Consider the following 54,859-nt stretch of genomic DNA (forward strand, 5'->3'; position numbering starts at 1 on the left):
TTCGAGATCGAGGACGCCGCCGACCGCGCGGTGCCGAAAGTGTCCTTCCAGTAACATCGGCCCGTATCACGGCGGATCCGCCGATCCGGCCCCAAGGCCGGGCTTGTGCATCCGCCGCGCATCCACGAAGTCCGATCGGAGTGTACGATGAAACGGTTGTTTGCTGTTGGCGTGTTTTGCCTTGTCGCCTTGTCTTCGATGTCCGCCGCCCTGGCGCGCGAGGAGATCAGCAGGTTTGACGCCGACATCGTCGTTGAGGCCGACGGCAGGCTCGATGTCACCGAGACCATCGCCGTCAATGCCGAGGGCAACGAGATCCGGCGCGGAATTTTCCGCGACATTCCGATGCGGGCACTGACCCCATGGGGCTTCTGGTCCGACAACGGCTTTGATCTTGTCGAGGTCACGCAGGATGGGCGCCCGGCGACCTACACCACCGAATGGCAGGGTCGCTTTGTCCGCATCAAGATCGGCGATGCCGATGTGCTTCTTTCGCGCGGTGAGCACACCTACACGATCCGCTATGTGACCACCAACCAGCTGCGCTTTTTTGACAGCTATGACGAAGTCTACTGGAACGTCACCGGCAATTTCTGGAACTTCCCGATCCTCGACGCCCACGCCACAGTGCGTCTGCCCGACGGTGCGGTCGCCGAAACGGTCGATGCCTATACTGGCGGCGAAGGCGCCACGGGGAAGAATTTCACCGCCGGCGGCGAAGGCACGAGCAAGGTCGAGTTCGACCTGACCCGGCCGCTCGGCGAGCAGCAGGGGCTCACCGTCGCGGTGGGCTTCAGCAAGGGCGTCGTGGCCCCGGACGATACGGGTCTCGGTGGGCTTGTCAGCGCCAATTCCGGAATCCTGCTGATGATCGCCGGCTGGCTTCTCCTGCCGCTCTACTTCCTCTACGCCTGGAACAAGGTTGGTCGCGATCCGCCCGAACAGACCGTCATCCCGCTGTTTCATGCCCCCGACGGCCTGTCTCCCGCGGCGCTCTCCTACGCCCATTTCAACGCCTTCAAGCCGGCCCGGCGCGGCTCCGACCTTGCCTTCATCGCAGCGCTCCTGTCGCTCGGCGTCAAGCGCATGCTGACCATCCGCGAGGATGACGATGGCGATGTCACGCTGCAGCGCGGACCGGCGGTCGGCAAGCGAAACGATCTCCCTGCGGGTGAAGTTGCGCTGTTTGACGGCACGCTCGGCGGCGGCCAGGAATTTCGCATGAGCAAGGCCAACGGCCAGCGGCTGCTGAAAACGCAACAGGCGCTGCGCTCGGCGATCGTCAAGGAATATGGCGGCCGCTACTACAAGGCCAATATCGGCTGGTTCATTGCCGGTGCGGTCCTTGCCGCCGTTACCCTGATCGGCGGCATGATGCTGCAGGCGCCGCCCGACGACGGGATCGGCACCATGGTTCTGGTCACCGTCGCTGCGCTCGCCGGTTGCGCCTTGATCGTGTCGGGGCGCCAGCTGTTGGCGTCGGTCCCGCCATCATTCCTCCGCACCATTGTGGGCGGTTTTCTCACGTTTGTCGGCGCGCTGATCTTTCTCGGCGGGGTGGCGCCGGTGCTGCTGCTTGACGGCCTGCTGATCTATCGACTGGCCGGGGCCCTCATTCTGATCGGCGTTGCCGTGATGGCGCTGATGCTGTTTCTGCTCGGTGCGCCGACAGCGGAAGGCGCCGGAGTGCTGACCCGCATCAAGGGCTTCAAGCTCTATCTCGAGACCGCCGAGAGCAACCGTCTCAACCTGCGCGACGCGCCTGAAATGTCTGAGGAACTGTTCGAGAAGTTCCTGCCCTATGCCGCCGGCCTCGCCGTCGAGGAGCCGTGGTCGAAGGCCTGGGCGGCGCATCTGGCGCGCGTTGCACCGGGCCGGGAACAGAACTTTCATCCCGCCTGGTACGCCGGCAATTCCTGGAACACCAACAACATCGGTGCGGCGACTGCAGCCTCGGTGGCCGCGGTCTCGGCGGCAATGGCATCCTCGATGCCGCAGCCGAAGAGCTCGTCCGGCTCCTCGGGCGGCGGTTTTTCCGGTGGTGGCGGCGGCGGCGGTGGCGGCGGCGGCTGGTAGGCGGCCCGATCGGTGATCTTGAATCGTACGGAAATTCCCGTACAATCGCGCCCAAGCTACCGGATCACGAAGATTGCCATGAACGCCAAACCCGATGCTGCCCTGAGCAAGGATGAACCAAAGACCGCGCGGATGGAGCAGCGGACCAAGCCGCACATCAAGGCGGCGATCCAGCACGCTGCTGCACTCCTGGGAATGGACGAGACCAACTTCGTCACAAGTGCAGCCTATGAACGCGCGAAAGGGACGATCCTGTCGCACGAGCGCACGGTGCTGTCGCCGGCTGACAGTGCGACATTTCTGGCCGCGCTGCAGGCGCCCGCCGATCCCACCGACGATCTGCGTGCGGCGATGGCGGATCACGCCCGGCTTGTCGCAAAGGGTGAGTGAACCCGAAGACAGGCCGGCTTCGGCAGGGCCATATCGCATCGAGTCCTTTGACCCGAAGAGACATGACCGAACCGCTTTTTCTTCCGGATCGGCCCGGATGGACAATTACCTCAGGCTCACGGCAAAGAAGCACGAAGCCCATGACGTCGCCCGCATCTGGGTGGCTCTGCTTCCGGGTTCTGATGCGGTCATCGGCCTTTACGCGATCAATGCTCATCGCGTCGAAACAACGCAATTGGAGGAAGCACTCTCCCGCCATGCGCCCGCCCACGGCAGCATCCCGGCCGCCTACCTGTCAACTTTCGCCGTCGACCGGGCCTTTCAGGGCAGGGGCCTGGGCAGGATCTTGTTGATTGACGCACTTCGCCGGATCGAAATGGCGAGCCGCAGCCTTGCCATCAAGGTCGTCGTCCTTGATATTCTCGACGATGGAGACCCCGAAGCCATGGAGCGCCGACGCAGGTTTTACCAACGCATGGGGTTCCAGTCATTCGCTGGCCAGCCGGAGCGGATGTTCCTGACAGTGGCCAATGTCCGCGCCTCTCTCCTTTGAACCGCGCGCGGCGTTGCCTTCAACGACGCCCCGGATTTTACCACCATGCAAGGTGACTTTTGGCTTGGCCCTTGCTAAGTCGCGCACACCAAACCATTGACCGCGTGAGACCTGATGCCCGATCTTCTGCTTGAACTCCGCTCTGAAGAGATTCCGGCCCGCCCGCGTGCCCGCAGCGGCGCAACCGCGAGGACACGCAAGGACAAAAACCGCATGCGGACCTCGATGCCGGTGGAGACAAACTGATGCCCGATCTTCTGCTTGAACTCCGCTCTGAAGAGATTCCGGCCCGTATGCAGCGCAAGGCGGCGGGCGATCTCAGGAAACTCGTCACCAACGCGCTGGTTGAGGCGGGGCTGACCTATGAGGCTGCGCGCGAATACTGGACGCCGCGGCGGCTGACGCTCGACATCCGCGGTCTGACGCCGCGCTCCGCCGACCTCAGGGAAGAGATCAAGGGCCCGTCGACCAAGGCGCCCGAGCAGGCAATCCAGGGCTTTCTGCGCAAGGCCGGCCTTGATGACATCTCCGGGGCCCATGTCCACAGCGACCCGAAGAAGGGCGATTTCTACGTCGCTCACATCTCGAAGCCGGGCAGGGCGGCGGAAGACATCGTCACCGACGTGATGCCCGGTATCATCCGCGGCTTTCCGTGGCCGAAATCGATGCGCTGGGGCAAGGCCTCGGCCAGGCCCGGCTCGATGCGCTGGGTGCGCCCGCTGCAGTCGATCATCTGCACCTTCGGTCCCGAGACCGAGGAGCCGATGATCATCCCCTTCGAGGTCGACGGCATTACCGCCTCCAACATCACCTACGGCCACCGCTTCCATGCGCCCGACGCCATCAAGGTGCGCCGGTTTGATGACTATGTGACCAGCCTTGAACGCGCCCATGTCGTGCTCGACGGCGAGCGCCGCAAGCAGATCATCCTCGCCGACGCTGAGAACCTCGCCTTTGCCGCCGGCCTCGAACTGGTCGAGGACGAGGGCCTGCTGGAAGAGGTCTCGGGCCTGGTCGAATGGCCGGTGACGCTGACCGGCGAGTTCGAGGAAGCCTATCTCGAGATCCCCGACGAGGTCATCCGGCTCACCATCAAGACCAACCAGAAATGCTTCGTGCTGCGCAAGCCCGAGGGCGGCCTGTCCAACAGGTTCGTGCTCGTCGCCAACATCGAGGCCAGCGACGGCGGCGTCGAGATCGCTCGCGGCAACGCCAAGGTGGTCCGCGCCCGGCTGTCGGACGCGCTCTATTTCTGGACCACCGACCAGAAGGACCTGCCCGATGTCGGCCAGCTTCAGGCCTCGGCGGACAAGTTCGGCCTCGATCTGTCGAAGCCGCTCGACCAGCGCATGGCCCGCCTCGATCATCTCGGCGTCACCTTCCACGCCAAGCTCGGCACGCAGGGTGAACGCGTGCAACGCATCGCAAAACTGGCCGCCGAACTGGCGCCGGTGGTAGGCGCCGAACCGGCCCTTGCCACCCGCGCCGCGCTGCTGGCCAAGGCGGACCTGACCACCGAGATCGTCGGCGAGTTCCCGGAGCTGCAGGGCGCCATGGGCCGCACCTATGCGACGCTGCAGGGTGAGCATCCGTCTGTCGCGCTGGCCGCCGAGGAGCACTACAAGCCGCAGGGCCCGTCCGATTCCGTGCCCACCGATCCGATGGCGATTGCCGTCGCACTCGCCGACAAGCTCGATACGTTGGTCGGCTTCTGGGCCATCGACGAAAAGCCCACCGGCTCCAAGGACCCCTACGCGCTGCGTCGTGCGGCGCTGGGCGTGATCCGGATCGTGGTGGAGAATGGCGTCAACCTTGGGCTATCGTCCTTGGCCGGAAGTGCGTTGACTGGCGTTGGTCAAAAGAAGGGCGAGATCAGCCATGCATCAGTCCTCGCCGACCTCCTCTCCTTCTTCCACGACCGCCTGAAAGTCTATCTCAAGGATCAGGGCGCGCGGCACGATCTCATCGATGCGGTGATCACGCCCGAGGCTGACGACCTGCTGCAGATCGTCCGCCGGGTGGAGGCGCTCGGCGCCTTCCTCGACACCGAAGACGGCAGGAACCTGCTCGCCGGCGCCAGGCGTGCGGCCAACATCCTCGCCGCCGAGGAGAAGAAGGGCACGACCATCGCGCCCGTCGTTTCCGAGGCGCTGTTTGAGGGAGAAGCCGAAAAAACCCTCTTCAAGTATGTGAATCAGGTTGCCGACGCGGCGGCGCAAGCCATTGAAAAGCAGGATTATTCCGCCGCCATGTCGGAACTTGCGACGTTGCGTGAACCCGTTGATTCATTCTTTGAGGACGTGCTCGTCAACGCTGAAGACACCGCCGTGCGCGCCAACCGCCTGGCGCTGGTCGCACTCATCCGCGCTGCCACGTCGACCGTTGCCGACTTCTCCCGCATAAACGGCTGAGCGAGACAGCAAAAGGCCGGCATTCCTGGAGGAAAATGCCGGCCTTGCGCCCTGGGGGACTTTCCCTTGAGGCGGGCGGTTGTCAGTTCAACCGCAGTTCCATTTTCGAGGCATCGAACGGTTTCGGCGTGCCGGCCGCGGCGTCGGCGGTGATCGCCGATGTGGTTGCGGAGCGGTCGATCATCTTCGAGGCGGCCATGTCTTGGTCGGCGGCAGGCGTGCCGGCCATGTCGGCTTTCGGCTCGGCCGGAATCTCGGCGACCGCCTTGGCCGGGTCATCCTGGTGGATGTCGTCGAGCGGTGCGGCGGCTGTGTCTGCACCGGCTTCCGGTTCGAATCCATATGCCTGCAGTTCCAGAGGCGTGCCCTTGCTGACCCAGGTGACGGCGCTGCCGCCGAGCCAGTTTTCGGTGCGGTAGACCATTGGCTTGCCGTCGACGATGCGAAGTTCCACGGTCTGCGAACCCGGCGCGAGCGCCGGCGAACGCTTCTCCTCTTCGGCTTTTTCCTCAGCCTTGACGCAGGCCGGGCAACCGATGACGACAATGCTCGAACGGGTGCTGGCTGTCGGCGCGAAAAAGTCCACGGATGCGGCCTGCGCGGCGCCGGCTGCGACTGTCATCGCTGCCGTGAAGATGATCCTGCGCATGCTGTCATACTCCCCTGATGCCCCGGACTTCCGGTGGTTCATGGGGAGAGACTAGCAAGTCCAGGTTACGGTCCGGTTCAGGAGAATGGTAAAAATTTAGCGACCACTTGCGGACTCGCGCGCCACCGCCTGCCAGCCGATGTCGCTGCGGCAGAAGCCCCCCGGCCAGTCAATCGCTGCCACTGCCCTATAGGCAAGCGCCTGCGCATCGCCGACCCTGGCGCCCAGCGCGGTGACGTTGAGCACCCTGCCGCCATCGGCGACCAGCTTGCCCTCGCGCAGCGCTGTGCCGGCATGAAACACCTTTGCGCCGGTTTCGGCTGCCGCCTCCAGGCCGCGGATCTCGGTGCCCTTGCGCGGCGGGCCGGGATAATTCTCCGCCGCCATCACCACGGACAGCGCCGCCTCGTCGCGCCAGCGCACCGACAGGTTGGCCAGCCCACCGTCGGCCGCCGCCATCAGCAGGACGAGAATGTCGTCCCTGAGCCGCATCATCATCACCTGGCATTCCGGATCGCCGAAGCGGACATTGTACTCGATCAGCTTCGGGCCGTCCGGGCCGATCATCAGCCCGGCATAGAGGATGCCCGAGAACGGCGCGCCCATCTCCGCCATGCCGCGCATGGTCGGCTCGATGATCTCCGTCATGGTCCGCGCGATCAGCTCCGGCGTCATCACCGGTGCGGGTGAATAGGCGCCCATGCCGCCGGTGTTCGGGCCGGTGTCGCCGTCGCCAACGCGCTTGTGGTCCTGCGCGGTGGTCAGCGGCAGCGCGGTCTTTCCGTCGCACAGCACGAAGAAGCTCGCTTCCTCGCCGGTGAGGAATTCCTCCACCACCACCTCGGCGCCGGCCGCCCCAAAAGCGCCTTCGAAGCAGTCGTCGATGGCGCCGAGCGCCTCGTCCAGCGTCATCGCCACGGTGACGCCCTTGCCGGCGGCCAGTCCGTCGGCCTTTATGACGATCGGCGCGCCCTGCGCCCGCACATAGGCCTTCGCCTTGGGCGCGTTGTTGAAGCGGCCATAGGCGGCTGTCGGGATGTCGTAGCGCGCGCAAAGATCCTTGGTGAAGCCTTTCGAGCCCTCGAGCTGCGCCGCCTTGCGGCTCGGACCGAACACCTTGATTCCCGCCGCGGCAAGCGAATCGGCGAGCCCGTCGACCAGCGGTCCCTCGGGGCCGACCACCACCAGCGCGATGGCATTGAGATTGCAGAAATTGACCACGGCCTGATGATCGGCAATGTCGATCACCACCAGCGTGGCGTGCTCGGCGATGCCGGGATTGCCGGGAGCGGCGAACAGGGTTCCGAGCATCGGCGAGGCGGCCAGTTTCCAGGCCAGCGCATGCTCGCGTCCGCCCGATCCGATCAGCAGCACATTCATCATCAGGATCACTCTCCGCTGTCGCGCAGGTCGGGATCAGGGCAATCCCGTGCCGAGTCCGCACGCCGTCCAATTACTGGCAGGGGTTAAGGAGTCATCCGAGCCCAGTCAAGCGCGGCAGCCGTCGGCCCGGTCCGCCACCCGACCTGCCGGCCGGCCGAAGCGCGCCGGCCGGATCGCAACGGAATTGGCTGCCTCCGTCCTGTGCGCCATCGCACAGCGTCATCGGGGAGGCGGCGGTAGTTTCAATCCATCGAATGCAGCGACCGAACGGTCAAGACAACACCCAACCGATGGAGATTAAAATGAAGAAGTTCCTGATCGCATCCGCCTTCGCAACCCTGGCCCTCACCGCCATCGTCTCAACCGCATCCGCCCAGCAGGCCGGCGGCCCCAATGGCCGCGGCAACGATGGTCCGAGCTCGACCGGTGGCGGTCACGGCGGCGATGTCGGATGCCTCACCCATGTTTGCGACCAGCCGCGCCGCCCGCAGCCGAAGAAGATCGTGCGGGGCGAAGGCTGCGGCTGCACAATCAAGAAGGTGCGCATCGGTGGTCGCATCTCCTACATCCAGGATTGCTACTATTTCGACGTCCAGGCCAACCTGGAGCGCTACTGCCAGCCTTGGGAGCGTCAGGCCTCCAACTGATCCCCGTTCGGGCGGTTAAAGCCCCATACCGCCTGAACGCTGCGGCCAGACTCGCGAGAGTCTGGCCGCTCCTGCGTTTAGACGGTCGGCGGCCGGCAGTTTTCGTGGGCTGGCAGTTGCTGCCAGATTCCGCCTGGGCCAGCGCTCGGGTGCCGCCGGTTCTGGTGCAGATCGCCCTGTGCGGGATCGCACAGCGGCAGGGTCGGTCACGGCCTAGGGTCATTTCATCGAACAACGGCCCAGAGCCAATCAACACCGATGGAGATCAACATGAAAAACCTGCTTATCGCTTCCACCCTCGCAGTCCTGGCCGCTTCGGCCATCGTGTCCACCGCATCCGCGCAGAATGCTGCCGGCGGCCCCAATGGCGGCAGCCGCGGTGACAAAGGGCCAAGCTCGACCGATGGCGGCCGCGGCGATCCCAGCAATTGCGTCCCCGGGGCGCTTTGCCGGCCGACAATGAAGAAGGTCGTGGCACTCGGCGAAGGCTGCGGCTGCACCGTCAAGAAGGTGCGCATCGGCGGCCGCATCTCCTACATCCAGGATTGCTACTATTTCGACGTCAAGGCCAACCTCGAGCGCTATTGCCAGCCCTGGCAGCGCACCAGCGCCAACTGACGTCTTCCCTTTCGGGAGGTCATGCCCCAAGCCTCCCGGAAACCACGGCCAGATCCGCAAGGATCTGGCCGTTCGGCTTTGTCCGGCAAAAAGACCACCTTGCTTTCGGCATCGCTGCAATCACTGCCGTCCACCCCATGCTTGACCTCGCCCGCGCCCGCTGCCAACTAGGAGCAATGAGCGCACCCCAAACCGATCCCGCCGGCCTGTCAGGCCGCGTTGCCGATGCCCCGTCGCGGAACTGGGTCTATCGCCTCCTGCCGCCGGCGCTGTGGCCGCATGCACAACTGGCGCGCTGGGATCGGCCGATCGGCTGGCAGTTGCTGATGTGGCCGTGCTGGTGGTCGGCGGCCATGGCCGCCAATGCCGCCGCCGCCGCCGGCCTCTGGTCGCCGGCCCAGACGCTCTGGCATCTGCTGCTGTTTGCCGTCGGCGCCATCGCCATGCGCGGCGCGGGCTGCACCTGGAACGATCTGGTCGACTATCGCATCGACGCCATGGTCGCCCGCACCCGCTCGCGGCCGCTGCCCTCTGGGCGCATCAGCAGGAGGGCGGCGGCGCTGTTCCTGGTGCTGCAGGCGCTGGTCGGGCTTGTCGTGCTTCTGCAGTTCAACGGTTTTACCATCCTTCTCGGCATCGCCTCGTTGGGTGTGGTGGCGATCTATCCCTTCGCCAAGCGCTTCACCAGCTGGCCGCAATTCTTCCTTGGGCTTGCCTTCTCCTGGGGCGCGCTGATGGGGTGGGCGGCTGCGTTCGGCATGCTCTCCTGGGCGCCGGTCCTGCTCTACGGGGCGGCGATTCTCTGGACCATCGGTTACGACACCATCTACGCCCACCAGGACAAGGAGGACGATGCGCTGGTCGGCGTCCGTTCCACCGCGCGGCTTTTCGGCGACAACACCGCCCGCTGGCTGCGCGGGCTCTATGCCCTCTTCGTGGTCATGGCCGGGCTCGCATTTCACCAGGCAGGCGTGATTTGGCCTGCCTGGGTCGGTCTTCTGCTCGCTGCCTTGATGCTTGCCGGGCAGATCCGAAGGCTCGACATCAATGACGCCGACGCCTGTCTGGCGCTGTTCAAGGCCAACAGCCATGTCGGGCTGGTGCTGTTCATCGGGCTGATGGTCTCGCTGGCGCTGGTGGCGATGTGACTTTCTGCGGGCCAGGACCACATTCTCACCTTATGATGAGGGCAATATCCTCATTCTGACCAAGCCAGCATGGAAGACGGACTGAATGATTCAACTGCTCTATGTCAGCGTCGCCGCGCGCGCGATGGCCGACGCCGATTTCGCCCAGATCCTGGAAACGTCACGCGCCAACAACGAACGCGAAGCCATCACCGGTGTGCTGTTGTGGGCAGAGGGCGCCTTCGTTCAGATCCTCGAGGGCGAGACCGATCCCGTCCACCGCACGCTCGCCGCGATCCGGCGGGACACGCGCCACACCAACCTGATCGTCGTCATCGAGCAGGAGACGGAGAAGCGCGCGTTCAGCGACTGGAGCATGGGTTTCAAGCGCCTTGATCCGGTCAAGGCCGACGATGACCGCGTCTTCCGATCCAGTCATTCGGCCCTTGCCCGGCGCATTTCCACACCCGATGGCGGCATGCTGCTCAATATGATCCTGGCGCTTGATCGTGATGTGCTGGGATCCACCTCCCGTACGGGAACAGCCGCCTGAGGACATCACGACCTGCCTTCGCCATATGCAGGACGCTGGGGAGAAGGCGGATGCAACCAGATGCGAAGTTGCGGGTTGTATGGCGAGGTTCGGGAGACAGTGAGCGCCGAGTCTTGCCCTGCTCGCCTGCACCTCAGGAACAACGAGCGAGGACAGGCGATGAAACAGGTTCTTTATGTAAGTGGCGCGACCCCGGAGATTTCGGACGCTGATCTTGACGCGATTCTCGCCTCGTCTCGGCGCAACAACGAGCGGGACGGCATCACAGGCATGCTTCTGTGGGCAGACGGCTCCTTCATCCAGATCCTGGAGGGCGAGGAGCCGGCGCTCGAAGCCACGCTCAAGCGCATTCGCAACGACTCCCGCCACCGCAACATCATGGTTCTCGTCGACCATGGCGCGCCCGGCCGCGCCTTCGGAGACTGGAGCATGGGCTTCAAGCGTCTCGATCGGCACCGTGAGACCGACAGGTTGCTGTTCGAGACTTCGCGGGCGGCCATCGAGCATCGCATGCCGAACGGTGACCGTTCGCTGCTCCTCGACATCATCCTGGCCTTCAGCCGCGATTTTCTCGCCGAGGGCCGGGCAGGGGAGTCGCGTCGACGGGTTTGACACGGCAATGGCCGGAGCGGGACGCTCCGGTCGTTTCGCCTGTCAGAAGACGTGGTGGTTCCAGAGCGCTTCTGCTCTTCAATAGACCGCAGGGGATTGAAAATCATTTTGCCTTGAAATGCCCTAAAGCGCATCGCATGAATTTAGATTCACGCGATACGCTTTAGCTCTTTGTGATGATGCATGTCGTGATCCCGAAACCGCTGCACACTTTCGGGCGACTTGCATTAGCGTCGGGCGATGATCTCGCGGCCTTCGATCTTCAACCGGATGCCGAGGCGGCCCGGCTGGCGGCGCACCAGGAAGCGCGGCCGGCGATTGGCCACATGGGCATGGCGGCGACGCGGGGCCGGCGCGCGTTCCATCATCGCGGTGTCGAGCGGCCGGGCAACGCCATCGGCTTCCACCATCAGCATCGGGATGCCGTAGAGTTCCGACCAGCTGCGCCAGTCGGCGGCGATGTCATCGAGATTGTGGGCCACCAGCAGCGGCACGCTGAGCGCCGGATCCCGGTGATGCAGTTCCAGCGTCACGGTGACGGTGCTGTCGCCGTGATCGATGGCGCGGGCAGCGACGCCGACAAAGGCGCGGGCTGGCAGGGCGATGGAGAGCGGCAGGCCGGACCTGTTGAGCACCTTCTTCATCACTGCGCCGCGGCTGTCCAGCGTGACGGAAATCTCGCCTGGTTCATCGCGGCCCGCATAGCAGATCCGCTGCGGGAAATGTCCGGGGTCCAGTCGTAGTTCGAAACCGGCCCAGATGGGCTTGGTGACGGTGTTGCTCATTTTCTCGCCTTCCGTAATCCCTTGAGAGCCGACATGGCGGACCTCGCATTGCGGAGCGTTTTCTCGCTCTCTGATGCCCGGAGATTACAAAACGGCAGTTCCCGTCGGCTTAAATTTCTCGGTTAAGAAAACCTCCACGTGTCGAATGGTTAGCGAAATGCAACCGGGATGCCCCCAATGCCACGCATCAATTTTCGGTTAACACCTTGCCGGGATTGAGAATCCCTGCGGGATCAAAGGCGCGCTTGACCCGGTGCATGAGATCGATCTCGATCGGCTGGCGGATCTGTGCCAGTTCGTCGCGCTTGAGCTGGCCGATGCCGTGCTCGGCGGAAATCGAGCCGTTCCCTTTCAGCACAATGTCGTGGACGATCCGGTTGATCTCGGACCAGCGGGCGAGAAACGCCTTTGTGTCGGCTCCCAGCGGTTGGGAGATGTTGTAGTGGATGTTGCCGTCGCCCATGTGGCCGAAGGCGACGATGCGGGCACCGGGGATGGCCTTGAGCACGGCCGCATCGGCTTCGGCCAGAAAGGCGGGTACCCTGGCCACCGGGACCGAGACATCGTGCTTGATCGACCCGCCCTCGGGCTTCTGCGCCCAGGACATCGATTCACGCAGCGTCCAGAAGGACTGCCGCTGCGCCTCGGTCTCGCCGGCCACGGCGTCCCGCACCAGCCCGCGCGCGTCGGCGGCGATGAACAGCTCCTCCATCAGCGTCCGGGCGGCTTCTGCCGATTGCCCCGAGGAAATGTCGACGAGGGCATACCAGGGATGCGCTGCGGCCATCGGGTCGCGCACGCCCTCGATATGGCGGGCGGTGAATTCGATGCCGATGCGCGGGATCAGCTCGAAGCCGGTCAGCGACGACCCGCAGAGGTCCTGCGCGATGCCGAACAGTTCCAGCGCGGCCTCGGGGCTGTCGACACCGACAAAGATGGTCTCGTGGCCCTTGGGGATGGCGAACAGTTTCAGAACGGCCGCGGTGATGATGCCGAGCGTGCCTTCCGCGCCGATGAAAAGGTCGCGCAGGTCATAGCCGGTGTTGTCTTTCTTGAGCCGGCGCAGCCCGTCCCAGATTTCGCCCGTGGGCAGCACCACCTCGAGCCCGAGGCAGAGCTGGCGCGAATTGCCATAGGCCAGCACCGCGGTGCCGCCGGCATTCGATGACAGGTTTCCGCCGATCTGGCACGAGCCTTCCGATCCGAGCGACAGCGGAAACAGCCGTCCGGCGTCGCGCGCCGCCTGCTGCGCCCGCTGCAGCACCACGCCGGCCTCCACCACCATGGTGTTGCCGATGCAATCGACATCACGGATGCGGTTGAGTCGCGTGAGCGACACGACAATCTCCGAGCGTCCGGCCCTTGGCGTCTGGCCGCCGGTCAGCCCCGTGTTGCCGCCCTGCGGCACGATCGCGGTTCCGGTCTCGCTGGCGAGCTTCAGGATCGCCGAGACTTCCCCGGCATTGGCGGGGCGGAGCACGAGCGGACTCTCGCCCTTGTAGAGACCCCGCAACTCGACGAGATGCGGTGCAATGTCGTCGGCTCGGGTGAGCGCGTTGCGGTCACCGACGATGGCGGCGAAGCGGGCGAGGAGAGCGGAATCGATATGCGTCATGGCAGAGAATTAGCCTCCGGCACCCAGGCTGTCGAGTGCAGCGTCGGCGCGCTACCGGGCGTGGGTTGCCGGGCGGGGCGCCGCGGCCCGTCTCAGCCTGTCATTGATGGCCTCGCCGAGCCCGGCGCCGGGAATCGACGCCACGGCAATGATCTCCGCCCCGCTGCTGTCGGCGCGCTTGAGATAGTCGAACAGGTTGGCGGCGGCTTCGCGCAGATCGCCCGCGGGACTGAGGTCGAGGACAAGGCGGGCGTCCTCAAGGCCGGCCATCGGCCGGGCAGCGAATGTCAGCGCAACCTCGCCCGGCCAGACCCGCTCGGCGTCCAGGCGCACTTGCGCTGCCGGTGCGTAATGCGACGCCATCATTCCCGGGGCCACCAGCGGCTGACCCGGATCCGAGTGCTGCCGGCTCAGCCTGAGGCCGGTTTCGGCTTCGATCGCCTCGGCGGTGACCCCGCCGGGACGCAGCAGGCGCAACCCCGAATCCGTCACCTCGACAATGGTCGATTCGACGCCCACCGCGCAGGGGCCTGCATCGAGAATGAGCCCGATGCGGTCACCGATATCATCCGCCACGTGCTGCGCCGTGGTCGGGCTGATCCTGCCGGAGCGGTTGGCGCTGGGGGCGGCCAGCGGCTTTCCGAAGGCCGCGATCACATCCGCGGCAAATCCGGTCGGCACCCGCACCGCGACGCTCGGCAGCCCGGCGGTCGCCAGCGCATGGATGTCGCTGTCGGGCGCGAGCGGCAGCACCAGGGTCAGCGCGCCGGGCCAGAAGGCGTTTGCAAGTCGTTCGGCCAGCGGATTGAAAACCGCATGGCGCCTGGCCATGTCGAGGCCGGACATGTGCGATATCAACGGATTGAAGCGGGGGCGGTCCTTGGTCTCGTAGATCCGGGTGATGGCCTCGGCATTGGTCGCGTCGGCGGCCAGGCCGTAGACGGTCTCGGTCGGCAGCCCGATCGGCTCGCCGCGGGCGAGCGCCTCGACCGCCCGGCCCAGCGCCCGGCCGGTGCTGCTGTCTATGGTGAGGATCTGCGCCATTTTCTGTGGTCCTTTTCCGCGATCCCGCGTCTAGAACATTCGGCGCGCAAAAGGAACCTTTCTCGGCTCTGGCCGGGGGAGGTCGGCCGATAATTCAGATCAATCGGCTGATCAACCAGTCTGCTCAATAAGAAAATCCCAATGGATGGCTAGAAAGCGGGGGCGAATGTTAGGAAGTTGCTAAATGCTTGGACCTAGAGATCGAAGGTAGCAATCCAGCGATCGGCCCAGGGTATGAACAAATCAGCCGCCCCTTCATCATCAGTCGCACTTCGCGTGGCAACGGCGATGTACCAGCTCGGTATCGACGGGCTGCCGCGGAATTATGAACTGGTCTATGAGGCCTATGGCGGCAACAATCCTGAACTGGCCCGGGAATTTGTCGCCATCGGCAAGGTCAAGTCCCAGCGCGCCCTGGATGAACTCGGCAAGAAATACCTGCCGCATCACCATGAGGAGAGCCTGCTGGCCCGCACCAACGAGCGCATGCGCCAGCAGATGAGCAGCTTCCAGAACCTGCTCAAGCAGGAAAAATCCTCGCTGACAAGTTACGGCAAGATCATCGACGAGACGTCGCGAAGCTTCAAGGCCAATGGCGAAATCGATCGCGAGGCCCTGAGCCGTTCCATCACCGAACTGTCGAGGGCGACCCGCTCCCAGGCCAGTGCCAACGCCATCCTTGCCGCCGGAGTCGAAGAGCAGTCCGCGGAGCTGGAGCAGGTCAAGTCGGAACTCGAAAACACCGAAATGGCGAAGTTTCTCGACCCGCTGACCGGGCTTGCCAACCGCCGGGCCTTCAACAAGGCGGTTGCGCGCATCTATACCAATGCCGCCCTGCCGATGATGTGCGGGCTGGCCTATGCCGACATCGACAATTTCCGCCAGCTCGGCGGGCCCGCTGATTCGAAGATGGGCGACCACTTCATCCGTCAGGTGGGAAACCTGATTCAGGCAGGACACGCATCGGCGGATTTCATGGCCCGGCTGGATGGCAACCGCTTTGCCTTTCTCTTCAACACATCCGACGACCAGGAAGTCATCCGCCTGGTGGATCAGCTGCGCGCCGCCGTCGGCGCCAAGCAATTGATCAGCCCGAAAAACGGAGCGAGCGTCGGTCTGGCGACACTGTCGATCGGCGTGGTGATGACGACCGTCGCAACCAATGCCGGGGAATTGATGGAATTCGCCGAGCAGGCGCTGACCGCCTCTATGAAGGGCGGTGGCAACAAGGTGTCGCTGTACTCGACTGCCCTGCCCACCGGCACGGCAGGCGACTGGAAGATCTACAACCCCTGAGCCTCGTGGCCTGCCGGTCCTGCTCTGTCCCGCCGTGGCATTTCCCGCGGCGGGCAAATTGACGTGCACGTCAAAATCACCTAGCGATGGGCAGACAGCGGACTGGATGCGGACGGCTGTCCGCCGCATCCGCTTCGCACAGTTCTGCCCGTGGAGGAGACCAGATGTACCGCGCACCCGTTGACGAGATCACCCATACGCTCATGCATGTGGCAGGCCTGAAATCCGCCATCGGCGACGGACGGTTCCCCGATCTCGGCGAGGACCTTGTCGACGCCATCCTGGCCGAGGCTGGAAAATTTGCAGGCGACGAGATCGCTCCGCTCAACGCCATCGGCGACAAGAATGGTGCGAAACTCGCCGACGGCGCGGTCACCACGCCGCCGGGCTGGAAGGAGCTTTACCGCCGCTGGATCGACGGCGGCTGGAACGGTCTCACCGGGCCGGAGGCGTTCGGCGGCCAGGGGCTGCCGATGCTGATGTCGGTGGCAGCGGTCGAAATGTGGAATTCCGCCGCCTTCGCCTTTGCCCTGGGGCCGCTCCTGACGATGGGCGCGATCGAGGCCATCGACAAGCACGCGACCGACGAGCTCAAGGCGAAATATCTCGAGAAGCTCGTCACCGGCGAGTGGATGGGGACGATGAACCTGACCGAGCCGCAGGCCGGCTCCGATCTAAACGCGCTCAAGGCGCGCGCCGAGCGCGCCGGGGACGGCAGCTACCGCATCTTCGGCCAGAAGATCTACATCACCTATGGCGAGCACGACTTCACCGACAACATCGTCCACCTGGTGCTTGCCCGACTGCCCGACGCGCCGGCGGGAACCCGCGGCATCTCGCTCTTCCTGGTGCCGAAATTCCTGGTCGGTGACGACGGCGAGCTCGGCGCCCGCAACGATGCGTTCTGCTCCGGGCTCGAGCACAAGCTGGGCATCCATGGCTCGCCCACCTGCACGATGATCTTCGGCGACGGCAAGTTCGGCGATGAACCCGGCGCCATCGGCTGGTTGATCGGCGAGGAGAACCGCGGTCTCGCCTGCATGTTCACGATGATGAACAACGCACGCCTCCATGTCGGCATCCAGGGCGTATCCATCGCCGAGGCCGCCTACCAGAAGGCGCTGGCCTATGCCAACGAGCGCACCCAGGGCAGGGCGCCCGGCTTCAAGGGCGACGGCATGAGCCCGATCATCGGCCATCCCGATGTCCGCCGCATGCTGTTGACGATGAAGTCGCTCACCCAGGGCTCGCGCGCCATCTGCTACACCTGCGCCCAGGCGCTCGACATGGCGCACGTCACGGAGGGCGACAAGTCGCGCAAATGGATGGAGCGCGCCAGCCTGATCACCCCGATCGCCAAGGCGTTTTCCACCGATGCCGGCGTCGACGTCGCCTCGCTCGGCGTCCAGGTGCATGGCGGCATGGGCTTCATCGAGGAGACCGGCGCAGCGCAGCTGCTGCGCGACGCCCGCATCGCCCCGATCTATGAGGGCACCAACGGCATCCAGGCCATCGATCTGGTGATGCGCAAGCTGCCGCTGTCCGACGGTGCTACGGTTTGCGCGCTGATCGCCGACTACCAGGCCGATGCCGACGCGGTGCGCGCGTCCAACAGTCCCGAACTGGCCGGTGTCGCCGACCGGCTCGATCGCGCCATTGACGATCTGCGGACCGCCACCAGCTTCATGCTCGACGCCGTCCGCTCCGGCCGCCAGGGCGAGGCGCTGGCCGGCGCCACACCCTATCTCCGGCTCTTCGGCCTCACGGCCAGCGGCGCATTGCTGGCCCGCGGCGCGATGGCCGGGATGGGAGAGGATGGCGGCGAGGGGCGCGCCGCTCTGATCCGCTTTGCCGCCGCCAATCTGCTGCCAGAAACCGCCGGACTTTCGTCCACCGTCACTGCCGGCGCCGAAAGCCTCGAGGCTGCCGCCGCCGCTCTGACCTGAGCGGTGGAGGCAACAGCGCGCTGACCCATTCGACCAATCGCAGTCCGGAGGACGCCATGACCGACCATATTCTCGTTGAGCACCAGGGCGAGGCCGAGCGCCGGATCCAGGTCATCCGCTTCAACCGGCCCGACAAGAAAAACGCCATCACCCGCGCCATGTACGCTGCTATGGCGGCTGCCATCGCCGAAGGCGAGGCCGATCCGACGGTTCGCGTTCACGTGCTTCTCGGCACGCCGGGCGCGTTTACCTCCGGCAACGACCTGCAGGACTTCATGGCAGTGGCCATGGGGGCGGCCGCCGGCACCGAGGTCTGGGACTTCATGCAGGCGCTGGCCACCACCGCCAAGCCGGTGATCTCCGGCGTCGATGGCATCGCGGTGGGCATCGGCGCCACCATCCAGCTGCATTGCGACCTGACCTTTGCAACGCCGGCCACCCGCTTTCACACACCCTTTGTCGATCTCGGCCTGGTCCCGGAATTCGGCTCCAGCCTGATGGTGCCGCTGGCCATCGGCCATCAGCGCGCCTTTGCCATGCTCGCCGCCGGCGTGCCGATCTCCGCCGGCGACGCCTGTGCCGCCGGCCTGATCTACCAGGTGGTCGAGGCCGACATGCTGGAGGCGGCGGTACTGGCCGCCGCGGAGGGGCTGGCCGCCAAGCCTCCCGAGGCGCTGGCGATCGCCCGCCGCCTGATCAAGGGCGACCCCGAGGAGCGGCTTGCCCGCATTGCCGAAGAGACCAAGCTGTTTGCGAGCCGGCTGAAGTCCGCCGAAGCGATGCAGGCCTTCCAGGCCTTCATGACGCGCAAGAAATAGCAACGTCGACCTATAGGCTCCGGAATTCATGTGTATTTCGACCCGTCACGCAGTCTTCCGGCGTTTGTCTTGCTCATAGTCCTGTTGTAAGCTTCCTTCAATTTCGTCGGGGGCTGTGAGATGCGTGGAATTTGGCTGGTTGCTGTGTTGATTCTGGCGGCCTTCGCCGCCTCATGCCAGACAATGTCGAAGGAGGAATGCGCTGTTGCCGACTGGCGCGTGATCGGCGAGCAGGACGGCGCGGCCGGCTACGCGCCGCAGCAGCGCTTCGCCCAGCATGCCAAGTCCTGCCAGAAGGCGGGCGTCGCCGCGGACCAGTCCACCTGGTACCAGGGATATCAGCAGGGTCTTCCGCGCTACTGCACGCCGCTCAATGGCCTCGAGCAGGGCCAGGCCGGCCGCAGCTATGCCAATGTCTGTCCGCCCGAACTCGACGCAGGATTCCGCTCGGGCTACGATCTGGGGCGGCGCTACAATGAGAAGAAATCCGAGATATCCGGCCTCGAAAGCCGCATCCGCTCCGCCGAGGACTCCAACCGCTCGACCGAGGGCCTGATCCGGGAAGGCAAGATCGAAGCGCGCGAGGCCGAGCGGCTGATGCGCGACAACAGGCGCGACATCCGCGATTGGAACCGCGATATCGGTCGCCTCGAAGGCGAACTCGGTCGCATCGAATACGAGATGGACACCTTCCGCTACACCGCCGCCAGCGCTTCGGCCGCCGTCAACTGACGCCGCCAGGATCTCAGGCCCTCACGTTCGTTCACGCTCGCGCTATCGGTCGTGCGCGGGCGATCCCGCAGAAGTGTAGCGACTTCATCGCCGGGATCGGCGACACTCCGGGCCTCTGGAGTTGAGGCCATGGCCCGGACAGGCGCCGCGCCGGCCGCCGCTCCGTATCACGCAACCGGCCAGTGGAACGGACAGCATGACGGCAAACCAGACAACAGCTGAAGATCTTTCCCGCCGTCCTGCGGGCGGCGATCTCGTCAAACGCCATCGGCTCTCGACGCGGGTCTGGCACTGGACCAATGCGGTCGTGCTTCTCATCATGCTGATGAGCGGGCTGATGATCTTCAACGCCCATCCGAGGCTCTACTGGGGCCAGTTCGGCGCCAACCCGGATCATGCCTGGCTGGAAATCAACGGCCGCAACACGCCCGAAGGGCCGCAGGGCTATCTGCGCGTCGGCGACATCACCATTGTCACCACCGGCATTCTCGGCCTGTCGAAGCGGGCGGATGGTCGCAACAACCCGGTGGCCTTTCCGGCCTGGGCGACGATCCCGTCCGATTACAATCTGGCGCTGTCGCGGCGCTGGCACCTGACCTTCGCCTGGCTGTTTGCCGGCGGCATTCTCGCCTATGGCGTCTGGAGCCTGGTCAACGGCCATGTCCGGCGCGATCTGCTGCCTTCGCGCGGAGAGCTCAAGCCCGGCCACATCTGGGGCGACATCAAGCACCATGCGATGCTGAAATTCCCCACCGGCGAGGCGGCCAGGCACTACAATATCCTGCAGAAAGGCGCCTATCTGCTGGTGCTCGGCATATTGATTCCGGGCATGGTGCTGACAGGGCTGACCATGTCGCCGTCGATGGATGCGATCTTCCCGTTCCTTCTCGACATTTTCGGAGGCCGCCAGTCGGCGCGCTCGATCCATTTCATTCTGGCCGCAGGCCTGGTGGCCTTCATCCTCGTGCACCTGCTGATGGTGCTGCTGGCCGGTCCGTTCAATGAAATCCGTTCGATGATCACCGGACGCTACCGCCTGCCCAAGGAGAAGAGCTGATGTCGACACTTCTCACCCGCCGCAAGCTGATCACCGGACTGGGTCTCGGCGGTTCCTCGCTCATGCTATCGGGCTGTGATCCGCTCGGCTCGTCGCCGAAATTCGAGGAGATGGTTCTCTCATCCGGCAACTGGCTGTCCTACCGGGTGCACCGGCTGATCGGCAGTGACGCGCTGGCGCCGGAATATTCGGCCTCGGAAATGTCGCCGGTGTTCCGCACCAACGGCAACACCATGCCCGACTCCGCCGACTATCAGCGCATGGCGTCGGAGAATTTCGCCAATTGGCAATTGCAGGTCGACGGGCTGGTCAGCACGCCGAAATCCTATTCGCTGGCGGAATTGCGCAACATGCCGGCGCGCAGCCAGATCACCCGCCATGACTGCGTCGAGGGCTGGAGCGCCATCGGCAAATGGACCGGCGTGCCGCTGGCACTGCTGCTCGGCGAGGTGGGCCTCAAGCCGCAAGCGCGCTATCTGGTGTTTCACTGCGCGGACACATTCGGGCTCGGCACCAAATATTATGAGAGCATCGACCTGGTCGACGGCTACCACCCGCAGACGATCATCGCCTATGGCATGAACGACGAGGTTCTCTCCGTCGGCCACGGCGCGCCGATCCGGCTCAGGGTCGAGCGCCAGCTCGGCTACAAGCACGCCAAATATGTCATGCGCATCGAGGCTGCGGCCGATCTCGCAAGTATCGGCCTTGGCAAGGGCGGCTTCTGGGAGGATTCATCAGGCTACGACTGGTACGCCGGGATCTGACGGGGTCTGGACAAATCCATTCATGCATCCGGAAGGTCGCGGAAGACAATTTCGCCATGGCCGAGTGCTTCGGGGAGGAGGCGGCGAAATGCCCGGCTTCCCTATGCGGGCCGTGGCTTACCCCCTCTCTCGCGATTTCCACCGCTCTGCTTCCGCTGAGACACCTGGTGCCCTCGCGCGGCGTCGCGATGGGGCCTTCGTTCACTGAAATCGACTTCATCGATTTCTGGCCTGCAGCAACCCTTCCGAGGTCTCCCCCGCCGAGGGGGAGATTGACATTGTGCCCGCATCGCTCTCCGCCCACGTTGAAAAGCCGCGCGTGACTCTCGTCACCGACGGTATGGGGCATTTCCGTGCCTCCGCCTGTTTCCAGACGGAATGCGGGGCGCGCGGGACCAGCCCGCAATGGGATACCGGGGATGGAATTGGCATGGTCGCCCACGCCCCGCCGGTGTCGGACCCGATGCCTTCCGGGCAAGGGGCTGCTCCAGATCCGCGCTTCAGCTGTGGCCCTGGCGGTTTTGACCAACGGCGTGTCCGCTGCCGTTGCCGCTCGTGACGAAGTGAACTCCGGCCTCAATACCGCCTGAACGCTCCGCCCCTTTCGGGCGCGCCGCCTGCCAAATGCGTGTGCCTCGCGAGGGCCCCCGGCTGCTGTCACCAGCCGGGCTCGCTTACCACGCGCGACGGCGCCAGGACTGCCGTTGCGGACGGCCTTGCCTGCTCCGGGTCGCCCCGGGGTGTAGGTGCTGGTCGCTTGACCTTTCCGGACCCGGCGCGCCACGGAAGCACGCCACCCGGAATCCACCGCCTCTCGCCGATCCCGGGGTCCGTAGCCCCGGAACATCCGATTGACGGAAGGTGGGTCGAGTATCGCACGGGGATAATGGGGGTGGACGGGATGGGGTGGATTTTTGTTGTTTTTTCCTCTCCCCTTGCGGGAGAGGAAGCAATTTCAGTGTCTTAGCGAAGCTAAGCGCTAGAAATTGCAGGTGAGGGGATTTTTGTTTTCCAACACTTGGACCCCCTCACCAACAAAATCTGCGACTTGGCCCTGCGGTCCAAGACCGCGATTTTGTATCCTCTCCCACCAAGGGAGAGGTGGGTGCGGCGCCCTCCGCATCTCTCTCTCGCCTTGCGGCAGAGGACGCGATCTCAGCGTCTTAGAGGAGCCGAGCGCTAGAAATTGCAAGTGAGGGGGATGTGCTTTCCCACTCGATCATCCCCCAAAATATTGCCGCCGATAAATTGGCTGCTATTCTGGCTGGCGGGAGAAAGAGATGCGCCACAACCCGCCACCGATCCACCGCAGCCGGGCCCGCGCCATGCGCGCGGATGCCACTCGGCCGGAGGCAATTCTGTGGCAGGCTCTGCGGGATCGTCAGCTGGAAGGCTTCAAGTTCCGCCGCCAAGTGCCGCTGGCTCGCTATATCCTCGATTTCGTCTGCTTCGAGGCGCGGCTGATTGTCGAGGTCGATGGCCACCAGCATGCGGACAGCGCCCGGGACATGCGGCGTGATGCAGTCTTTGTCGTCAAGGGATTTCGGGTGCTGCGGTTCTGGAACCACGAGGTGTTGGAGAATGTCGACGGCGTGTGCCATGCCATTCTCGCCGAGTTGCAAAACAGCGGCGTGGGACGCTGAGATCCCCTCTCTCCTTGTGGGAGGTGGCGCCGCACTCACCGCATTTCCGCCTCTCCCCTTGTGGGAGAGGAAGAAAAAATCAGCAGCTTGGCGCGAAGCGGCAAGTGCTAGATTTTTCAGGTGAGGGGGTGTTCTTGGCACGCCGCCCGACCCCCTCACCGACAGATCTGCGACTTGGCCCTCACGGTCCGAGACCGCTCCTGCCTTCGCGCTGAGTCGCGCTCAGGCCTTCGTTCGCTGAAATTGATTTCATCAATTTCCGGCCTTCGGCCACCGCTCCGAAGCCTCTTCCACCAAGGGAGAGGTGGGGTGCTGCGCTTTCGGCATTTTTGCCTCTGTGACTGGACTGTGGTGCCCGGCAGAAAATCGCCCGCAATGCCCGTCCTGCCGGACCCCGATCCGGCATCCAGCAGGCTCGCGTCTGCGAGCCGGAAGACTCCTTGTGGCTGAGGCTGGGCCGTGCGGCGAAGGAGTCTCTCACCGCGCCGACGCGCGGTGGCTGGATCCCGGATCAAGTCCGGGATGACGACGGGAGAGGGGGGCAAGCGGCCATGCGGGATGCCGCAGCCCGGCGCGGAGCCCATTCTCCCCCGCAAGGGGGGAGATGTCGGCGCAGCCGACAGAGGGGGCATGGCTCCGCCCCATCCGGACCATCTGGTTTTGCGGCACCGACCCCCCTCTGTCACCTTCGGTGACATCTCCCCCGCGAGGGGGGAGAGAGGTGCGTGGCGCGCGTTCGCCGGATTTCCCTCTCCCACCAAGGGAGCGGTGGGGCCGGCTTGGCGCAACGTGTTGCTGCGGAAACTAGCGGGCTTTTCCAAGCAACATCGTTCGCGCCCGATTGCCAGGCACTCCGGCAACGCAAAAGGCCGCGAGGATTTCCCGCGGCCTTTCGCAATGGAAGGTATCAGCGGTCAGAATGCGACCGAATTCGTCCGGAACGTGTTCATCGATGCGCCGTAGCGGTCTTCCTCAAGCAGCGTGCCCGAACCGAAGCTGATGCGCAGGCCGGCCACGAACTTGTGCGAATCGGTTTCGAGGAAATCGTTTTCGTTGTGGTCGTACTGGTAGCGGCCGAAGACCGTGACCGGTGAGTTGTCGAAGCGGTAGTTCGCCTGCAGCGCGGCGCTGAGCAGGCTCGGCGGCGACAGGAACAGGAACTCTTCATAGTCGCGGTAACCGAGTTCCGCGTCGAGGCGAAGGTTTTCGGTGACGAAATAGCGGACTTCGCCGCGAACGCCCCAGAAATCGAAATCGAGCGGCAGGTCGTCGAATGACTGCTGGCCGTACTCGGCCTGGCCGTACAGGGTGAGATTACCCAGGTAGAACTGGACTTCCGGGCCGAAGGAGTAAAGTCCGGCATCGCGCGTGAGGAACTCCGAATCGGCGATCGTGCCGAAAATGCCGACGGCAAACCTGGACGGATCGCGCCAGAAAAGATGCGCCGCGCCGCCGTATCCGGAGACGCTCTGGTCACCATCGTCGGCACCGTCGGCGAACAGGTCACCCTGCACGTTCCAGCGCTGGTGGAAATTGCAGTTGGCGCGCGCCGTGCCGCCATAGCTCAGGAATGTGCTGTCACCGACGATGTCCCCGGAGGTCTTTGCGCCGCCGAGATAGGCCTCGATGTGGCCCGAGCAGGCGCTGCGGCTTTGCATCGGCGCCGACTCCGGCGCAGCGACGATCATGTCCGCAGCAAAGGCCGATGTCGAAGCCAGCGCCAGGCAGGCAGTGAGCAGATAGTGTCTCATGAAAACCCCTTTAATCCTGAATATGTGCAGAATGCCTGCAACCCTCAATCGCGCAGTAAGGCGTCAACCAAGCAAAATCTGACGCGATTACAATATCTTCCATATAGAGGCAGCATAGTTTGGTTGTAAACTACCGATGCAGCCGCACATGCGCGTCCAGAGGGTATTCTCCCATGCGGTGCAATTTTGCAACGATCGGCCGCCGAGCTTCGGGGAGTACGGAACGCTCGGCACCCCCACCCGGATCAACTTCTCTGCGCTCGCTTCTCCTTGGGCGAGCCACCGGTCTCGCCCGTCCTGCGGACCCCTGAAGGGGGAGGTTGGAATACCCACGCTTCCGCCCACGCCGAAAAGTCGCGCATGGCTTGGCCATCGACGGGTTGCGCATTTCCAGTGCGTCCGCCTGTCTCAAGACGGAATGCGGGGCGCGCGGGACCAGCCCGCAATGGTAGTACCGGGGATGGAATTGGCATGGTCGCCCACGCCCCGCCGGTGTCGGACCCGATGCCTTCCGGACACCAGGCACTCCAGATCGACGCAACTCACCACCCTGGCGGTTGACCAGCGGCGTTCCGCTGCCGCTGCCGCTCGTGACGAAATGAACTCCGGCCTCAATACCGCCTGAACATTCCGCTCCTGTCGGGCGCGCCGACCGACATATGCGCGTGTCTCGCGATGTCTCCCGCCAGCTCTGACCAGGCGGGCTCGCTCGGCACGCGCGACGGCGCCAGGACTGCCGTGCGGACGGCCTTGCCTGCCGGGCGGGTTGCCCCGCCTGTGCGCTGCGCACTGTGACCTTCCCGCGGCCTGCGCCACGGAAGCGCATCCCACGAAAGCCACCGTCTTCCGCCGCCCCGGGGTCCGTTGCCCCGGAACATCCGTTTTGGCGGAAGATGGGGCAAGTATGGCACGGCGGATGAAGGGGTGGATGAGCGCGAGCAAGTATTCCGGCAAGAGATTGGAATTGCTGGAGCGGGACTGTGCAATGGTCCAACAGTTTTGGCTGGGTGCAGGCCCCATTCTCCCCCCTTGCGGGCTACGAGATTCACACATTTCGGAGGGCTACCCGTGCTGGACTGATTGTGCTGAGCACGGCAACAGGTCCGGTCGGCGCGCGCGAATACCCCCTCACCTGCAATTTCTAGCGCTTAACTGCGTTAAGACGCTGAAATTGCTTCCTCTCCCACCAAGGGTAGAGGGGGTGCGCCGCGGGTTCCGCATTTCTACCTCTCCCTTGGTGGGAGAGGATACAAAATCACAGCCGTGGACCGAAGGGCCAAGCTGTAGATTTTGTTGGTGAGGGGGTCCGGAGGCATCCGCAACATCCCTTGCCTGCAATGTCTGCCGCGCGCGAGTGGATCAGGACGCTGAAATCTCGTCCTTTCATCTTCGCCGATGGGCCACCTCCAAAATGTGTGAATGCCATAGCGCAAGGGGGAGAGTGGTGCGCGTGGCGCGCTCGGCATTTCTCCTCTCAACTTGTGCATCGTGGCGCGCGGCAGAAAATCAGCCGCGATGCCCGTCATGCCGGACCCTGGATCCGACATCCCGTGGCGTCCGCAAGCCCAAAGCAAAGGGCCGCGGGAAAATCCAGCGGCCCTGAAGCTTCTCAATATGCCGGCGTTTATCAGAACAGCGAGATGTTCGACCGGTAGGTGCTCATCGTTGCGCCGTAGCGATCTTCTTCCAGCAGCGTGCCCGAACCGAAGCTGACGCGCAGACCCATGGTGAGTTTGTGCACGTCGCCACCGGTGCCCAGACCGCCGTCCAGGTCTTCATACTGGTAGCGCGCGAAGACGGTATAGGGGGTGTTGTCGAAGCGATAGTTGGCCTGCACCGCCGCGGAAAAGATATCGGCGAGATCGAAGTCATAGGTGCGATAGGCCAGTTCGGCGTCGAAGCGCATATTGTCGGTGGCGAAATAACGCACCTCGCCGCGGATGCCCCAGAAATCGATATCCACAGGGATTCCGTCGAAGCTCGCCTGGCCATATTCGCCCTGGCCATAGAGTGTGACGTTGTTCATGTAGATCTGGAACTCGGGACCGAACGAATACCGGGTCCCGCCGAAGAAGCTCGCATCCGTTGCGGCGATGGTTCCGAAGATGCCGAAGGCATAGGACGCCGGATCGCGCCAGTAAAGATGCGCCGTGCCGCCATAGCCTGTTACCTGATCGCCATCGGCGTCAAAGCTGTCAACGAACAGGTCCCCCTGCACGTTCCAGCGCTCATTGAACGTGCAGTTGGCGCGACCGGTGCCGCCATAGACGAAATATGTTTCGCTATCGCCATCGCCCGAAAGGTGCAGCCCGCCGAGATAGGCTTCAACATTGCCCATGCAGGAGTTGTGGGCGGCCATCGGAGCGGCCATCATCGGGTCGGCTGCATAGGCGGTTCCCGAAAGCAGCACCGCGGCTGCACTGATCATATACTTCTTCATGGTTGTCCCTTCCTCTTGTCGCTTGCTTCGCTCAAAACCCGGTCAGGCCGACAGTTCAATGCGACGCCCCGAATTCGATAGTACCGTAAAAACAGTTGATTCTGTATAGATGAGATGGCCGGGCGGCGGCCAGAGCAAGGCTGTACCATTGCGACAGCATCGGCTGCCTTTGTCTGTGCGTGATGCAATGCTGCAACAGCGTCCCTGCGGATAAGTAGCTTGGCATGCCATGTGGCCGCGTCGAACCAAATGGATGTGTTCGATTCATGGTTGCGCTTGCAGTGCTACGCAAGCGTTTTGATTGTGCCCGGCGGCGCGGCGGGACAGCGTTTTCTTCGAGATGGCCTGGTTGCTGCGTCTCTTTTGCGGATCTGCTTGAAGTGGCAGTAGCCCTGCCTGGTGGTGGAATGCCTGGCGTTGGCAAGCGGACCCGGGGACGTCCGCTTGGGTGCTCTCGCATAACGCGTGCAGGCTGATTGCCGCAAAGCAAAGGCCGCGGGAAAATCCCGCGGCCCTGAGTGCACATGCCGGCAGTCGAGTGTCAGAATGCAGGAGAGTTGGTGCGAAGTGTATCCATCGTTGCGCCATAACGGTCTTCTTCAAGCAGTGTTTTCGCGCCGAAGCTGACCCGTAGCCCGGCGCTGAGTTTGTGGGTGTCGATTTCGTAAAATTCCGTCTCGGCCTGGTCATACTGATAGCGCCCGAAAATCGTATAGGGCGTATCGTCGAAGCGGTAATTGGCCTGCAGCGCGGCGGTGAAGGTATTGGGGAACGGGAAGAGGGTGCCCTCACGGTCGCGATAGGCAAGCTCCGCGTCGAAACGGAGATTCTCCTTGGCAAAATAGCGGACAACGCCGCGAACGCTCCAGACGTCGAAATCGAGCGGAAGGTCGCCAATCGTCAGCTGCCCGTATTCGGCCTGACCATAGAGCGTGACATTGCCCAGATACGCTTGGAATTCGGGACCGAACGTATACTGATCGAAGTCTGTGCCGAGCTGGCTCGCCCGGGACACGGTGGCGAAGATGCCGACGGCAAAGGACGAAGGATCGCGCCAGAACAGGTGGCCTGCCGCCCCGTACATCGAGACAGAATCATCACCGTCCTCGACGCGATCGCCAAACAGGTCGCCCTGCACGTTCCAGTTCTGATGAAAGGTGCAATTGGCCCGTGCACTGCCGCCATAGGCGAGCATGCTGTCGTCACTGTCGCCGTCCACGACCGGCAGCACGCCGCCGAGATAGGCTTCGACATGGCCGGAGCAGGCATTGCGAACAGCAGCCGGCTCGGCCGGCGCCATGGAGACCGGGTCCGCCGCGAAAGCGGAGGAGGAGAGGATCATCATCGAGGCAACGAGAAGGTGTCTGTTCATGGAAGTATTCCCCTGGGTGAAACGTTTCCTCGCCGCAGTCCGGGCAGGCACGGCATGGCCTGCATCACAGGGGAATCAAAAGTCCGCTGGGAATACAATGGCTTCCGATAAGCGCTCGAAAGCCGTTCACGACAAGGTGGCAAGGTGATATACTTGCAACCACGCCCCGGCTTTTCGCCGGCCGATGCATGCGGGCAACATGTGCCTGATCTCTAATGGAGGGTCGGAGCGGCCGCATGCGGCCGCCTCTCTGCCGGCATGACCGCTTGCGTGTCTTTCAGGCGCTGTCCTCAGACCTTCTTTTCCAGAAGCGCCACCACCTCGACATGCGGCGTCCACAGGAACTGGTCGATGGGCGTCACCGATGTGACGCGGTAGCCGCCGGCCACGAGAATGGCCAGGTCGCGGGCAAGCGTGATCGGGTTGCAGGACACGGCCGCCACTTTCGGCACCACCGAGCGGGCGATTTCCTGGGCCTGCACCTCGGCGCCGGCGCGCGGCGGATCGAACACCAGGCCCTGATAGATCTTCAGTTCCTGGGTCATCAGCGGGCGGCGGATCAGGTCGCGCTTTTCAACCGTGACGGAACGCAGGCCGGGATGGGCGCGATAGGCCTTGTCGAGAGACGCGAGCGCCGGGCCGCTGGCTTCCACCGCATGCACGGTGGATTTGGTGGCAAGCCGCAGCGCGAAGGTGCCGCATCCCGAAAACAGATCGACGACGCGCTTGGCCTTGCCGAGATGGCCGGACACGATCTCGCTCATCAGCAGATCGGCGGCTTCGCTGGCCTGGACGAAGCTGCCGGGCGGCGGATTGACGGTGACCGCGCCGAAGTTCAGCTGCGGCGGGTTCTTCTCGAGCAGCACCTCCTCGTTGAACGACAGCCGCGCCACGCCGTCAGTGCGCCGGACCGCGTCCGCGATCCTCAGCCTGTCCTTGTCGGAAAGCTTGAAGGGCGCATCCACCGCGATGTCGAAGCCGGACGCGGTGTCGAGCACGGAATAGCGGAACGCCTGGGGGCCGAGCGCCACCACATTGGCGAGCTTGCGCAGCGTATCGAGTTCGCGGTTGATGCGCGGGGTGGCCACGAGACAGCTGCCGATGGCGACGATGTCGTGGCTGCCCTGCTTGTTGAAGCCGAGCACGATGCCGCGGTCGGAGCGACGGGCGGCAAACACCACGCGCCGTCGGGCGCCCGGCTCGGCCCGCACCAGCGGCGCGACGGTCACGTCCAGTCCGCGGCTTTCGAGCGCCGAGACCACCAGGTCGCGCTTCCAGTCGCCATAGGCATCGAGCGCGACATGCTGGACGACGCAGCCGCCGCATTCGGCGATGTCGCTGTCAGGACCGAAATGCGGGCAGGGAGCCGGGACGCGGTCGGGACCGCTGTCGATGAGCGCCAGCAGCGTGCCGCGCGACTTGTTGAGCGACACGGTCACCTTGTCGCCCGGCACGGTGTAGGAGACGAAGGTGGGGTGCTCGCCGCCGTCGGCGATGCCGTCGCCCTGCGCGCCAAGTCTGTCGATGTCGAGTGTGCGCGCGTTCATGCCTTGAGGCCTCCGATCAGAAATTCCTGGTTGCCGTCGCCGCCTGATATGGGGGACGGCACGATGCCGGTTGCCTGCCAGCCCGGCCGGGCGGCAAGCCAGTCATGCAGGTCCCGGGCGATGCGTTCACCCGCGGCCGGATCCTTGAGAATCCCGCCCTTGCCGATCGCCGCCCGTCCCGCCTCGAACTGCGGCTTGACCAGCAGCACCGCGAAGGCGCCCGCCCGGGCCATATCCAGCGCCGGCGGCAGCGCCAGCCTGAGCGAGATGAAACTGACATCGCTGACAACCGAGTCAATTTCACGGCCATCAAGGTGATCGGCGGACAATTCCCGCGCATTGAGCCCCTCGAGGCTGATGACGCGGGCGTCGCCGGCGATGGCCGGGTGCAATTGTCCGTGGCCGACATCGACCGCGATGACGTGGGCGGCGCCGCGTTCAAGCAAGACCTGGGTAAATCCGCCGGTGGATGCGCCGATGTCGAGTGCGGTTCGGCCAGTGGGGTCGAAACCGAAGGCGTCGAGGCCGGCCACAAGCTTCAGCGCGGCGCGCGAGACATAGGCCTTGGCCGGATCGGCGATCTCGAGACTTGCAGCCGGGTCGGTGGCCGCACCCGGCTTGCCCTGGATGACGCCGTCGACTTTCACCGCGCCGCGAGCCACCGCATCGCGGGCCCGCGAACGGGTGTCGTATAGGCCACGCTCGACCAGAAGCTGGTCCAGCCGCACACGCTGCGTGGCGGGAAAAATATCCCTGCCGGAATTGTCTGGTTTCGCCATGCCGCCGTCATGGCCCCTCCGACGCCTCAGGGCAAGGGGTTTCGTTGATGGCGGCGGGGTCCGGGCCCGCGGGGCCGGGCGTCAGTTCCAGGAGATCTGGGCCATCCGCGGCCTTTCGACGAGCTTCATCCATATCGACCGGCCGCCATCGCCATCGCCCTGAGTGATCGCCGGTTGGACGTGGCCGTCGGCTTCAAGCCCGAAGCCGCCCCGCAGGTCGCCCAGCTTGGGCTGCAGGATGCGGATCACCGCCTCCTCGATCCTGCGGTCATAGAGCGGCTGTTCATTGGCCTTGGCGGAGCCGGCGGCCAGGATCGAAAAGATGGCGATCAGGCCGCCGGCGACACAATTTCGGTAATGCATTCCCGCCGTCCCCACGGTGTCCTGTTGTTGAAGACACTCTAATGGAAAGATCTTTCAGAACGACCAAAACACGTGGTTACGGCAACGCGAAGCTCTATGGTTTCAGCGGGGTTACCGTGCCTGCGAACCCGGCGGCGGCATGCGTGCCGAGCGCCTTGAACACGGTCTCGACGATCGCCTTCCGGTCAAGGCCAGCCTTTGCATACATCACTTCAGGCGAGGCCTGGTCCATGAAGATGTCGGGCATGGCGAGCGGCCGCACCCTCAGCCCGCCGTCGAGCAGGCCCTGCATGGCGAGGAACTGCAGGACATGGCTGCCGAAGCCGCCGACGGAGCCTTCCTCGACGGTGATCAGCACCTCGTGATGGGTGGCGAGCTGGCGGATCAGATCCTCGTCGAGCGGCTTGGCAAAGCGCGCATCGGCGACCGTGGTCGAGAGGCCCGCGGCGTCGAGGTCCTCGGCCGCGAGCAGGCATTCGGCGAGCCGCGTGCCGAAGGACAAGAGCGCCACCTTGGTGCCCTGGCGCATGACGCGGCCCTTGCCGATCGGCAGAATCTGCCCGCGTTCGGGCATTTCCACGCCGACGCCCTCGCCGCGCGGATAGCGGAACGAGATCGGGCCGTCGTCATAGGCGGCCGCCGTGCGCACCATGTGCTTGAGTTCGGCCTCGTCGGCGGCCGCCATCACCACGAAGCCGGGCAGGCAGGCGAGATAGGCGACGTCGAAGGAGCCGGCGTGGGTGGCGCCGTCGGCGCCGACAAAGCCGGCGCGGTCGATGGGGAAGCGCACCGGCAGCCGCTGGATGGCGACATCGTGCACGACCTGGTCGTAGGCGCGCTGCAGGAAGGTGGAATAGAGCGTGGCGAACGGCTTCAGCCCTTCGGTGGCCATGCCGGCGGCAAAGGTCACGCCGTGCTGCTCGGCGATGCCGACATCGAAACAGCGGCCGGGAAAGGCCTTGCCGAACTTGTCGAGCCCCGTGCCCGAAGGCATGGCGGCGGTGACGGCGACGATGCGCTCGTCGAAGCCCGCTTCCTGGATCAGCGCCTCGGCAAACACATTGGTGTAGGACGGGGCGTTCGGCTTGGCCTTGGCCTGGGCGCCGGTGACGACGTCGAACTTGTTGACGCCGTGATACTTGTCGGCGGCGGCCTCGGCGGGCGCGTAGCCCTTGCCCTTCTGGGTCATCACATGGATGAGCACCGGACCGTCGGAATTGTCGCGCACATTGCGCAGCACCGGCAGCAGATGCTCGAAATTGTGGCCGTCGATCGGGCCGATGTGATAAAAGCCCAATTCCTCGAACATGGTGCCGCCGGTGACATAGCCGCGCGCATGCTCGACGGCGCGGGTAATGGCGCGGTCGATGTTCTTGCCGAGATAGGCCGTCAGTTTCTTGCCGACTTCGCGGATGCCCATATAGGTGCGGCCGGAGGCCATGCGGGCCAGATAGGCGCTCATGGCGCCGGTCGGCTGGGCGATCGACATGTCGTTGTCGTTGAGAATGACGATCAGCCGCGCGTCGAGCGAGCCGGCATTGTTGAGCGCCTCGAAGGCCATGCCGGCCGACATGGCGCCGTCGCCGATGACGGCGATGACATTGCGCTTGACGCCCTCGAGTTCGCTCGCCACCGCCATGCCCAGGCCAGCGGAGATGGACGTCGAGGAGTGGGCGGCGCCGAAGGGATCGTAAGGGCTTTCGTCGCGCTTGGTGAAGCCCGACAGGCCGTTCTCCTGCCTCAGCGTGCGGATCCGGTCGCGGCGACCGGTCAGGATCTTGTGCGGATAGCACTGATGGCCGACATCGAAGATCAGCCGGTCGTGCGGCGTGTCGAACACCTTGTGGATGGCGATGGTGAGCTCGACGACGCCGAGGCCCGCGCCCAGATGGCCGCCGGTGCGCGAGACGGCGTCGATCATTTCCGCGCGCAGCTCTTCGGCCAGCTGCGGCATCAGCTTGTCATCGACGGCCTTCAGGTCGGCGGGATAATGAACCGTGTCGAGCAACGGTGTGGTCGGGGTCTGGGTCACGCAGTCAACCTCTCTGTCGCTTGGAGGTAGCGCGGAAGGGTACGGCTGTAAACCCGTGCCGATGTCGGCGGTCGGCGCGCTGCCCGGGAGGCGCGATCGTCACCTGTCCGGCAGCGGAATGAATTCCTCGGCATCGCCGGGCACGATGTCGAAGCGGCGGGAACTCCATTCGGCCTTTGCCTGTTCGATGCGCTCCTTGGACGAGGAGACGAAGTTCCACCAGATGTGGCGCCTGGTGGGGATCGAGTCGCCGCCGAACAGCATCATGCGCGCGCCCTGCGGGCCGGCGGTGATGGTGATGGCGTCGCCGGGTCTGAGCACGAGCAGGCGGTCGACGGGAAAACGGTCGCCGGCAATGGTGATGGTGCCGTCGAGCACATAGATGGCGCGCTCCTCCCATTCGGCATCGAAGGGGGCGGAGGCGCCGGCATCGAGCAGCAGGTCGACATAGAGCGTGCCGACATGCTGCGGCACCGGCGATTGCAGGCCGCCGAACGTGCCCATGACCACGCGGGCGAGCATGCCGGTGTCGGCGACATGCGGCAGCGCATGATTTTCCGTGTGGGAGAAGGCCGGGTCGATCTCCTCGAGATGGTCGGGCAGCGCCAGCCAGGTCTGCAGGCCCGACAGCGGCAGCTCGGGGCCGCGCTGTTCCTCCGGCGAGCGCTCGGAATGGACGATGCCGCGTCCCGCCGTCATCAGGTTCACGTCGCCGGGCCTGATCACCATTTCGGTGCCGAGGCTGTCGCGGTGGCGGATGTTGCCGTCGAAGAGATAGGTGACGGTGGAGAGCCCGATATGCGGATGCGGGCGCACGTCGATGGCGCCGCCGGGCGGCAGCATCGTCGGACCCATGCGGTCGAAGAAGATGAAGGGACCGACCATGCGGCGCTTGACCGAGGGCAGGGCGCGGCGCACCGAAAAGCCGCCGATGTCGCGCGACGAGGGGATGATCAGCATTTCGACGGCATCGCAGGAGGAGGCATCGCCGAGCTTCGGATCACCGCCCTGTAAGAAAGACATGCTTGCATCTCCCGTTCGTCCCCAGAGATGACACCGGGCCGGCGGATCGTCAAGTTGGCCAGGTCCGCGTCGCAGGAGCGGCGGAGGCAACGATATGGCAACCAATTTCCGCCACAACGTCATCCATGCAGAGCTGACAGGAGACGGCATGGCGATCCAGAACTTCATACCGACGATCATGGCGATGGCGGCGGTTTTCGCGGTGCCCCGCGTCGGCCGGGATTTCATCGCCGGCCACCCCGGCGACATCGAGCTTGCCGAGCGGCCGATCGATCCGGACTGGATCGTCTCAGGCGAACCGAGGGCCCGCGCCGCCAGGCACTCCGTCTCCACCGACGGCAGGGCGGCGACGCAGGTCTGGGACTGCACGGCGGGCAGCTTTCACTGGACCTTCTACGAGGAGGAGACGGTCTATATTCTCGAGGGGTCCGTCCGGGTGACGACCGAGGACGGCAATGTGCGGCTGCTCGGCGTGGGCGACATGGCCTATTTCGCCCCGCGCAGCCGGGCGCTCTGGGAGATCGACGACTACGTCAAGAAAATCGCCTTCTGCCGCACCACCGGCAATCCGACCGTGACACTGCTGCGCGGCATGCTTGGCCGCATGCGCCGCGCCATCCGCAACTGACGTCAGCTCGGGTCGAGCGGCTCCGTGCCGACCGGCTGGCCTGACCGGTCGAGCCGGATCTTCTCGATGCGCTTTTCGGCGGCTCCGAGCAGTTTCTCGCAGTGCTGCTTGAGGGCCTCGCCACGCTCGTAGATCTCGATCGAGCGGTCGAGCGGCACGTCGCCCTTTTCGAGCTGGTCGACGATTGCCTCGAGCTCGGCCACCGCCTGCTCGAAGTTCAGCGTGGCGATCTCTGCCGGTTCAGCCATCGGTTATCCTCTCATCAGACGCATGACATGGGCGCCGGCCGATTCGGCCAGTCCCAGGAGATCATAGCCGCCTTCGAGAAGGCTGACGACCCGGTTGCCCGAGCGGCGCCCGGCGATTTCCATCACCTTGCCGGTTGCCCAGTCGAAATCGTCGGCGACCAGATTGATCTCGGCCAGCGGGTCGCGATGGTGCGCGTCGAAGCCGGCGGAAATGATGATGAGATCGGGCCGGGCCTCTTCCAGCGCCGGCAGGATGCGCGACTTGAAGGCATCGCGAAAATGGTCGCTGCCGTCATTGGCCGCGAGCGGCGCGTTGAAGATGTTGCCCCTGGTGCCGGTCTCGGACCGCTTGCCGGTACCGGGATAGAGCGGCATCTGGTGGGTCGAGCAATAGACCACCGTGGGGTCGTCCCAGAAGATGTCCTGGGTGCCGTTGCCGTGGTGCACGTCCCAGTCGACGATGGCGACGCGTTCGATGCCGTGGGCACGCTGCGCGTGGCGGGCCGCGATCGCCGCCTGGTTGAACAGGCAGAAGCCCATCGCGCGGTCTTTTTCGGCGTGGTGGCCGGGCGGGCGCGTGGCGACGAAGGCATTGTCGGCGCGGCCGGTCATCACCGCATCGACCGCCGAGATGGCGCCGCCGACGGAAATGAGGGCCGCTTCCATCGAGCGCGGGCTGGCCGTGGTGTCCTCGTCGATCTTGGCCAGGCCGCTCCTCGGAATCGCCGCCCGCACCCGGTCGAGATAGCTTTCGGGATGGGCGAGCAGCACCTCGGACTCGGGCGCCTCGGGGGCTTCGTGGCGCTCGAGCGGGGCGAAGTTCTCGTGCTCGAACACCGCTTCCAGCGCCCGCAGGCGGTCGGGCCGCTCGGGATGGCCGGGCGGCGTGAGGTGCTCGAGGCAGATCGGATTGGAATAGTAATATGTGCTCATGGCACGCGTTTTAGCAGGAAAGCGCCGGCTTGCCAGTCCGAAATTGGCCGGGCGCCGGACGCTGGTCCAATCCGACCGATTGGCTGCCAGCCCTCATCCCTCCCGCCGCTCCAGCGCCCGGCGCAGCGCCGACAGGGCGGTCTGCGCGGCCTTGAGGTCGTGATCGCCGATGTCGGCGGCGAGCGCCTCGGTCCAGGGCACGCGGCGCGCCTCGGCCTCGGCGTAGAGCGTCTGCCCCCGGTCGGAAAGCGCCACCAGCGGCGCGCGCCTGTGCGCCGGGTTGGGGAGGAGGTCAACGAGGCCGGCCGTGTGCAGGTCGTTGACGATGCGCTGCACCGCCTGGCGGCTCTGGCCGATGACGCGCGACAGCGCCGAGACCGTGCGCGGCGAGGGCAGATAGGCAATCACCCCCATGATCTGCCAGCGCGCGGCTGTCAGCCCGACGCCCGCCATCAGCGCGTCGCCGGCGAGCGTCAGCCGCCCCGCCAGCCGGAGCGTCTCGAAAATCAGGCCGCCAAGCGCCCGGCCGCTGTCGGTCGAATCGGTCATGACCGCACTCTGGCATATTGACAGCCTGCTGTCGAAAATAATATTGGCAGTATGTTGTCAATAATGGAGGCCGAAATGCCCGAGTCCACCCTTGCCGATCCTGTTCCCGCCGATACAGCCGGCCCTGTGCTGCGCATCGACCGGTTCGACGTTCCCGCCGCCGCGCGCGACGCGTTTCTGGACCGGGTCGGCCGTACCCACGCGGTGCTGCGCGCCCAGCCGGGCTTCGTGCTTGACCGCATCGTCGAGCGGCCGCTCGGCGAGGGCGCGAGCCGGGTGATCACCATCGTCGAATGGTCGGGGCCCGAAGCCGTCGGCGGTGCGGTCGAGGCGGTGAAGCGGATGCACGCCGGCGACGGGTTTTCCGCGGCCGGGTTCATCGCCGCAAGCGGCATCATCGCCGATATCGGTCTGTACCGGCCCGCCGCCTAGACCCCGATCGCGGCAGGCGGCGCAGGGCTGCCTGTCCGGGCCTATGGCCGCAATTTGGCAAGCAGCCGGCCCAGCGCCGCGTCGAATTCGGCGAGGCTGAAATTCTGCGGGTCGTCGTGACCGTCGCTCAGTCCCTCGTCGATGGCGGCATGGAAGGCCGGCACCAGGCCCGCGCCGGCCCGCATGCTGGCCATAAGGTAGAGAAGCGCCAGCCGGTCGTATTGCGCGGCTGTGAACCCCGGATCGGGGGCGGTTCCGTCGGCTTGGTGCGGATGCGCGCGCCGCGGCTGGATGGTCTCGATGTGGACGAACAGACCCTTGGCCAGCTTGCCGATCTTCAATTCTAGCTTTGTGGCCCGCCATGGCACGCCGAAATCGTGGCCGACATAGATTTCGCCTCCACGGTTGAGGAAGATATGCGCTTTGGCGTTGGTCGGGCTCTTATAGCCGCTGAAGCTGTTGACCTTGTTGCTAGTGTCGATGTCAGCGGGGAACTGCGCCTCGCCGAAATTCGGCGTGCTGGTGTCGTGGATGACAAAATAGCGCGCCATCGGCTCCTGCGCGCTGTTGGCGTTGCCTCGCGACAGGGGCGAATCGAGGCTGCCGCCGAGCCCGGCCTCATCGAAGCCGAGGGCTGCGATTTCCGACCGCATCCGCGCCTTGGAAATGCCCGTGGGCTGGCCGACGAGAGCGGCTAGATTGGCCGGCAGCACCGCAGGCTCGGCGGCGACATTGCCGAGCGGCCGCACCTTGCGCATCAGGCAGGATGCCTGTTCTGAAGCCGTGCCGGCGAAGGACCGGGGGTCGGTGTCAAACCGGCACTTCCCCATCGTTGCGGCGCCGGCGTCGCCGCAGAGCATCAGGAAAACCGCTAGCAGAACTGGGGATCTCTTCATCGTCGTCACTCCGGCATTGTCGAAAGACAGGGTCCGATCAGGGGCACATGGCGCCACCGCTGAGCCCCAGCTTGCGCCGGGCAAAGGCGCAGAGCGTCGCCACCGCATTGTCCGGCGTGATGTCGGGGGAGGCGGTGCCCGGATAGACGATGAATAGCACATCGTGTCCCAGGCCGAAATTCTTGTAGGGGTAGACAGGGTGGCCGGGGCCGACGCAGGTCTGCCCGTCGCTGCTCCACTTCTTGCAGCGGCTCTGACCGATTGCTTCGAAGACCCGGCTGGAGCCTTCGCCCAGCCGCATGAACGGCCCGCCGTCGCCAACCAGCACCGGCGTCCAGAGGCCCTTGTGGATGACGACGCCCATGTCGCCCAGGCCGATGCCCGTGGTTCCGGCAAACAGCTTGCCGAGGCTGGAGCTCGCGGTTCCGGTGAGCTTCTTTAGCCCCGCCAGAGGGATCACTATGAAGGGGATCCGGTCGGGGTCGATCTGCGCCGCCCGAGCGGAGGAATTGGGGTAGCCGGGCCATTTGTAGGAGGTCTCCTTGAGGTCGGTGGCGCCGGGGATGCCGTTCCATGCGGCCCAGGAGCCGTCGACATCAAGCGCCATCTTGCTGTGCCAGTAGATACCTCCGTCCTCAAGCTTGAGCAGCGCCTTCACGTGGCTGGGGTCGCGGCTGCAAAGGTAAAACTGCCTGGATTCGGGCACGCCGCTAAGCCGCAGGCTGTGGCCGAGGAAATGGTCCTTCTTCGACGCACCGGCATCGCCGTCGCAGCCGACGAACTCCATCCGATAGCCTTCGTCGAGCGGTGCGGCGGCGGCGAAATCCACACCCGACAACAGCCCCACCGATGCCGCAGGCGGATCGTAGGCGTTGGCCTGACCGGCGGCCAGCGCGGCCGCCAGGCCAAGGCCGGCAGCCAGGACATACAAGTGTTTCATCGACATTCCTCTCCGGATGCACTTCTACATGTCATGGTGAAATATGCACTGCATTATCTCGCAGATCCGGACTTTATTCAACTTGGATGTTTGTCTTTACAGATGAAAACATCGCGAATACGGGTAGAAATACTTGGTGGGCGCCGCCGCGACCCCGGCCTATGGCCTGAGCTCCGAAATAAAACAGCCACCGCTGCGTGACCGCGCGGGAGCTGTTCGAAGCTCCGGCGCCCCCCATGAGAGCCGGAGCAACGCGATGTCAGACCGTCGCCGGGCCGGTGTCGCCGGACCGGTAGCTGCGCACCGGCACATGCGCCATGGCCTGGCCGGCGAGGTCGCGGAATTTCCCGGACGCGTTCATCAGCCGTCCGTCCCAGACCGGGTCCGGCCGCTGGTTCTCGATCACATTGAAATAGACGCTCATCAAGGCGGCAATGGCGAAGGGCTCGAGCAGTGCCGCCTTCAGCGCCCAGGCGAAGACCAGCGCCACCACGAAGCCCCAGCCGCTTGCTGCCCCCGGCATGGCGTAGACGAGCGCGCCGGCGGGTGCGAGCAGGATGAGGAAGATGGCGAAGGACAAGGCCCACATGATCAGCGTCAGCCAGACGGCGTTCCTGACCATCACCTTGGCGTTCTGGGCGTAGAGCACCACGCCCTGGCGCGAGCTCTCCCAGGGATTGGTCGAGCCGGTGCGGATGTTGTAGCCGAGCACGATCTCGTCGACATAGGTGAGCGACATGCGGATCACGCCGTTGACGAGCCGGGCGATGCCATCGAGGCCGGGGATCGGCAGCAGGTGCGCCACGCCGCCGATCAGCCCGGTGACGGCGGCGATCGCTCCCTTGATCAGCTGGTCGAGCGCGAACAATGCGGTTGCTTCGCCGAAGCGGGCGGTGACCACCTCGCGGGCATGGGCGATCTGGCCCTTGCCGGCGGGCAGCGGACGATTGTCGATGAGCTCGACCATCACCGCGATGTGACCGGCCTTGACGATGTAGAGAATGTATTCGCGCGCCCAGTAGAGCACGAGCGAGACCAGTGCGAAACCGGCGATGCCACCGCCGAGCGCGAAGGCTGCGGGGTCACTGCCGATATGGCCGACGCCGTAGCCGACGCCCGAACCGGCCCCGATCGCCACCATATAGGCAAGCGTGATGCCGAAATAGATCGCCATGCGCAAGGCGATGAACGGCATCGTCTTCATCATGATGCCGAGTGTCCTGGAAATGTCGAAATCCCACATGGAAAGCCCCCTTGGTGATTGTGCAAGAGCCTCAGCCTGGCAGCAGCCTGCGCGCCGCGCTGTGCAGTTTGTCACAGTGCGGGAGGGCGTCAATTCGGATGCCACGCCGGCACGGGTGCCGGGGGGGGGCTTGACAGTCATGCAGAATCGTAACTAATAAAGTTACATGAAACTCGACACGCGCCTCTCCCTCGTTCTCCACGCCCTCCTGCACATGGCCGGGCACGGCAGGACGATGACATCGGCGGATCTCGCCCTCTGCATGGACACCAACCCGGTCGTGGTCCGTCGCACCATGGCGGGCCTGCGGCGGGCGGGCCTTGTGCGCTCGGAAAAGGGTCATGGCGGCGGCTGGACGCTCGGGCGCGAGCTGGCGGAAATCAGCCTGCGCGACGTCTATGCCGCGCTCGGCTCGCCGGCCGTCTTCGCGCTCGGCAACCACACCGAAAGCCCCGGCTGCCTGATCGAGCGGGCAATCAACGACCGGCTCGACGGCGCCCTGCGCGAGGCCGAGGCCCTGCTGGTGGCGCGGCTCGGCGAACTCACGCTCGCCGACATCTGGTCCGGGATTGCCGATCCGTTCATGGCCCATCAGCAGAGAAGGAAGGACCATTCCCATGATCAATGAGGTTGTCATCATCGGCGGCAGCTATGCCGGCCTGTCGGCGGCGCTGCAGCTCGGCCGCGCCCGCCGCAGGGTGGTGGTCGTCGACGCGGGGCTGCGGCGCAACCGCTTTGCCGCCAACTCGCACGGCTTTCTCGGCCAGGACGGCCGCGCCCCCGGCGACATCGCCGCCTTCGGCCGCGCCGAACTGGCGCGCTACGCCACCGTCGAATTCGTCGAGGGCGAGGTCGTCCGCGCCGGCGGCGGCTTCAACGATTTCACCGTCGATCTGGCCGACGGCACCCGGCACCGCGCCCGGCGGCTGATCCTCGCCGCCGGCATGACCGACATCCTGCCGCAGATCCCCGGCCTGGCCGAACGCTGGGGCAGAAGCGTCTTCATCTGCCCCTATTGCGACGGCTACGAGCTCGAGCAGGCGCCGATCGGCGTCATCGCCACCGGGCCGCACTCGTTTCATCACGCCATGATGCTGCCCGACTGGGGCCCGACCACCTATTTCACCAATGGTGCCCACGCGCCCGACGCGGCCGAGCGCGCCGAGCTTGAACGCCGCAACGTCACCGTCGAGCCGACGCCGGTCACAGCCATCGAAGGCGAGCGCGCCGACGTGGTGCTGGCCGACGGCCGCCGGCTCGGCTTTCGCGGCCTGTTTACCGCCGGGCGCATCGCCATGTCGAGCCCGGTGGCGGGAGAGCTCGGCTGCGAACTGCAGGACGGCCCGCTCGGCCGGTTCGTCAAGATCGGCCCGCGCGGCGACACCTCGGTGGCCGGCGTCTTTGCCTGCGGCGATATCGCCCGCGGCGCGGGCTCGGTGGCGCTCGCCGTCGGCGACGGCAACATCGCGGGGTCGGCCGCGCATGCCTCGCTGATCTTCGATGCGACGCTTGGCAAGGCGGCGTGAGGGGAAGGGGGCATGGCCGCGTCCCTTGATCATCGGCGTTTCGACCGTGAGCAGCCCGGGCGCAGTGATCCGGTCAGACCTCCACCCGTCGGGGCAATGGAACGAAATCGCCGACGTCGGGTTATTCCACCACGGAAACAAGGAGGATTACCCGATGGACCACACAAACCACGTTCGCCTCAATGCAGCAGAACTCACACCTGAAGTCCTTGAGGGCGCCACCATCTACGGAGCAGACGACCACAAGGTCGGAAAGCTCGATCACGTCCACGGCGCAGGAGCGGGCGGCACCGCCATCATCGATGTCGGTGGCTTCCTCGGAATCGGTGCCAAGCCGGTTGCCGTGCCGCTGGCGGATCTCCAGTTCATGCGTGACGAAGACGGCGACGTCCATGCCGTCACCACCTGGACAAAGGATCAGCTCAAGGCAATGCCCGAGCACAAGGACTGAGCACAGGATCAGGCCTTGAAGCCAAGTCGAGATGGAACCCGGCCAAGGCGCCGGGTTTTTTCGTGCGCGATCATGTTGAGAGACGTGCCTGAAGGCGCCGTCCCGCTTTTCGATCGGGAGCGAAGATCTGTATGAGATCTTTGGAGGGGTGAGCGGGAAGCGGCTAATCGCATACGCCTTCGCCAGATCGATTGTGATGACCTGGCCTTTCACGCATCGTTTTTGACCGAATTTTCTGAATCTTCGTATCACCGTCCGGCAATGTGCGGTGCCGCCGGCAAATGCCGCTTTGTGCTGTCTGCCTGTCTGCAACGCGGCCCCTATCTCGACCGTTTGATGGTTCTCGATCTGATCCCAAAAGCAGACCGTTCTAACAAAGACCCAGACCGCTCCCGTGCGCTAATTGCGGACATCCATGTCTATCCGAAGGGTGGGAATTTCAACGGGTCATATTGGAAGGTTAATTCTGGGCTTGCCGCTCTACCACTCGACCGATATCCATGGAACAATAATCGGGGGAGCAACATGTGGAAATTGGCCGGTATGGTCTTGGCTCTGGTCTTCAGCGTTGGGGCTGCAGAGGAGCCAAAGGTGACCGTTGGGGAGTGGCTCACATCAATGGATCAGTCGGAGCAAGAGATTTGGTTTGCTATAAGTGGTAAGTCGCTGGATGCCGCCAATGAGTATCTCAAGTTTAAGTCCCAACCTCCCTTGTTCTGCATACCTCCTGAGCTTGATTTTAATGGCACCCGCTACAGGTCGCTGTTTATAGAGCTAATAAAACAGCATCCTGAAATCGCTTCGAAAGATGCAACTGAGTTTGAGCCTTTCCTCCTGATCGCGCTGCGTAACGCGTTTCAATGCCCTTCCTCAAAATAGGGTGATGGTCGACTTTGGACCAGTTCCGCACAAGCGGTACGATGGTGTGTGTCCGCTTTCATCCTGTACAGCCCAGCAGCCGACGGTTGGCAGTCGAATTAAGGCAGCGCGATGTGCATGATGTCGTGTATCGTCGCAGGTGCCGACAATTAGCGCGAGATCGTGTTGCGCCAGAGATAGAAGACCTTAAAGCTCAGGAGAGAACATGCTGCGCACGAAGCCAGACGTCTTCATAATCGAGAGTCTCGATCCCGACGATGAAGGGAACGGTCGGTTTGAGGGCAGCATCATCTCGAACATGTTGCGCCTCCACGGCAAGAAACCGAAGTATCGGTACGTGCGCACACGCGATGAATTTGAAGTCGCAGTGGAAGAATTCGGTCGCTCTCGATACCGCTACCTGCACATATCGGCTCACGGGGATCCCGAGGGAATGTGCACTACAAACCAAGAGCCAATCGATTACGACGAATTGGCCAACCTGCTGAAGCCACATTTCAAGAATAGGCGCCTGTTTCTGTCCGCTTGCTCGATGGTCCATGAAGAAATGGCTGCCTACCTCATCCCCAAGACCGAGTGCTTTTCCGTGATCGGCCCGATCAACGACATCGAGTTCCACAAGGCTGCAATCTTCTGGGCCTCTCTTTATCACCTGTTGTTCATCAAAGACGCAAAGAAAATAAATCGAACCCGACTAAGGGAGACGTTGGCGAAGACAGCCGACCTGTTTGAGGTGAATATGAAGTTTTTCTACAAAACCGACAATGGCTTTGCCGAAGACGTCGTGCGCGCAGCGAGGAGCTAGAACAACGGTGACGACGGTTTCACAATTCTTCCAACCTCCCCTTTACTGGCAGCAGTTCGAAGATCTCGCGCATGGTATGTTGGGCGAAGCCTATAGCATTCCGGATGCGCAGCAGTACGGACGTACGGGACAGGCGCAGAATGGTGTCGATGTCTTTGGCCGGTCGAGGAAATATGGCTGGATCGGCATTCAGTGCAAACGCCTCTCTGATTTAGATAAAGACGGGAACCCATACCCAGGCGGCCCCATCACCCGAAAATTCTTTCGCGACGCTGCGACGGAGGCCCTTGCCTTCCAACCAAGTCTATCGATCTGGATCCTCGCCACGACCGCACGACGTGACACGAAAGTGCAAGGTTGGGTCAATCAGCTCAATGACGAATGGGCATCCTCGAACCGCGATCTGCGCTATCGGCGGGCCATCGTGTGGTCATGGGACGAGTGCATCGCCTACCTCAACAGCTTCCCGGAATTGCAACGCTGGTACTATAAAGATGTAATTCAAGTACGCGGCACAGCCGACCTCGATAAGATGATTCTTCAAACGATAGCGCTGGCCTTTTCGAGGCCGGCATTTGAGGTGCCATTGCTTTGCGAGAGTCCTGCGGAGTTTCTTCAAGCTCTGTCTGACACACAGCGAGCAGTCCGAACCGGCGAGCTTCTCGATCGCGAGAGCCGTCATGTGATCCGGAAATCTGTAGGGGGGTGGCGAGATCTTGGCGATAGAGAAGCTCGCGATGGTCTGGACTTCGTCGACAAGCGGCTTCGGCAGTTACGGAGCAAGCTTGAGCAAGGGCGCAAAGACAAGAAGATCCGAGAAGTCGATGGGTTTCTGGATTTCACGGATTCAGTACTTGCTCGTGAGCTCGAGGATCTACGCGGCGAGTGCGTCAACGCACTGAACGGCGTACTCAGTCGTTGGAATCTGCCGACGGTTTAGATGGACGGAAACAAGACAGATTGGGCTGAACAGACACGTGAGCAGTTTACAAAGAACCCGGTAGTGGAAAGGCAGCTTTCATACCTGTTAAGTGTGGAAGCCGTCGGTTCGGTAACGGCCCCAAATGGCCAAGCTGGAAGGCGCCCTCCTTTACTCACTGCAAAGCAACACCAGACAACTGTCATGGATTTTCGTGTCGCGTGGCTGGATAAAATGTGGAAAGCCATTCTCGCTTATGTTGGGAAAACGTCACGAGGCTCGGCAAACCTGGAGTCCAGTCGGTGGGGAAGAATGCGATTATCTGCTCACCAAGTTGGACGGCTAGGCGGCCCATCTCAGAGATAACTGCCTCGAGGGCCGTCGCCTCCATGAATGGGCCGATGACGGCATCGCCATCCTTTTGCGGCCGCATCATCCATGCTGATTTCATATTGGGATGGCCGGCGAGCTCAGAAAATAACTCGTACATCTCGGCGCGTCGTTTCGAGTTGAAACCGTCGCGAGCGTCGAGTGCCTTGCGCACCTCCACCGGCGAGAATTCTTTCATGCGCGCTTTCTTGTCCGCGTGGCGCCAGCGACCGATAAGGTTGCGATCGCCAGCGAAAAGGTTGAGCAAGAAGACGGTCTCCAGCACGTCGCGCAGGATCAGAGCGCTGTTCTGATGGTAGCCTGAAAGCGTCAGCTTCAGGCTTGCGCCGAACGCATTGAAAGTACGCATCCCAAGAACCTGAACGACTTTCAAGTCCTCATCACGAGTGTCTAATTGGCGGAAGATGTCGGGGAGATCCATCGCGGCTTCGACAACGGCGAGGTGCAACCGCAGCCGCAGGTCGCCGTCGATGATGCTAAGTGCTTTCTCGCGGAGCTGCTCCTCACCACTATGCAGATTTACAAGGTTTAACGGGATTCCGTTTTGGTCTTTAGACATCTTACGGCCGCTTAATTTGCAGGGTGCTGAGCGTGAGGATAAGCGATACATACAATTTCTGCTTTCTCTTGTCGCGCACTGCGAAGCAGCCTAGCTGAATTCGGCCCCTCCCATCCCCACCCACCACCCCACCCCTTGAACAAACCACGAACGCATGCCACGGTCCACCCATGGTGATTCAGCTGTCCAACACCGCCGCGCGGCGCATCTTTCTGCACAGGCAGGGGCTGTCGGCTCCGCCGGGGGAGGCGCTGTCGAAGGCGGGGCTGCTCGAGATGATCCGGCAGCTTGGTTTCGTCCAGGTCGACAGCATCTCGACCGTCGAGCGCGCCCACAACCAGATCCTGTTTTCCCGCAACCAGACCTTCCGCCGCGAGCATCTGCGCGAACTGCTGGAGGAGGACCGGGCGCTGTTCGAGCACTGGACCCATGACGCGGCGATCGTGCCGTGCGAATTCTATCCCTACTGGAAGCACCGCTTCGCCCGCAAGGAGGCGGGGATCCGCGAGCGCTGGGTGAAATGGCAGGGCGAGGGGTTTGACGCGGCCTTCGAGGAAACCTACGCCAAGATCGCCGAGGGCGGCGCCATCCTTGCCCGTGAGGTCAGGGAGACCGGGCACAAATCCGGCGGCTGGTGGGAATGGCATCCCTCGAAGACGGCGCTGGAGTTCCTCTGGCACACCGGCAGGCTGGCGATCTCGGCGCGGCGGAATTTCCAGAAGATCTATGATCTGAGCGAGCGGGTGATCCCCGGCCATCACCTGGCCGCCGAGGTCGATCATGCCGAATTCGTCGACTGGGCCTGCCGGGAGGCTCTCGCCCGGCTGGGCTTTGCCACCCATGGCGAGATCGCCGCCTTCTGGGACCTGGTGACGCCCGAGGAGGCCAAGGCCTGGGTGCGCGACAACCGCGATCGCCTCGACGAGGTGGAGATCGACTGCGTCGGCGGCGGCAGGGCGCGCGCCTCGGTGGCCTTTCCCGGCCTGTCGCCCGATGCCGCCGACTGGCCGGAGCCGCCGGCGCGTGTGCGCGTGCTCAGCCCCTTCGACCCGCTGCTGCGCGACCGGAACCGCGCCGAACGTCTCTTCGGCTTCCGCTACCGCATCGAGGTCTTCGTGCCGGAGGCGAAGCGGGAATACGGCTACTATGTCTTTCCGCTCATCGAGGGCGACCGCATGATCGGCCGCATCGACATGCGCACCGACCGCAAGGCAGATGCGCTCAACGTCGCAAGACTGTGGCTGGAGCCGAAGGTTCGCGCCTCGAGCGGACGCCTGCAGAAGCTCGACGCCGAACTGCAGCGCATCGCCCGCTTCACCGGAGTGGGCGAGGTCGTCTACGCGGATGGCTGGCTGGGCGGCTGACCGAAGCCGCGGGAACGGTCCGCCGGGCGAAAAATCGCGCCTGTTTGACCGCCGGGTGTTGCCGATCATCGTTCCGTGTGAAAGTCATGGCACATGCGGGTGCAAATCGACTCCCGACCGCAATGCGAGACCCCATCCATGACCAGGCCCGTCATCGGCATCATCGGCAATTCCCACAGCGTCGAAAACCGCTTCACGGTGCAGATGGCCGGCGAACGCAACATGCGCGCCGTGGCCGACGTCACCGGCGCCCTGCCGCTGATCTTCGCCGGCGATCCGCACATCACCGACATCGACGACCTGCTCGCCGTCGTCGACGGCATCCTCCTGACCGGCGCGCGCGCCAACGTCCATCCGAGCCGCTTCGGCCTGAGTCCGGACCCTGCCCACGAGCCCTATGACGAGGGCCGCGACGCCGTCGCCCTGCCGCTGATCGCCGCCTGCGTCGCCCGCGGCGTGCCGCTGTTCGGCATCTGCCGCGGCTTCCAGGAGATGAACGTCGCCGGCGGCGGCTCGCTGCACCCCGAGATCAGGGAGTTGCCCGGCCGCATCAATCACCGCATGCCCCGGCTCGAGACGGGCGAGATCCACCCCGACCCGGCGGTGGTGTTCGCCGACCGCCACGAGGTCCGGCTCGTCCCCGACGGCGTGTTCGCGCGGATTCTCGGCCGCGACGTGATCCGGGTGAATTCGCTGCACGGGCAGGGGGTGCTCGATCTCGGCGCCAGCATCGTCGCCGAGGGCATTGCCGATGACGGCACCGTCGAGGCGATCCGCTTCACCGACGCCGCCGGCTTCGCGCTCGGCGTCCAGTGGCACGCGGAATACGACCCGCAGGACAATCCGGTCAACCGGGCGCTGTTCCAGGCCTTCGGCGAGGCGGTCCGGAATTACGCTCGGCGGAGCTGACGGAGTCCGGACACCGTCAATTCATGGTCTCGCGGGATAATCGGCCAAACAGGCGCGTGGTGCGGCGCTGCGATGTCCGGGAAACAAGAGGATTGCTAATCCGGAAGCGAGCCCGCCAGCTCTTCCCATCCGGCCAGCAGCGCGTCGCGCGCCCTGAGACCAGAGGAGACTGGCTGCCGGCTTTCATCCCGGTCGAGACGGGCGAAGACCAGCGTGCGGCCGTCGCGCCGGGCCCAGCCGACATACCAGCCCCAGGCGCGTGCCCGGTCGAAGGAGCCGTCGGCGAGCCTGGGATAGGCCGAGCCGGTCTTGCCCCAGATCGTCCACGCGCCGACCGTGCGCGTCTCGACGATGGCTTCGGTCCGGTCGATGGCGCTGGCCGCCACCGTCAGCCTGCGTTCGACCAGCCTGCCCAGGAACAGCACCTGCTCGAGCGGCGATATCTGCAGCGACGAGGCGATCCAGGCCCGCTCGAGGCCGTTGTCCTTGCCGGGATCGCCGCGCAGGTCCGCATTGCCGTAGCCGAATGCCGTGGCGTAGCGGGTGAGCGCGTCGGCGCCAAGCGCATGGGTGATGCGCTGCGAATACCACACGACGGAATGCCTGAGCCAGCTCTCGGGGTCATTGGGCCGCGTCCAGGACTTGCCGCCCCATGCCGGATCGCCCTTGCGATAGGGGAGGACGGGATCGTGCGGTCCCTTGAGGAAGCCCGAATCGAAGCCCATCAGGCTGAGCGCGATCTTGAAGGTCGATGCCGGCGTCACACGGCTGCGGCAGTCGCCGTCCTCATGCAGGATGGCGCCATCGGTGGCGGCCACGATCATGCAGACCGGCCGTGCCCGGGCGCCGGTCGCCGACAGCAGCAGCACGGCGAAAAGCACCGCCCCCGCCAATTGCCGTCCCAGCCGGGTTGCCGGGTGGAGGATCATCGGTCTGCTCATCGCACCCGCTCGTCAGATGAGCTCTGTCGAGGTGATCTTGATGCCAAAGCCTTCCAGCCCGACATAGTGGCGCTCGCGCGAGGCGTAGAGCCTGATCGAAGAGACGCCGAGATCCTTGAGGATCTGCGCGCCCAGCCCGATTTCCAGCCATTCGCTCTCGCGGTCCTGCACCTCGGCGTGGTGTTCCCTGCCGTCCGCCTGCATCGTGCGGCGTGGCATGTGCTTGCCGACGCCGACCGAGCCTTCGCGCAGATAGACGATGATGCCGCGGCCGGCGGCCTTCATCCGGGTCATGATCGCCGTGAGTTCCTTGTCGCGGCCGAAGACATCGTCGGCCACCGATTCCAGATGCAGCCGCACCGGAATGTCGACGCCGTCGCGGATATCGCCGAACACCACCGCGAGATGGTGCATCGGGTCCCAGGGCAGGGTGTAGGAATGCGCCTTCGCAGGGCCGGCAACGGTGTCGACATCGAAGCTGCCGACCATCTGGATCAGGGTTTCCTTGCGCTGCCGGTAGGCGATCAGGTCGGCGACCGAAACCTGCTTGAGACCGTGCCTGACGGCGAAGTCGGCCACCTGCTGGCCGTGGGTGACGGTGCCGTCGTCATTGACCAGTTCGCAGATCACGCCGATCGGCGGCAGGCCGGCCAGCCGGCAGAGATCGACGGCGGCCTCCGTGTGGCCCGAGCGCATCAGCACGCCGCCCTCGCGCGCGACCAGCGGGAAGATGTGGCCGGGCCGGGTGAAGTCGCTGGCGCCGACATTCGGATTGGCCAGATTGCGCACCGTCAGCGTGCGGTCGTCGGCGGAAATCCCGGTGGTGGTGCCGTGCTTGAAGTCGACCGACACCGTGAACGCGGTGGTGTGGGCACTGTCGTTGTCGGCGACCATGGCGTTGAGGCTCAGCCGCCTGGCCTCTTCGCGCGGCATCGGAGCGCAGACGATGCCGGAGGTGTGGCGGACGATGAAGGCCATCTTCTCCGCCGTGCAGTGGACGGCGGCGACGATCAGGTCGCCTTCGTTCTCGCGGCCGTCATCGTCGGTGACGACGACGATCTCGCCGGCTTCGAAGGCGCGGATGGCGTCGACGACGCGGGCTTGGTCATAGGGCATGGAGGAACCTGTCAATCAAGGCGGCCGGTCTGGCCGCGGTCACGGAGATAATGGTCGGCGAGCGCGCAGGCAACCATGGCCTCGCCGATGGGCACGGCGCGGATGCCCACGCAGGGGTCGTGGCGGCCCTTGGTGCGGACGTCGACCTCGTTGCCGTCGGCATCCACCGAGCGGCGTTCGTTGAGGATGGAGGAGGTCGGCTTGACCGCGAAGCGGGCGACGATCGGCTGGCCGGTGGAGATGCCGCCGAGGATGCCCCCGGCATTGTTGGACAGGAACACCGGCCTGCCGTCGGCGCCGATGCGCATCTCGTCGGCGTTCTCCTCGCCGGTGATCGAGGCCGCGCCGAAGCCGTTGCCGATCTCGACGCCCTTGACCGCGTTGATCGACATCAGGTTGGCGCAGATGTCCTGGTCGAGCTTGGCGTAGATCGGCGCGCCGATGCCCGCGGGAACGCCCTCGGCCACAACCTCGATGACGGCTCCGACCGAGGAGCCGGCCTTGCGGATGGCGTCGAGATACTCTTCCCAGACCGGCACCATCGCCGCATCGGGGCAGAAGAACGGGTTGTTGCCGGTCTCGGCCCAGTCCCAGTTGGCGCGATCGATCTTCCTGTCGCCGATCTGCACCAGGGCGCCGCGCACGGTGACGCCGGGCAGCACCTTGCGCGCCAGTCCGCCGGCGGCGACGCGGGTCGCGGTCTCCCGCGCCGAGGAGCGGCCGCCGCCGCGATAGTCGCGGATGCCGTACTTGACGTCATAGGTGAAGTCGGCGTGCCCCGGCCGGTAGCGTCTGGCGATCTCGGAATAGTCCTTCGAGCGCTGGTCCGTGTTCTCGATCAGCATCGAGATCGGCGTGCCGGTGGTCACCAGCGTGCCGTCGCTGTCGGGCATGACGCCGGACAGCACCCTGACCAGGTCGTCCTCGCGCCGCTGGGTGACGAAGCGCGACTGGCCCGGCTTGCGCTTGTCGAGCCAGAGCTGCAGTTCGGCCTCCGTGAAGCGGATGCCGGGAGGGCAGCCATCGACGACGCATCCGATGGAAGGGCCGTGGCTTTCGCCCCAGGTCGTGACCCGGAACAGGTGCCCGAAGGTGTTGTGTGACATGAGGTCAACCATGTGTTGGCCGCCGGCCGGGCGACGGCAATTGCAGTTGGCGCGAGTTCTAACCCATGTCGCCCGCAAGGGAAACCACCTGGCCGAAGCGGCTGTGCGCATTCCGGCCGCCGCCGGATGCCCGGACGGCTGCGGCTGCCTTGGCCTCAAACCGTGTGAAATCAGCGGCCTGCGCGATCAAGCCGCAAATCGCAGTGCTCCACAAGAACTCTTGAATATAATGGCGGCCGGTGCGAGACTGCGCGCGGGAAGTGGCCGGGAAACCATGCGGCATCAGGCATGGCGCCTGGGAAGGCAGCCGCACGCATGGAGATCCGCCGGTCCCCAGAGCCAATTTGGCCACATTCGGGCTGTTAAGAATGGAACCAACAGTCGTTCGACCGAGGAATCACCTATGCGCTTTGCCCTATCCGTTCTGCTTGCCGTTTCCGCCGCTCTGTCGCCCATCGCGGCCCTGGCCCAAAGCGCCGATGTGGAAGCCAAGATCGTCGAGATATCCACCGCCAAGCAGACTATCACGCTCGATGACGGCGAGACCTATGTGACGCCGACCGAGTTCGATTTCGAGGGGCTCGACAAGGACGTCACCGTCGATGTCTTCTACACCATCGTCGACGGCAAGCGCGTCATCAACGACCTTGAAATCGTCGAGTAATCCCGCCGCACGTTCGGCATGGTCGGACGGCTTCTCCGGTTGAGGCAGGCTGGGTCAGAATCCCAGCGCGCGCCGCCGTTCCAGGGCCTCGGGGGGCCAGAAGTCCTCGACGCTTGAGTAGAACACGTCGAAGGCGGGACTGTCCGCAGGCAGGCCGACCCATGGCAGCTTCGACCGCGTGAAGATGTGGACGTCCGGCGGCAGGCGGGAGGGTTCCTCCAGGGTGCCGACACGGACGAACAGCATGGTCTTGCGGCGGCCGTAATCAGACCAGACGGTGGTCGCGCACGCCTCGCAGCGATACAGGTCATGGGGCCGTCCGCTGTCGGTCGGCATGCTGCCGACGCGCGTGGCGCCCGCATCGATCGCGATGCTGTCACTCTCGATGACGGCATTGATGACGAAGGCGGTGCCGGTCTGGCGCTGGCAGTCCCTGCAGTGGCAGCAATGCACGATCATCGGCCGCCTCGTGAGCCTATAGCGCAGCGCGCCGCATCCACAACCGCCGGAATATTCCTGCTTCATCCTGTGCCCCTGACGCAATCGCGGGAATTCAGATTCACGCGATGTGCTTTAGCTCTTTGTAATTATGCATGTCGTGATCCCGAGACCGCTGCACACTTTCGGGCGACATGCATTAACGCAATCGGCGACGCGGCGCAGGCCGACGGCTCCGGACAGGACGTTAATTCGGTTTTGCCTGTCGCGGAAGCGGGAACGGCGGCTGCCCTCAGATCCAGCCGATCGTGCCCTTCGAGATCCTCAGGATCCGGTCCTGCGGAACATCCATCATCGCGGCTTCGTTGCCGGGCATGCCGCCGATGCGGTTGAACATGGCCCGGATGATGCCGCCATGGGCGACGCAGACCGTGGGCCGCGTGACGCTCGCCAGAAACGCATCGACCCGCTGCGCCATCATCTCGTAGCTTTCGGCGTGCTCGCCCGGGGGCCGGAAGGTCCACTTGTGCTGCTCGCGCTCGGCCGTGATGCCCGGCGTGTGCGCTTCGATCTCGGCCGGCGTGAACCCTTCCCAGTCGCCGAAGCTGACTTCGACCAGCAGCGGGTCGGTGCGGTAGGCCCCGGGATCGAGACCGGCATTTTCCCGCACCAGTTCCATGGTGTTGCGGGCGCGTGACAGCGGGCTCGAGACCCAGTCGCGGTCCGCGGCGACGAAGCCGGGGATGGCCGCCAGCGACCTGCCGTTGAGGGCGGCCTGCTCGAGGCCGAGCGGGTTCAGTCCGATGTCGCGCTGGCCCTGCAGCCGGCCCTCGCGGTTGTAGCTGGTCTCGCCGTGGCGGATGACGAACATGTCGAGGTCGGGCATGGGGCAGGTCTCCCGCCGGATGCGGCATGGTCCGCAGGCTTGGCTTCAGGGAATCCGCGCCGCCGGGAGGCGGCGCGCGGCGGCTCAGACGACGCTGATGTCGGGCGCGTCCACGGCTTTCATGCCGACCGTGTGATATCCCGAATCGACGTGGTGGATCTCGCCGGTCACGCCCTGCGACAGGTCGGAGAGCAGATACAGCGCCGAGCCGCCCACCTGTTCGATGGTGACCGTGCGCTTGAGCGGCGAATTGTACTCGTTCCACTTCAGGATATAGCGGAAGTCGCCGATGCCGGAGGCGGCAAGCGTCTTGATCGGGCCGGCGGAGATCGCGTTGACGCGAATGCCCTTGCCGCCCAGATCGACCGCCAGGTAGCGCACGCTGGCTTCCAGCGCCGCCTTGGCCACGCCCATGACATTGTAATGCGGCATCACCTTCTCGGCGCCGTAATAGGTCAGCGTCAGGATCGAGCCGCCCTCGTTCATCATCGGTTCGGCGCGCTTGGCGATTGCCGTCAGCGAATAGACCGAGATGTCCATGGTGCGGTTGAAGTTGTCGCGGCTGGTCTCGACATAGCGGCCGGTCAGTTCGTCCTTGTCGGAAAACGCGATGGCGTGCACGACGAAGTCGATCTTGCCCCACCTTGCTTCGATCTCGGCAAAAACCGCGTCGATGGTTCCAAGGTCGGTGACATCGCAATGGCCGGCGACGATGGCGCCGAGTTCGGCCGCCAGCGGCTCGACGCGCTTCTTGAGCGCGTCGCCCTGGTAGGTGAGCGCCAGTTCCGCGCCGGCGTCGGCACAGGCCTTGGCAATGCCCCAGGCGATCGAGCGGTTGTTGGCGACGCCCAGGATCAAGCCGCGCTTGCCCTTCATCAGACCGGAAGTGTCAGCCATGTCAGTCTCCCTACAATTCGTTGCGTCGCTATGGCACAGCCGGCTAACGCACACAAGTCAATGCGGGGCAGCGGTCGTCCGCCGGTGCTACACCGCCGCGCGACAGGACCTCGGATCCGGACGGCCTGGACGGACGGCATCGACCCTAGACATAGACGGCCTTGCGCTGGCTGCGCATCAGCGCGATCAGGCTGTCGTCCGGCGTCTCGGGCAGCAGCACCCGCAGATGCACATAGAGCTCGCCCCGTCCGCCTTCCGGCCGGGGCAGGCCGCGGCCCGATACCGTCATGCCGCCGCTGGCGCCCGCCCATTCGGGGATTGTCAGCCGCAGCGGTCCGTCCAGTGTTTCCAGCGTCACCTGCGTGCCCAGAACCGCATCGCGCAGATCGATGGCGTGGTCGGTGTGCAGGTCGTTGCCGAGAATGCGGAATTGCGGATGCGGCCGGTAGCGGATGGTCACCAGGGCATCGCCCGTCGCGTGACTTGCCGGCACGGGAATGTGCAACTCCGCCCCGTCGGCGGTTCCCGCCGGGACCGGCACGGCCAGCTGCCCGCCCGAAGGCAGCGTGATCTCCCCGAGCGCGCCCGTGAAGGCCTCGGCGATGTCGAGTTCCAGCAGGTGCCTGCTGGTTTCAGGACGGGCCTGCCTGCGGTGCAGTGTCTTCCATTTGGCGAACAGTTCGTCGAGCACGGCCAGCGGATCCGCCCCGGCCTGCTCGGCGCCGGGGGTGCTGCCGGCGGAGTCTCCCGCGCCGTCTGCCATTCCGGGAGCGTCATGAACGGTCCGGCGTTGCGCGGATTCGCCGAAGATGTGGTTGACCATGTCGTCGAAGCCGCTGACATCGTCGCCCTGATGGACCGACTCCTTTGCCGCGGCGTCGGTCGGGGCGCGCGGGTCGGGCCGCTTGCGCCAGGCGTCGCGGAAGACGGAGAACGGACTTGGACCGCCGCTGCGGTCGGTGCGGTTGCGGCGACGGCCGCGGGCGTCGATCTCGCCGCCGTCGAACTTCGCGCGGAGCTCGGCATTGATCAGCAGCCGGTAGGCATGCGCGATCTCCGCGAACCGCTCCCCCGCCAGCGGATCGGCCTGGTTCTGGTCCGGATGCCAGGT

The 54,859-nt window shown here is 64.6% G+C and carries 55 protein-coding genes (2 of these 55 running past the window's edge); 28 read left to right on the plus strand and 27 right to left on the minus strand.

Translation table 11 applies throughout. The annotated features are described in order from the left end of the window. The 5 genes from DFR52_RS08830 to glyS all read left to right on the plus strand — a co-directional run. On the plus strand, window positions 1-54 hold the 3' portion of the coding sequence (locus tag DFR52_RS08830) for a LemA family protein (RefSeq protein ID WP_110031567.1). The gene continues 507 nt to the left of window position 1, outside the view; only the last 54 of its 561 coding nucleotides appear in the window; its start codon lies beyond the left edge, outside the window; it ends in the stop codon at window positions 52-54. A gap of 93 nt (window positions 55-147) precedes the next feature. Next, on the plus strand, window positions 148-2,076 hold the full coding sequence (locus DFR52_RS08835; protein WP_110031568.1) for a DUF2207 domain-containing protein: 1,929 nt from the start codon (window positions 148-150) through the stop codon (window positions 2,074-2,076). A gap of 78 nt (window positions 2,077-2,154) precedes the next feature. Then, window positions 2,155-2,466, plus strand: coding sequence for a type II toxin-antitoxin system TacA family antitoxin (locus DFR52_RS08840; RefSeq protein WP_110031569.1), 312 nt, complete (start codon window positions 2,155-2,157; stop codon window positions 2,464-2,466). Between the two features lie 97 nt (window positions 2,467-2,563). Then, on the plus strand, window positions 2,564-3,019 hold the full coding sequence (locus tag DFR52_RS08845) for a GNAT family N-acetyltransferase (protein ID WP_110031570.1): 456 nt from the start codon (window positions 2,564-2,566) through the stop codon (window positions 3,017-3,019). Between the two features lie 245 nt (window positions 3,020-3,264). Then, window positions 3,265-5,430, plus strand: a complete 2,166-nt coding sequence (gene glyS, locus DFR52_RS08850; RefSeq protein ID WP_110031571.1) for a glycine--tRNA ligase subunit beta — start codon at window positions 3,265-3,267, stop codon at window positions 5,428-5,430. An 82-nt stretch (window positions 5,431-5,512) separates the two neighbouring features. Here glyS and DFR52_RS08855 read toward each other — a convergent pair whose 3' ends face one another. Further along, complete coding sequence (locus DFR52_RS08855; RefSeq protein ID WP_110031572.1) at window positions 5,513-6,079, minus strand: plant virulence effector HPE1-like domain-containing protein; 567 nt, start codon at window positions 6,077-6,079, stop codon at window positions 5,513-5,515. A 96-nt stretch (window positions 6,080-6,175) separates the two neighbouring features. Beyond that, on the minus strand, window positions 6,176-7,459 hold the full coding sequence (purD, locus tag DFR52_RS08860) for a phosphoribosylamine--glycine ligase (RefSeq protein WP_110032038.1): 1,284 nt from the start codon (window positions 7,457-7,459) through the stop codon (window positions 6,176-6,178). Window positions 7,460-7,764: 305 nt separating this feature from the next. Here purD and DFR52_RS08865 point away from each other — a divergent pair, with 305 nt between their 5' ends. From DFR52_RS08865 to DFR52_RS08885, 5 genes are all read left to right on the plus strand, one after another. Continuing rightward, window positions 7,765-8,109 (plus strand): hypothetical protein, encoded by a 345-nt coding sequence (locus tag DFR52_RS08865; protein ID WP_110031573.1) that lies wholly within the window; start codon window positions 7,765-7,767, stop codon window positions 8,107-8,109. A gap of 270 nt (window positions 8,110-8,379) precedes the next feature. Continuing rightward, entirely contained in the window at window positions 8,380-8,727 is a 348-nt protein-coding gene (locus DFR52_RS08870; protein WP_146215567.1) for a hypothetical protein, read from the plus strand. A gap of 176 nt (window positions 8,728-8,903) precedes the next feature. Beyond that, entirely contained in the window at window positions 8,904-9,875 is a 972-nt protein-coding gene (ubiA, locus tag DFR52_RS08875) for a 4-hydroxybenzoate octaprenyltransferase (protein WP_110031575.1), read from the plus strand. 85 nt (window positions 9,876-9,960) lie between these two features. Continuing rightward, window positions 9,961-10,407 (plus strand): BLUF domain-containing protein, encoded by a 447-nt coding sequence (locus DFR52_RS08880; RefSeq protein WP_110031576.1) that lies wholly within the window; start codon window positions 9,961-9,963, stop codon window positions 10,405-10,407. A 159-nt stretch (window positions 10,408-10,566) separates the two neighbouring features. Continuing rightward, window positions 10,567-11,019: a BLUF domain-containing protein gene (locus DFR52_RS08885; protein ID WP_158284910.1), complete on the plus strand. Its 453-nt coding sequence runs from the start codon at window positions 10,567-10,569 to the stop codon at window positions 11,017-11,019. A 227-nt stretch (window positions 11,020-11,246) separates the two neighbouring features. Here DFR52_RS08885 and DFR52_RS08890 read toward each other — a convergent pair whose 3' ends face one another. The 3 genes from DFR52_RS08890 to DFR52_RS08900 all read right to left on the minus strand — a co-directional run bounded on the left by DFR52_RS08890 (window position 11,247) and on the right by DFR52_RS08900 (window position 14,463). Continuing rightward, window positions 11,247-11,804: a DUF6101 family protein gene (locus DFR52_RS08890; RefSeq protein WP_110031578.1), complete on the minus strand. Its 558-nt coding sequence runs from the start codon at window positions 11,802-11,804 to the stop codon at window positions 11,247-11,249. Window positions 11,805-11,991: 187 nt separating this feature from the next. Further along, window positions 11,992-13,419 (minus strand): FAD-binding oxidoreductase, encoded by a 1,428-nt coding sequence (locus tag DFR52_RS08895; protein WP_110031579.1) that lies wholly within the window; start codon window positions 13,417-13,419, stop codon window positions 11,992-11,994. A 51-nt stretch (window positions 13,420-13,470) separates the two neighbouring features. Continuing rightward, window positions 13,471-14,463, minus strand: coding sequence for an L-threonylcarbamoyladenylate synthase (locus tag DFR52_RS08900; protein WP_110031580.1), 993 nt, complete (start codon window positions 14,461-14,463; stop codon window positions 13,471-13,473). Between the two features lie 288 nt (window positions 14,464-14,751). Here DFR52_RS08900 and DFR52_RS08905 point away from each other — a divergent pair, with 288 nt between their 5' ends. From DFR52_RS08905 to DFR52_RS08935, 7 genes are all read left to right on the plus strand, one after another. Then, window positions 14,752-15,759: a GGDEF domain-containing protein gene (locus DFR52_RS08905; RefSeq protein WP_158284911.1), complete on the plus strand. Its 1,008-nt coding sequence runs from the start codon at window positions 14,752-14,754 to the stop codon at window positions 15,757-15,759. A 164-nt stretch (window positions 15,760-15,923) separates the two neighbouring features. Next, window positions 15,924-17,705: an acyl-CoA dehydrogenase family protein gene (locus tag DFR52_RS08910; protein WP_110031582.1), complete on the plus strand. Its 1,782-nt coding sequence runs from the start codon at window positions 15,924-15,926 to the stop codon at window positions 17,703-17,705. A gap of 56 nt (window positions 17,706-17,761) precedes the next feature. Further along, window positions 17,762-18,523: a crotonase/enoyl-CoA hydratase family protein gene (locus DFR52_RS08915; protein ID WP_110031583.1), complete on the plus strand. Its 762-nt coding sequence runs from the start codon at window positions 17,762-17,764 to the stop codon at window positions 18,521-18,523. 120 nt (window positions 18,524-18,643) lie between these two features. Continuing rightward, entirely contained in the window at window positions 18,644-19,255 is a 612-nt protein-coding gene (locus DFR52_RS08920) for a DUF2799 domain-containing protein (RefSeq protein ID WP_110031584.1), read from the plus strand. 196 nt (window positions 19,256-19,451) lie between these two features. Then, window positions 19,452-20,312, plus strand: a complete 861-nt coding sequence (locus DFR52_RS08925; protein ID WP_110031585.1) for a cytochrome b/b6 domain-containing protein — start codon at window positions 19,452-19,454, stop codon at window positions 20,310-20,312. Further along, window positions 20,312-21,079 carry a molybdopterin-binding protein gene (locus DFR52_RS08930; protein WP_110031586.1) on the plus strand — a complete coding sequence of 256 codons (768 nt, stop codon included), beginning with the start codon at window positions 20,312-20,314 and terminating at the stop codon, window positions 21,077-21,079. Before DFR52_RS08925 ends, DFR52_RS08930 begins: the two co-directional genes overlap by 1 nt. 1,280 nt (window positions 21,080-22,359) lie before the next feature. Next, the gene (locus tag DFR52_RS08935) at window positions 22,360-22,722 is read left to right on the plus strand and encodes an endonuclease domain-containing protein (RefSeq protein ID WP_110031587.1); all 363 of its coding nucleotides are present in this window, start codon (window positions 22,360-22,362) and stop codon (window positions 22,720-22,722) included. A 914-nt stretch (window positions 22,723-23,636) separates the two neighbouring features. Here the strand turns inward: DFR52_RS08935 and DFR52_RS08940 are convergent. The 8 genes from DFR52_RS08940 to DFR52_RS08975 form a co-directional block, all read right to left on the minus strand. Then, entirely contained in the window at window positions 23,637-24,473 is an 837-nt protein-coding gene (locus DFR52_RS08940) for an outer membrane beta-barrel protein (protein WP_110031588.1), read from the minus strand. Window positions 24,474-26,100: 1,627 nt separating this feature from the next. Then, window positions 26,101-26,913: a hypothetical protein gene (locus DFR52_RS08945; RefSeq protein ID WP_110031589.1), complete on the minus strand. Its 813-nt coding sequence runs from the start codon at window positions 26,911-26,913 to the stop codon at window positions 26,101-26,103. Between the two features lie 541 nt (window positions 26,914-27,454). After that, window positions 27,455-28,258: a hypothetical protein gene (locus tag DFR52_RS08950; RefSeq protein WP_146215568.1), complete on the minus strand. Its 804-nt coding sequence runs from the start codon at window positions 28,256-28,258 to the stop codon at window positions 27,455-27,457. 317 nt (window positions 28,259-28,575) lie between these two features. Beyond that, window positions 28,576-29,832 (minus strand): class I SAM-dependent RNA methyltransferase, encoded by a 1,257-nt coding sequence (locus DFR52_RS08955; RefSeq protein WP_110031591.1) that lies wholly within the window; start codon window positions 29,830-29,832, stop codon window positions 28,576-28,578. After that, entirely contained in the window at window positions 29,829-30,611 is a 783-nt protein-coding gene (locus DFR52_RS08960; protein WP_110031592.1) for a TlyA family RNA methyltransferase, read from the minus strand. The genes DFR52_RS08955 and DFR52_RS08960 overlap by 4 nt, the downstream gene beginning before the upstream one ends. 81 nt (window positions 30,612-30,692) lie before the next feature. Next, the gene (locus DFR52_RS08965) at window positions 30,693-30,974 is read right to left on the minus strand and encodes a hypothetical protein (protein WP_110031593.1); all 282 of its coding nucleotides are present in this window, start codon (window positions 30,972-30,974) and stop codon (window positions 30,693-30,695) included. 94 nt (window positions 30,975-31,068) lie between these two features. Continuing rightward, window positions 31,069-33,006, minus strand: coding sequence for a 1-deoxy-D-xylulose-5-phosphate synthase (gene dxs / locus DFR52_RS08970; protein WP_110031594.1), 1,938 nt, complete (start codon window positions 33,004-33,006; stop codon window positions 31,069-31,071). Window positions 33,007-33,105: 99 nt separating this feature from the next. Beyond that, window positions 33,106-34,029 (minus strand): pirin family protein, encoded by a 924-nt coding sequence (locus DFR52_RS08975; RefSeq protein WP_110031595.1) that lies wholly within the window; start codon window positions 34,027-34,029, stop codon window positions 33,106-33,108. A gap of 94 nt (window positions 34,030-34,123) precedes the next feature. Between DFR52_RS08975 and DFR52_RS08980 the strand changes: the two genes are divergently transcribed. Then, the gene (locus tag DFR52_RS08980; protein WP_110031596.1) at window positions 34,124-34,657 is read left to right on the plus strand and encodes a cupin domain-containing protein; all 534 of its coding nucleotides are present in this window, start codon (window positions 34,124-34,126) and stop codon (window positions 34,655-34,657) included. A gap of 2 nt (window positions 34,658-34,659) precedes the next feature. Here the strand turns inward: DFR52_RS08980 and DFR52_RS08985 are convergent, their stop codons facing one another. The 3 genes from DFR52_RS08985 to DFR52_RS08995 all read right to left on the minus strand — a co-directional run bounded on the left by DFR52_RS08985 (window position 34,660) and on the right by DFR52_RS08995 (window position 36,387). Continuing rightward, window positions 34,660-34,905, minus strand: a complete 246-nt coding sequence (locus tag DFR52_RS08985; RefSeq protein ID WP_110031597.1) for an exodeoxyribonuclease VII small subunit — start codon at window positions 34,903-34,905, stop codon at window positions 34,660-34,662. 3 nt (window positions 34,906-34,908) lie between these two features. Beyond that, complete coding sequence (locus DFR52_RS08990; protein WP_110031598.1) at window positions 34,909-35,838, minus strand: histone deacetylase family protein; 930 nt, start codon at window positions 35,836-35,838, stop codon at window positions 34,909-34,911. 93 nt (window positions 35,839-35,931) lie between these two features. Continuing rightward, entirely contained in the window at window positions 35,932-36,387 is a 456-nt protein-coding gene (locus DFR52_RS08995; protein ID WP_110031599.1) for a MarR family winged helix-turn-helix transcriptional regulator, read from the minus strand. 75 nt (window positions 36,388-36,462) lie between these two features. Between DFR52_RS08995 and DFR52_RS09000 the strand changes: the two genes are divergently transcribed. Beyond that, window positions 36,463-36,819 (plus strand): antibiotic biosynthesis monooxygenase family protein, encoded by a 357-nt coding sequence (locus DFR52_RS09000; protein WP_146215569.1) that lies wholly within the window; start codon window positions 36,463-36,465, stop codon window positions 36,817-36,819. A gap of 41 nt (window positions 36,820-36,860) precedes the next feature. On the opposite strand, the gene DFR52_RS09005 is transcribed toward DFR52_RS09000, so the two are convergent. From DFR52_RS09005 to DFR52_RS09015, 3 genes are all read right to left on the minus strand, one after another. After that, the gene (locus DFR52_RS09005) at window positions 36,861-37,715 is read right to left on the minus strand and encodes a peptidoglycan recognition protein family protein (protein WP_146215570.1); all 855 of its coding nucleotides are present in this window, start codon (window positions 37,713-37,715) and stop codon (window positions 36,861-36,863) included. A 37-nt stretch (window positions 37,716-37,752) separates the two neighbouring features. Further along, window positions 37,753-38,655 (minus strand): glycoside hydrolase family 75 protein, encoded by a 903-nt coding sequence (locus DFR52_RS09010; protein WP_158284912.1) that lies wholly within the window; start codon window positions 38,653-38,655, stop codon window positions 37,753-37,755. 259 nt (window positions 38,656-38,914) lie between these two features. After that, a complete protein-coding gene (locus tag DFR52_RS09015) occupies window positions 38,915-39,898 on the minus strand; it encodes a hypothetical protein (RefSeq protein ID WP_110031603.1) in 984 nt (327 codons plus the stop codon). Between the two features lie 166 nt (window positions 39,899-40,064). On the opposite strand from DFR52_RS09015, the gene DFR52_RS09020 reads away from it, so the two are divergent. The 6 genes from DFR52_RS09020 to DFR52_RS09045 all read left to right on the plus strand — a co-directional run bounded on the left by DFR52_RS09020 (window position 40,065) and on the right by DFR52_RS09045 (window position 44,499). After that, entirely contained in the window at window positions 40,065-40,526 is a 462-nt protein-coding gene (locus DFR52_RS09020; RefSeq protein WP_110031604.1) for an Rrf2 family transcriptional regulator, read from the plus strand. Beyond that, window positions 40,516-41,424 carry an NAD(P)/FAD-dependent oxidoreductase gene (locus DFR52_RS09025; protein WP_110031605.1) on the plus strand — a complete coding sequence of 303 codons (909 nt, stop codon included), beginning with the start codon at window positions 40,516-40,518 and terminating at the stop codon, window positions 41,422-41,424. Before DFR52_RS09020 ends, DFR52_RS09025 begins: the two co-directional genes overlap by 11 nt. A 154-nt stretch (window positions 41,425-41,578) precedes the next feature. Then, a complete protein-coding gene (locus DFR52_RS09030) occupies window positions 41,579-41,875 on the plus strand; it encodes a PRC-barrel domain-containing protein (RefSeq protein ID WP_110031606.1) in 297 nt (98 codons plus the stop codon). Window positions 41,876-42,097: 222 nt separating this feature from the next. After that, the gene (locus DFR52_RS24210) at window positions 42,098-42,754 is read left to right on the plus strand and encodes a hypothetical protein (RefSeq protein ID WP_146215571.1); all 657 of its coding nucleotides are present in this window, start codon (window positions 42,098-42,100) and stop codon (window positions 42,752-42,754) included. Between the two features lie 205 nt (window positions 42,755-42,959). Further along, on the plus strand, window positions 42,960-43,559 hold the full coding sequence (locus DFR52_RS09040; protein WP_170132242.1) for a hypothetical protein: 600 nt from the start codon (window positions 42,960-42,962) through the stop codon (window positions 43,557-43,559). A 7-nt stretch (window positions 43,560-43,566) separates the two neighbouring features. After that, window positions 43,567-44,499 carry a hypothetical protein gene (locus DFR52_RS09045; protein ID WP_110031608.1) on the plus strand — a complete coding sequence of 311 codons (933 nt, stop codon included), beginning with the start codon at window positions 43,567-43,569 and terminating at the stop codon, window positions 44,497-44,499. Window positions 44,500-44,680: 181 nt separating this feature from the next. Here DFR52_RS09045 and DFR52_RS09050 read toward each other — a convergent pair whose 3' ends face one another. Beyond that, window positions 44,681-45,427: a hypothetical protein gene (locus DFR52_RS09050; protein ID WP_110031609.1), complete on the minus strand. Its 747-nt coding sequence runs from the start codon at window positions 45,425-45,427 to the stop codon at window positions 44,681-44,683. A gap of 170 nt (window positions 45,428-45,597) precedes the next feature. Here DFR52_RS09050 and DFR52_RS09055 point away from each other — a divergent pair, with 170 nt between their 5' ends. Next, entirely contained in the window at window positions 45,598-46,791 is a 1,194-nt protein-coding gene (locus DFR52_RS09055) for a winged helix-turn-helix domain-containing protein (RefSeq protein ID WP_110031610.1), read from the plus strand. 138 nt (window positions 46,792-46,929) lie between these two features. Further along, window positions 46,930-47,700 carry a gamma-glutamyl-gamma-aminobutyrate hydrolase family protein gene (locus DFR52_RS09060; protein WP_110031611.1) on the plus strand — a complete coding sequence of 257 codons (771 nt, stop codon included), beginning with the start codon at window positions 46,930-46,932 and terminating at the stop codon, window positions 47,698-47,700. Window positions 47,701-47,795: 95 nt separating this feature from the next. Here the strand turns inward: DFR52_RS09060 and blaOXA are convergent, their stop codons facing one another. The 3 genes from blaOXA to aroC are packed head-to-tail and all read right to left on the minus strand — an operon-like array spanning window position 47,796 to window position 50,863. Beyond that, window positions 47,796-48,629 (minus strand): class D beta-lactamase, encoded by an 834-nt coding sequence (blaOXA, locus tag DFR52_RS09065; protein ID WP_110031612.1) that lies wholly within the window; start codon window positions 48,627-48,629, stop codon window positions 47,796-47,798. 24 nt (window positions 48,630-48,653) lie between these two features. Further along, window positions 48,654-49,757 (minus strand): 3,4-dihydroxy-2-butanone-4-phosphate synthase, encoded by a 1,104-nt coding sequence (ribB, locus tag DFR52_RS09070; RefSeq protein ID WP_110031613.1) that lies wholly within the window; start codon window positions 49,755-49,757, stop codon window positions 48,654-48,656. Window positions 49,758-49,768: 11 nt separating this feature from the next. Then, on the minus strand, window positions 49,769-50,863 hold the full coding sequence (gene aroC / locus DFR52_RS09075) for a chorismate synthase (RefSeq protein WP_110032040.1): 1,095 nt from the start codon (window positions 50,861-50,863) through the stop codon (window positions 49,769-49,771). 403 nt (window positions 50,864-51,266) lie between these two features. On the opposite strand from aroC, the gene DFR52_RS09080 reads away from it, so the two are divergent. Continuing rightward, window positions 51,267-51,527 (plus strand): DUF1344 domain-containing protein, encoded by a 261-nt coding sequence (locus DFR52_RS09080; RefSeq protein WP_110031614.1) that lies wholly within the window; start codon window positions 51,267-51,269, stop codon window positions 51,525-51,527. A gap of 54 nt (window positions 51,528-51,581) precedes the next feature. Here DFR52_RS09080 and DFR52_RS09085 read toward each other — a convergent pair whose 3' ends face one another. From DFR52_RS09085 to DFR52_RS09100, 4 genes are all read right to left on the minus strand, one after another. Next, a complete protein-coding gene (locus tag DFR52_RS09085) occupies window positions 51,582-52,052 on the minus strand; it encodes a GFA family protein (protein ID WP_110031615.1) in 471 nt (156 codons plus the stop codon). A 205-nt stretch (window positions 52,053-52,257) separates the two neighbouring features. Continuing rightward, window positions 52,258-52,851, minus strand: a complete 594-nt coding sequence (locus DFR52_RS09090) for a histidine phosphatase family protein (protein ID WP_110031616.1) — start codon at window positions 52,849-52,851, stop codon at window positions 52,258-52,260. 84 nt (window positions 52,852-52,935) lie between these two features. Next, window positions 52,936-53,748, minus strand: coding sequence for an enoyl-ACP reductase FabI (gene fabI, locus DFR52_RS09095; protein WP_110031617.1), 813 nt, complete (start codon window positions 53,746-53,748; stop codon window positions 52,936-52,938). A 145-nt stretch (window positions 53,749-53,893) separates the two neighbouring features. Then, window positions 53,894-54,859, minus strand: partial view of a DnaJ C-terminal domain-containing protein gene (locus DFR52_RS09100; RefSeq protein WP_158284913.1) — the 3' portion only. The gene runs 84 nt beyond the window's last position; 966 of the gene's 1,050 nt are visible here — the last part of the coding sequence; its start codon lies beyond the right edge, outside the window — the gene reads right to left on this strand; it ends in the stop codon at window positions 53,894-53,896.

The sequence above is a fragment of the Hoeflea marina genome (assembly GCF_003182275.1).
Taxonomy (GTDB): domain Bacteria; phylum Pseudomonadota; class Alphaproteobacteria; order Rhizobiales; family Rhizobiaceae; genus Hoeflea; species Hoeflea marina.

Bases quoted from the DNA above. Each gene is read 5' to 3' on its own strand.
- DFR52_RS08835 (WP_110031568.1), top strand. From the start codon at position 148: ATGAAACGGTTGTTTGCTGTTGGCGTGTTTTGCCTTGTCGCCTTGTCT.
- DFR52_RS08945 (WP_110031589.1), bottom strand. From the start codon at position 26,913: ATGAAGAAGTATATGATCAGTGCAGCCGCGGTGCTGCTTTCGGGAACC.
- DFR52_RS09055 (WP_110031610.1), top strand. From the start codon at position 45,598: ATGGTGATTCAGCTGTCCAACACCGCCGCGCGGCGCATCTTTCTGCAC.
- DFR52_RS08905 (WP_158284911.1), top strand. From the start codon at position 14,752: ATGTACCAGCTCGGTATCGACGGGCTGCCGCGGAATTATGAACTGGTC.
- DFR52_RS08990 (WP_110031598.1), bottom strand. From the start codon at position 35,838: ATGAGCACATATTACTATTCCAATCCGATCTGCCTCGAGCACCTCACG.
- DFR52_RS08870 (WP_146215567.1), top strand. From the start codon at position 8,380: ATGAAAAACCTGCTTATCGCTTCCACCCTCGCAGTCCTGGCCGCTTCG.
- DFR52_RS08855 (WP_110031572.1), bottom strand. From the start codon at position 6,079: ATGCGCAGGATCATCTTCACGGCAGCGATGACAGTCGCAGCCGGCGCC.
- DFR52_RS09040 (WP_170132242.1), top strand. From the start codon at position 42,960: ATGCTGCGCACGAAGCCAGACGTCTTCATAATCGAGAGTCTCGATCCC.
- DFR52_RS09030 (WP_110031606.1), top strand. From the start codon at position 41,579: ATGGACCACACAAACCACGTTCGCCTCAATGCAGCAGAACTCACACCT.
- DFR52_RS08975 (WP_110031595.1), bottom strand. From the start codon at position 34,029: ATGTCTTTCTTACAGGGCGGTGATCCGAAGCTCGGCGATGCCTCCTCC.
- fabI (WP_110031617.1), bottom strand. From the start codon at position 53,748: ATGGCTGACACTTCCGGTCTGATGAAGGGCAAGCGCGGCTTGATCCTG.
- DFR52_RS09000 (WP_146215569.1), top strand. From the start codon at position 36,463: ATGCCCGAGTCCACCCTTGCCGATCCTGTTCCCGCCGATACAGCCGGC.
- DFR52_RS08935 (WP_110031587.1), top strand. From the start codon at position 22,360: ATGCGCCACAACCCGCCACCGATCCACCGCAGCCGGGCCCGCGCCATG.
- DFR52_RS08920 (WP_110031584.1), top strand. From the start codon at position 18,644: ATGCGTGGAATTTGGCTGGTTGCTGTGTTGATTCTGGCGGCCTTCGCC.
- DFR52_RS08940 (WP_110031588.1), bottom strand. From the start codon at position 24,473: ATGAGACACTATCTGCTCACTGCCTGCCTGGCGCTGGCTTCGACATCG.
- DFR52_RS08910 (WP_110031582.1), top strand. From the start codon at position 15,924: ATGTACCGCGCACCCGTTGACGAGATCACCCATACGCTCATGCATGTG.
- DFR52_RS08840 (WP_110031569.1), top strand. From the start codon at position 2,155: ATGAACGCCAAACCCGATGCTGCCCTGAGCAAGGATGAACCAAAGACC.
- aroC (WP_110032040.1), bottom strand. From the start codon at position 50,863: ATGTCACACAACACCTTCGGGCACCTGTTCCGGGTCACGACCTGGGGC.
- DFR52_RS08925 (WP_110031585.1), top strand. From the start codon at position 19,452: ATGACGGCAAACCAGACAACAGCTGAAGATCTTTCCCGCCGTCCTGCG.
- DFR52_RS09050 (WP_110031609.1), bottom strand. From the start codon at position 45,427: ATGTCTAAAGACCAAAACGGAATCCCGTTAAACCTTGTAAATCTGCAT.
- ribB (WP_110031613.1), bottom strand. From the start codon at position 49,757: ATGCCCTATGACCAAGCCCGCGTCGTCGACGCCATCCGCGCCTTCGAA.
- DFR52_RS08915 (WP_110031583.1), top strand. From the start codon at position 17,762: ATGACCGACCATATTCTCGTTGAGCACCAGGGCGAGGCCGAGCGCCGG.
- DFR52_RS08995 (WP_110031599.1), bottom strand. From the start codon at position 36,387: ATGACCGATTCGACCGACAGCGGCCGGGCGCTTGGCGGCCTGATTTTC.
- DFR52_RS09020 (WP_110031604.1), top strand. From the start codon at position 40,065: ATGAAACTCGACACGCGCCTCTCCCTCGTTCTCCACGCCCTCCTGCAC.
- DFR52_RS08885 (WP_158284910.1), top strand. From the start codon at position 10,567: ATGAAACAGGTTCTTTATGTAAGTGGCGCGACCCCGGAGATTTCGGAC.
- DFR52_RS08950 (WP_146215568.1), bottom strand. From the start codon at position 28,258: ATGATGATCCTCTCCTCCTCCGCTTTCGCGGCGGACCCGGTCTCCATG.
- DFR52_RS08955 (WP_110031591.1), bottom strand. From the start codon at position 29,832: ATGAACGCGCGCACACTCGACATCGACAGACTTGGCGCGCAGGGCGAC.
- DFR52_RS08960 (WP_110031592.1), bottom strand. From the start codon at position 30,611: ATGGCGAAACCAGACAATTCCGGCAGGGATATTTTTCCCGCCACGCAG.
- glyS (WP_110031571.1), top strand. From the start codon at position 3,265: ATGCCCGATCTTCTGCTTGAACTCCGCTCTGAAGAGATTCCGGCCCGT.
- DFR52_RS09005 (WP_146215570.1), bottom strand. From the start codon at position 37,715: ATGAAGAGATCCCCAGTTCTGCTAGCGGTTTTCCTGATGCTCTGCGGC.
- DFR52_RS09090 (WP_110031616.1), bottom strand. From the start codon at position 52,851: ATGCCCGACCTCGACATGTTCGTCATCCGCCACGGCGAGACCAGCTAC.
- DFR52_RS08965 (WP_110031593.1), bottom strand. From the start codon at position 30,974: ATGCATTACCGAAATTGTGTCGCCGGCGGCCTGATCGCCATCTTTTCG.
- DFR52_RS08985 (WP_110031597.1), bottom strand. From the start codon at position 34,905: ATGGCTGAACCGGCAGAGATCGCCACGCTGAACTTCGAGCAGGCGGTG.
- DFR52_RS09015 (WP_110031603.1), bottom strand. From the start codon at position 39,898: ATGTGGGATTTCGACATTTCCAGGACACTCGGCATCATGATGAAGACG.
- DFR52_RS08865 (WP_110031573.1), top strand. From the start codon at position 7,765: ATGAAGAAGTTCCTGATCGCATCCGCCTTCGCAACCCTGGCCCTCACC.
- DFR52_RS09025 (WP_110031605.1), top strand. From the start codon at position 40,516: ATGATCAATGAGGTTGTCATCATCGGCGGCAGCTATGCCGGCCTGTCG.
- DFR52_RS09085 (WP_110031615.1), bottom strand. From the start codon at position 52,052: ATGAAGCAGGAATATTCCGGCGGTTGTGGATGCGGCGCGCTGCGCTAT.
- DFR52_RS08980 (WP_110031596.1), top strand. From the start codon at position 34,124: ATGGCAACCAATTTCCGCCACAACGTCATCCATGCAGAGCTGACAGGA.
- DFR52_RS08895 (WP_110031579.1), bottom strand. From the start codon at position 13,419: ATGACGCATATCGATTCCGCTCTCCTCGCCCGCTTCGCCGCCATCGTC.
- DFR52_RS09010 (WP_158284912.1), bottom strand. From the start codon at position 38,655: ATGAAACACTTGTATGTCCTGGCTGCCGGCCTTGGCCTGGCGGCCGCG.
- DFR52_RS09060 (WP_110031611.1), top strand. From the start codon at position 46,930: ATGACCAGGCCCGTCATCGGCATCATCGGCAATTCCCACAGCGTCGAA.
- purD (WP_110032038.1), bottom strand. From the start codon at position 7,459: ATGAATGTGCTGCTGATCGGATCGGGCGGACGCGAGCATGCGCTGGCC.
- DFR52_RS08890 (WP_110031578.1), bottom strand. From the start codon at position 11,804: ATGAGCAACACCGTCACCAAGCCCATCTGGGCCGGTTTCGAACTACGA.
- DFR52_RS08845 (WP_110031570.1), top strand. From the start codon at position 2,564: ATGGACAATTACCTCAGGCTCACGGCAAAGAAGCACGAAGCCCATGAC.
- ubiA (WP_110031575.1), top strand. From the start codon at position 8,904: ATGAGCGCACCCCAAACCGATCCCGCCGGCCTGTCAGGCCGCGTTGCC.
- DFR52_RS08900 (WP_110031580.1), bottom strand. From the start codon at position 14,463: ATGGCGCAGATCCTCACCATAGACAGCAGCACCGGCCGGGCGCTGGGC.
- DFR52_RS08930 (WP_110031586.1), top strand. From the start codon at position 20,312: ATGTCGACACTTCTCACCCGCCGCAAGCTGATCACCGGACTGGGTCTC.
- DFR52_RS08880 (WP_110031576.1), top strand. From the start codon at position 9,961: ATGATTCAACTGCTCTATGTCAGCGTCGCCGCGCGCGCGATGGCCGAC.
- blaOXA (WP_110031612.1), bottom strand. From the start codon at position 48,629: ATGATCCTCCACCCGGCAACCCGGCTGGGACGGCAATTGGCGGGGGCG.
- DFR52_RS09080 (WP_110031614.1), top strand. From the start codon at position 51,267: ATGCGCTTTGCCCTATCCGTTCTGCTTGCCGTTTCCGCCGCTCTGTCG.